Source organism: Mesorhizobium sp. M1088, from assembly GCF_040318575.1.
GTDB lineage: Bacteria > Pseudomonadota > Alphaproteobacteria > Rhizobiales > Rhizobiaceae > Mesorhizobium.
The window spans coordinates 344,157-388,656 of the sequence record NZ_JAMYMO010000003.1 but is presented as its reverse complement, the minus strand read 5'-3'; the positions used below and the strand labels follow the sequence as shown (position 1 = coordinate 388,656).

Below are 44,500 nucleotides of genomic sequence, written 5' to 3'. Positions count from 1 at the left end.
CACGGGATCGCATCCAGATCAGCAAAACCTATTCACTTCAACGACATAGACAGATGGGTGTTATGAAACAGGATTGTAGTCGGCGCGCCACAGGGCGATGGCGGCGCGTGCCTGAGCCAGCGAAGTAAACAGCGTCTCGTTGAGCAGTTCATCGCGCAGTCGGCCGTTGAAGCTCTCGATGAAGCCATTATCCGGCATGATGTTCTTGGTGCCATCGTTTGTTCGGTACGTCAGGTTCGTTAAGTTGGCGCATCCGGGCCACGGGGCACCGGGAGCACGCAAGTGCGGGCAGGCCGTCGTATGCAGATGAACTGCGAGTTCGAGCACATTATCTGGCCGCCCCTACGACTCGCCCGGATGCGCTGCGAGCGCGGATCCGTATTTGTCGTGTTGCCCGCTCGCTCCCTGTTCGTGACCAACGATGGAGGGAACCGTGCATATTATCGGCATGGACATACACCGCGTAGCCGCCGAGGTCGTGTCGTTGCTTGATGGCAAGGTCGTCAAGCTCGGCCGCGTTCAAATGCTGCGCAATAAGCTCGAGGAGTTCGCCAGGAAGGAACTCACCCACGATGATCATGTGGTGATCGAGGCCACGGGCAATGCTGCTGCCGTCGCTGAAGTGCTGTCGCCCTACGTCGATCGGATCGTGATCGCCAATCCCAAGCAGGTGCACATGATCGCGCACGCGAAGGTGAAGACTGACACGATCGACGCCACTGTCCTTGCGAAGCTCTACGCCTCGGGCTTTCTGCCGGAGGTCTGGGTTCCGGATCCGGGGACCCTTGCCCTCCGAAGACAGGTCACCAGGCGGACACAGCTGGTTCGCCAGCGTTCGCGGCTGAAGAACCTGATCCAGTCAATCCTCCACGCCCACCTGATCCCGCCGTGTCCGCATGGGAACCTCGTCGGGATCAGCGGGCGCAAATGGCTGACGAGGCAAATATTGCCTGCGGATGAGCGCGCCGCCATCGAGCGCCACCTCGGCTTGATTAACCAGATCAACGAGGCGTTGACGGTGGTCGAGGCGGATATCGCCGTACATGCCCTCCAGGATCCGACAATCCGCCGCCTGATGACGTTGCCCGGCCTCGACGTCACCGTGGCTGCGAGCGTTGCCGCGGCAATCGGCGACATACGGCGCTTCAGCGATCCACAGAAGCTCGTTGCCTATCTTGGCCTCAATCCGAGCGTGCGGCAGTCCGGTGAGGGGCCAGCCTATCACGGGCGCATCACGAAGCAGGGCCGCGGCCATGCGCGGGGGATGCTGGTCGAGGCGGCATGGGCGGCGGTGCGATCGCCAGGACCTCTTCGCGCCTTCCACAAGCGGATCGCCTCGCGCCGCGGGAAGCACATCGCGGCCGTCGCCACTGCGCGCAAGCTTGCAATGATCATCTGGCACATGCTGAGCAAGGATACCGACTACATCTGGGCCCGGCCGGCCTTGCTCGCCCGCAAGTTCAGATCGGTCGAGCTGCGTGCCGGCCTTCCGACCAGCCATGCCAGACGCGGCACCGCCTTCGACTACAACATCCCGGCCAAGCGCGCCGAAGAACGATCCCGCGTCGAGAAGGCGGAAGCTGCCTATGCAGCCGCGACTTCCCGATGGCGAACGAGGCCGGAAAGGCAGAAGGCTGTGGAAAAATCCGCCGAATGAGAAGAACGGGCGATTCTACAACATCCGTCTGCATCGGCTTGCCGGGCGCAATGTAATGCCATTCGACCCGGTTCGATCCGCCCAGTGAGTAGAACCACGGTTTGACAGCATCAAACTTGGGTACGCTTGCCGAATGGGAGCTCAACCGCTCTCGCCTGACCGAACCCAGCTTCTCTTGACGATGCACGGCTTTTAAACACCGCACGAGATCAGAATAACTGATGACCGGCCATCGCGCCGCGACATTCCATGGCTTGCCGGGCATGATGATGGTGGTGCCGCCGTCCACCACCAGTGCCTGCACGACGAACCACGGTCAGGCCACGAAAACTCGGTGACTGCGTGGTTGGGAAGCTTTGTCAGACCACGGCGTCCATCGCTAGCTATGCGGCAACGTTCATCCGCTCCCTGGCCTGCTTAATGTCACGGACAGGCGGTACGCCAAACATCCGGCCGTATTCGCGCGTGAACTGCGGCACGCTTTCGTAGCCGACCGCATAGGCGGCGCTGCTCGCAGGCATGCCGTCTGACAGCATGATGCGCCGCGCCTCAATCAGGCGCAACTGCTTCTGGAACTGCAGCGGCGAGAGCGAGGTGATCGCTCTGAAATGCTGGTGGAAAGAGGAGACACTCATGCCGGCCTTCTCCGCTAGCTGCTCGACGCGAAGCGGTTGCGCAAATCCTTCACGGATGAGAGCTACTGCTTTGCCGATGCGCTGTGCATGGCTATCGGTAACGCCCAGCGCGCGGATGGCCGAGCCATGCCTGCCCGCGAGAAGCCAGAAATGCAGCTCGCGCACGAGCTGATCCCCAAGCACGGGCAAAGCCGCCGGCCGATCGAGCACGCGCATCAGCCTCAAGGCGGCTTCGGCGACTTCTGCCTCGGTCGTGTCGACGCGGACGGGTCCCTCGACACCTGCCTGCACGACGCGCATCTCCAAGGCCAGCCGCTCGATCACCGCGGCGTCGAGCTCGAGGACCAGCGAATAATAAGGCACGCCGGCGTTCGCGCGGGTGATCTGGCTCACGGTCGGCACGTCCGCAGCGATCAATAGCGAGTCGCCGGCGCCGAACTCGAAGGTCTGGCTGCCCACGGTCACGCGCTTGCCGCCCTGGACGACCAGAGCCACCAGCGGGCAGTTGATCGCATATTGCAGCTCGCTGGGACGGGTGGCCCGGATCGTACTCAACCCCGGCACAGCGGTTCTGGCAATGCCGTACCTGTCGGCATTGGCGTCGGCATGGCGGCGAACGGCTTCAAGCAGCGTGTGTGTCATTGCGGGGAGTATATTCCCGAGCACGCGACGCACAATCCACCTCGGAGTAATAGGCAAGGAAGCCGAAGCTTTGGGCAACCGCGATTTCCGAGTCGGGGCGATTGTCCCGGTCAATGGGAGCGGGATCCTTGATGGCTCCCCCCGCAGTCGAGGAGAGTTCAGATGACCGACCTTTCGCACCGCCATATCCTGATCCTGTCTGCCGAAGGGTTCGAGGATGACGAACTGTACCGTCCCCGTCAGTCGCTGCTCGACGCCGGCGCGAGCGTGACCGTGGCCTCCCCCGCAACGGGATCGATCAGCGGCGTCGTCTACGATATGGCGACGGGCCGCTCAAACCCCTCAGAGCGGGAGATTGCGCCCGACGTGCAATTGTCCGACGTCATTGTCGCCGCCTACGATGCGCTGATCGTGCCTGGCGGGGTGGTGAACCCGGACAAGCTGCGAATGAGCGAGGAAGCAGTCCAGATCGTCCGCCAATTCGACGCGGCCGGCAAGCCGGTGGCCTCCATCTGTCATGGCCCCTGGGTGCTAATTGAGGCCGATATCGTGCGTGGCCGGCGCACCACCGGCTGGTACTCCGTCCGCACTGACCTGAGGAACGCGGGATCGCAGGTCCTGGACGCCGAAGTCGTCGTCGATGGCAACCTCATAACCAGCCGCATGCCGTCCGACATTCCGGCCTTCACCAACGCCATCGTCAAGGCCCTCTCGGGCTGAACCGCGCCAGCCAATCAGCGTGCCAGCAAGCCAGGAGTTTTTTCCATGACCAGCATGTTCCAGCTTATGATCGACGGCGTGAGCCGTGAAGGCTCCGACCGTATCGCTGTCGATGTCGTCAACCCCGCTACCGGGGAGGCTTTTGGCAGTGTGGCCTTTGCCTCCAAGTCTGATATCGACGAGACGATAAAGGTCGCCTTGGGCGGGCTCCGATCCTGGCAGGCCGTGCCGCCTTGGGAGCGCGGCCGCATCCTCAAGGACGCGGCCCAGCGCCTCCGCGCAGACACCGTCCGCATCGCCAATGTCATCACCCGCGAGCAGGGCAAGCCGCTTTGAGAGGCTTGCGTCGAGATCGAGCGCTCCGCCGATTTCCTCGAGTGGGGCGGCGAACAGGCGCGGCGGATTTCCGGCCGGATCGTCCCGGGCCGCACGCCCGGTCAACGCGTTGAGGTGCAACCGCATCCGATCGGCGTGGTGGCCGCCTTCACGCCCTGGAACTTCTCGATGGCGCTTGCTGCGAAGAAATTCGCAGGCGCGCTTGGCGCCGGTTGCGCGATCATCTGCAAGCCCTCGCAGGAAACGCCCGGTTCGGTGGTCGAGATGGCCAAGGCACTGCTCGAGGCGGGCGTCCATCCGGCCGCGATCGCAGTCGTGTTCGGTGACGCCAACGATGTCTCGGCCCAGCTCATCAATGCGCCGCAAGTGGCCAAAATCACCTTCACCGGCTCGATCCCGATCGGCAAGCGCCTCGCCGCGGCCGCCGGGGCAGCGATGAAGCCGGTGACCATGGAACTCGGCGGCCATGCACAGGTGATCGTATGCGGTGATGTCGACCCGGAAGCGACGGCCGAACTGCTGGTACAAGCCAAGTTCATGAATGCCGGCCAGATCTGCCTGTGTCCTTCACGTTTCTTTGTTGAGGCGAGCATTGCACAGCGCTTCATGGCGCGCTTCGTCGCGCTGGCCAATGCGTTGCGCGTGGGCGACGTCACCGATCAGCAGACGCAGATGGGACCGCTCGCCAACGAGCGCCGGGTCGACGCAATCGGAAGGCTTGTCGACGACGCACGCGCACGCGGCGCGACCATTCTAGCCGGCGGTAAGCGGCTGGACCGACGCGGCAACTTTTACGCGCCGACCGTGCTGACCGATGTGCCCGACGAGGCGGCCGTTCTCCGCGAGGAACCTTTCGGTCCCGTGGCGCCAATCCTGCCGTTCACCGACGAGAAGTCGATGCTCGAAAGGGCGAACGGGCTCGCATTCGGCCTCTCTTCCTATGTCTTCACCCATGACGGTGCGCGGCAGCGCCGGCTGGTCGACGCCCTGCAATATGGCGTTGTCGGCGTGAACGGGGGCTTGACGCACCAACCCGAAGCACCGCTCGGCGGCTGGAAGGAAACTGGTAGGGATCGAGGATCTCAATGCCGCCTTCGGTGTCGATGCCGCGAACAGTCGCTCCTTGAGGTTCTCGCGGGCACGCCCGAGGTTGCCGCCCATCTTGGGCTGAAGCGTCTGCACGAGCTCACAGAGCCGACCAACTATCTTGGGTCCGCCCAGGAGATGATCGACCGCGTGCTCGGCGGCGCCAAGGCTGGCCAGCCAGCCGATCTGGCGTAGTCGTGCGGCCTTGCGGCTCGGCCTGAGTTGCCCGCATAAGCGGGCGCTTGGCGTCACAGAACCTTCCAGCAACCGCCGTTCGATCCAAAGAGAGTCTCCAAAGAAAGCACCGGATGAGTGCCGAAAGGCCGCTGCCGCGAGACCGCGGCGGCGCCCTTGTTGATCTTTACCTTGATCGGGCCGGTTGCCTTAAATCACCTGCCCGCCAGAAACCTCGATCCGCTGCGCGGTAATCCAGCGATTGTCGGCGCCGAGCAGATTGGCGACCATCGGGCCGATGTCGTCGGGCAAGCCGACGCGGCCCAGCGCGATCATGTTGGAAAACTGCTTGTTGAGCTCAGGCATGTCACGCACCGCACCGCCCAGGAAATCAGTCTCGATCGCGCCAGGCGCCACCGTGTTGACGGCGATGCCCCGGCTTCCCAGTTCCTTGGCCATATAGACCGTGAGGATTTCCACCGCACCCTTTGCGGCGGAGTAGGCCGAAAAGCCGGGGTACGAGACGCGCGTCAATCCCGTAGAGAAGTTCACGATGCGGCCTCCGTCGGCAATGAGCGGCAGCAGAGCCTGCGTCAGGAAGAAGACGCCTTTAACATGGGTGTCGAAAAGTGCGTCGAATTGAGCTTCGGTGGTTTCGGCGAAACTTGCCATTTCACCCTGGCCGGCATTGTTGACGAGGTGGTCGAACCTATCCCGTCCCCACGTGGTCGACAGTTGGGACCTGACTGTATCAGCGAAGCGCCCGAACGAGCCGATGTCGGTCACGTCGAGACGCAGCGCCACGACCTTACGACCCATTGCCTGAATCTCGGCGACGACGGCCTTCGCCTGCTCGTCGCCCCTGCGGTAAGTGAAGATCACGTCGCCGCCCCGGCGCGCGATGCTTATAGCGGTGTTGCGGCCAAGGCCGCGGCTTGCACCAGTAACGAGCGACACAGTCGTCATTCAAATTCTCCTTCGGATCGATTGTTGCGACGCAACTGTTATGGGCGTGGGCGGCCCCCACCGGTTGCCCGTTCGTCGGGTAGACTTGCCTAATCCTACGACGATGTCGTTATATCCATCCTATCCATCAGTGGTGGGTGGTTCGCCGCTTGCCATCAGCGTGATTCCGCTTCGGTATGAGCCAATACGCGCCAGTCACGGTCGCGCACTCGCCGGCGACGCTGCTCCCGCGCGATAGCTGGACAGCAGGTTCGCAAATGCGGAACCCGCGGGCTTCGGCGGCAATCACCGGGGCGCCGAAGGGAACGAGGAAGCGGTCACCGCAATGGCCAGAGATGTCGCTGCCTATATGAACGGTAGATCCAGTGGGAGGGGCGCAGGCCACGGCCAAAGGCGCCGTCGAGAGCAAAGCGGCCAAGAGCGTTATAACCGCAACAGGCCCTAAGCGGGCGGGTTGCTTGAAGTCCAACTGGGACTATCCGCGCGCCGTCAGCCAGACTCCTACGAGCGTCACAGCCAAGCCGAAAAACATCGCCGGCGTGAGAGGCTCCGAGAACAGCACCCAAGCCCACAGCATAGTCACGGGGGGACTCAGATAGATGGCGGCGCTGACCTTCGCCACGGGGTACATGCTCAGCATCGTGTAATAGACCGAATAGGCGGCGAAGGTGGCAATAAACACCAGCCAAACCATTCCGATGGCGAACTCAGCCGTCATCGGCGGCTCAACCCCTCCCTGAGCGATGGCGCAGATGCCGAACAGGACCGCGCCAGTCAGCGTGTGAACGCAGAGGCTCTGGTGGACGGGCATGTTCAGCGACTCCCGGCCCCTGCGGAGGACCGACGCGAAGGAGAAGACCATCATCGAGCCAAGGGTTAACTCGTAGGCCCACAACGGCGCAGTTCCGAAGCTCAAGCTGTCGAAAGATACAATCAGTACGCCCGTCACCGCGACGGCAGTGCCAAGCCACTGCCGCAGGTTTAGCCGTTCCCCCAGAACAGGCTGCGACATGGCCGCGGTTGCCAGCGGCACAAGATCAGAGATCAGCGCGACCAACCCGGTCGGCACGCGTTGCTCGATCGCGAGCGCGAAGCCGCCGAGATAAATGAAGACGGCCATGACGCCGAACCCGGCTTGGGATATGACCGCGCGCAGGCGCATCCTCGGCCCGAACGCAAGTGCGAATGGAAGGAGGATGACTCCTGACAACAGTGTGCGCCAAAACAGCAGGACGGCTACGCTGGCTTCTTCGCTTGCGTAACGGATGCCAACGAAACCGGAACTCCAGGCGATGATCAGCAATCCCGCCAACAGAGGATAGAGAATACGGTGCCGGGCCACAATTTCTGAAAACGAAGGAAGGGCTGTCACTTGCGTTCCTAGGTTGCATTTCGCTACCGAGTAGCCGACCTGCAGGCATCGGGCACATGACAAATATCGATTGGGTGATGACAAACATGCCATCGAGTTCATATCGTGTTGTCAAAGGATGCTGACGCGTTCATGTATAGCAATCACAGCGGAAGTCGCGGATGACCGACATCAACAGCAGACGACTGGACATCGACGCGTTGCGCGCAATTCGTGCTGTCAAGCTCCATGGCGGTGTCACCAGAGCAGCCGACGCGCTCGGGCTGACGCAGTCCGCGGTAAGCCACAAAATCAAACGCCTGGAAACGAGTCTCGGATGCGAGATTCTGAACCGACGGCCCGGTGGCGGGATGTTCACCTCCGACGGCGAAAAACTCCTCGAGTACGCAGCGAAGATTCTTGCGCTGCACGACGAGGCTCTTGTGAGCTTGGCGAAGTCGGACCTGGCAGGCCGGATCATGCTGGGTCTCACCGAGGACACGACATGTTCGGATCTATCGCGCATCCTCGGCCGCTTCCACCGCTTGCACCCCCAGGTCACCGTGAGGACGAAAGTTCGAATGAGTCTCGTGCTGAGGTCAATGCTGGAACGCGGTGAACTGGACATGGCGATGGTGCAGGTTTTCTCTCACGAGATCCGACCAACCGACGTCGTGCTGTTTCGGGAGGACCTGCACTGGGTCAAGTCCCGCGAACTGTCGTTCAGCCGTCAAGGCCCGATCCCGTTCCTTTCCTTCGACGACGACTGCTTCTACCGACGTTGGGCGATTGACATCGGGCAAGACGGCGGAGTGGAGCTCGAAACCCTGTTCGAATGCTCCAGCGCTGCGGGTATCGTAGCCGCCGTAAGCGCGGGATTGGGTGTTGCTCTACTCAGCGATCGTCATATTCTCAAGGACATGGAGGTTATCGACGGCCTCCTGCCTGAACCTCCCGGGCTCGCCTATATTGTGCGGCGGGCCAAGAAGGTCCGAAATCCAGCGCTCGACAGTCTAATATCTGACATTGCGAGCGAGGTCAGCCGATACGGCAGGCTAACGCTGGCCAGCTAGGGTTCTTGCGCCCCTGGTCAGCCTGTTTCTTATGCGCCCGAGAAAGCGCAATGACTCTCGCTTCATGACCATGAGCGGCGTGTCGAAAACCGGCCTGACGAAAGTTGGCGGCGTCTTCGTCGGTAGAGCTGGCGGCAGGCTTGCCGAATCCTGTCGCCCGGCCGCATCAGCGCTCCGGCAAGCTCCGTTTGACGCAGCGCAAGCTGATCGGCGGCAAGAAGTTGTGGATTGATGGCGATGACGTCGGCGGCTTCGTCATAGGGCCGCCGCGCTCCGGTAAAGGCACGTCTCTCATCATCCCGAACGCCTTGACCTGGCCGCATTCGCTCGTGGTTCTCGACCTGCAGGGCGAGACCTATGCGGCGACTACCGGTTACCGTTCACCATGAGCCGCGTGGTGCGCTTCGCGCCGGCTGATCCGGACGGCAATACCGCATGCTACAGTCCGATGGACTTCATCTCGCTGGATTCGGCGCAGCGCGACATCGACCTTCGCAATATCGCTGCGGCGCTGTGTCCGCGCCCCCCGTCCAACGCAGATCCCTATTGGGTCAACGACGCCCGCCTCCTTTTTACCGGCATCGCGTCCTTCGTCATGGGATCGCCTGCAATCCCAAATGAGAAGAAGACCTTCGCCGCAATCCTCGAGATCATGAACAGTGCCGAGCAGCCGCTCCTGGAATTCATCGGCTCGCTGCGCGAGGAACGCCGCCGCGAATGCTCGCATTTCACGCTGCAAACCCTGTTGCCCTATTTTGAAATGTCCGAGCGGCAGTTTTCCGGAATCTACGCCGGCGTCCGCACCGGCATGGCCCTCTTTCTCAACGAGCGCCTGATGGCAGCGACGTCGCGCAGCACGTTCGATATTCGCAATCTCAAGCGCGATCGAAACTCTCTTTATCTCGACGTGCGGCGCGAGCAGATCACGTCGCTTGGACCGTTGTTCAACGTCCTGATTACGCAGATGATGAACTTCATGTCGGAAACCATGCCGCGCCCGGACGAGCATCCGGTGCTTGTGTTGCTTGACGAGTTCCAGAACCTCGGCAAGATCGAGAACGTGACCGAAATGGCGAGCGTGCTCGGCGACAACGGTATTTCGATGTGGTTTTTCGTGCAGTCGCTGAAGGCTGTAGACGAGATCTATCGCCAGGAAGGGCGCAAGACGCTCATTAACGCCGCTCGCGTGCAGATCTTTTTCGGTGCGCAGGACGCTGACGATCTGCGCCACGTTTCCGAGCAGCTCGGCGAAACGTCGGACGTGCAAAAAGACGTGACGCGCACCAAGGCAACATTGTTCGACACTTATTACACACGCTCGGTCCACCGCAAGGAAGTGCGTCGGCCCCTCATGCGGCCGGATGAAATCCGTACGCTCGACAAGAACAAGGTCATCATATTGCCGCGTGGTGAACTGCCAATCCTCGGCACGCGCAATTTCTATTTCGCCGACGGCCAGCTCGCCAAACGCGCTTTTATGCCCCTGCCCGGCTCTATCGACGTTTCGCGCACGAAAAGCCTTGCGTTGGACTTCTCTGCGGCAGTTCCATCTCCTGTGCTCTCGACGATTGTGCCGACAGCACCCGCGTACCGCTCACGCCTCCTGCAGACCCGCCTCCGGCGCGGCGCGACATTTCCCGCTAAAGCAGGTCGTATAGCTCCGCCGCCGGGCCGGCGCGCAATCGTAAAAGAACGGCTGAAAGCAACAGACGCTGCAGCCGTACCAGTCCATGCCCCCATAGATTTTTCCGCGTTGGCGGCCAAAGCTGCGACCACACGCATGGCGCCCGACAAAGAAGCAGCGGTTGCGGCGATCCTGAACAAGGTGCGGTCTCTGCGCGCCAACGCATCCGATTCCGAGACTTTCGATCGAAATCTGAGCGTCGTCGAAGATACTTTGCCTGGTGTAGTCGATGGTAGGCCGCCATTTCGATGCGGCGGAGACGTCATCGTCTAGAGTGACCTTGTCGCGGCATGGTGGCGGAGGACATTGCCGTGCACTTCGGGCAGTGCCGCGGTCTCAGGCGCTGCCGGCGTAGCGCTACGATCGCATCCGCCACCGCGGCTTCGGTTCGCCTCGGGCTTGTCTTGGGCCGCGAGGAATAGTCGAGCATGCCGGCGCCTCCCTCGATCTGGAAGCGCTCCACCCAGCGCGCCATCACCTTCGCCGTCACCCGCGTATGTCCGCGCCGCATCGGCTTTCTAGTTCTACTTGGGCGATGCTCCTGAATTAAAGAAACGCGCTACTTGATGCGTTTAGAAGCGGCGTTCGAGAACCCACAATCCCCTAAACTGGCCTCCAGTTGGCTGATGTTGAGATTTGTGGCGAATACACTATCTCACGGCGGAGTGGACAAACGACGAGGTAGGTGATGCTGAAAAGGCAGGTAGGCTTGCTCATTGCCGGATGCGCGATGGCGGTGGCCGGCACCGCTGCCGTCGCGCAGCAGACCAACGAAGACCCATTGTCTGCCGCCTTGGACCGTCCTTTCGGGCAGGCACGGCAGACGTTACAGGCGCGAAGATCCGCTATGTAATTGGCGGTGAAGGCCCTCCTGTAATCTTGATCCATGGTTTCCCACAGGACTGGACCGAGTTTCACGCTGTCAACTAGCGAAGCGTTTTACCGTAATGACTCTCGATCTCCGTGGCATCGGCGGCTCCACGACGACCGAGGCCAACTTCGATGCCAAGACGCTGGCGACAGATGTCCATCGGGTGGCAGCACAGCTAGGATTGAAACAGCCATACATCGTCGGTCACGACATCGGTGGGCAGGTGGCCTATGCGTATGCTCTGCAGTACGGCCGAGATACTCGCGGTGCGATCATTTCTGAAACGGCGCTGCTTGGGATGAAGGGCACGGATGCCTTGGACGCCAGCCCCGCCCTTTGGCACGTTCGCTTCATGCAAGTGCCAGGTGTTTCGGAGAAGCTGATCGCTGGCCGGCACGAGGTGTTCCTTGGATCATTCCTAGACTACGGCAACTTCTCCCAGGACGAACGTAACTTGTCCCTAGCGGCTTACGAACGCGACGATCAGATGGGGGCTGTGCTGGGTATCTATCGGGCATTTCCAAACAATGCACAGTTCAACTCCTCCCATCGAACGTCGACAGACATTCCAATCGTTTTCGTGACAGGAGACAAATCTCCGTTTGAGCAGATACGAAATGCCACGGTCGAGGGGATGAAGGCTGCAGGCTTCTCGCGCGCGCGGTAAAGGTCTCGGGTAGCATGCACTACCTCTTCGCCGATGTGCCGGAGAAAATGGTCAGCTTGATCGAGAACGAGGCCGACTAGCTCATCACATCCAGCGCCTGCGGCCGAACGCAGATCGTCGGCCTCAGGGTGAACTTGGCAGAAAGCCGCCGTTCCGTGACCCGCAACGGCTGAGGCGGGGGGGCGGGCGCAGCGTCGGTGAGAAAGGGCCTGATGTCCACGCCGTCCCCTAGATAACGCCGTCCGGGACCAAAGCCTAGATCGAGGGGCCAACTGCCAACTCGATTGCATTAGATCGCCGCCAACGCTTCCAAGCTCACTCCCAACGACTCCTGCATATATTTGGCCGCAAACGGCGGTTTGGCGCGCCCGCTTTCTATCCGGCTTTTTCATTTTCGGACGTGCAAGCCCGAGCGACCGATCGCACCGTCCCCCAACTCGATGACTACTTCAGCAAAGCTACCAGGTTCCAACGGCGGTTACTTGGTCGTAATTACTTGCAAACTTGTGCGAATACAACAATACCAACTATTATCTGCTCGGCCCGTTACCGAGAAGATCGACGGCAAGCCGGTGGCGACCATCTTTCAGGAGCGCTTATTCGGGCCCCTAGGGATGAAAAACACGTTGCTGCCCGTCAGCACGTCCAACACCATCCCCGAGCCTTATGCGCATGGCTACATTTATGGCGGCGCGTCTTACGCCCTGGTCGATGCGCCGTATCCGGACGATCTTCAGGCGGCGGCCAGGGCGGGAACGCTCAAGCCCGATGACGAGACGTGGCAGAACCCGTCGCTTACTTTGCGGCAGGCCGCGTCATCTCCACGGCGGATGATCTCGCGACCTGGATGCGCGCGCTGGTCGGTGGCCAGATCTTCAACGCCGACTACAAGCGCCAATGGCTGGATAGTCCCGAAGCGGAGGATCCCAGCAAGCCTGAAGGCCAGAAATATGGCTACGGCATCTCGCTGATTGCCTTCGGGCTGAACAAGATCTAATTCCACGGCGGCGAGATGCCCGGCTACAATTCCTTCATGGGCCATGACCCGGACAACGACGTCACGCTGATCGTCTGGACCAGCCTGACGCTCTCGCTTGATGGCAAGCCGACCGCCAACGCTCTGATGCTGAAAATATTGGACCAGATCTATGCGGTCTCACCGTTAACGCCAGCGAAGCGATGACACCGGGGCGGGCCAGGCCAGGCCGCTAGGGCTACAGGCTTGTCTTCCGGTGCGCATGGCGTCGACGACATCGCGGATCGGGTCGAGGACGAGCTGCGGCTGGTCCTTGTGGATGTCGTGGCCGCTGTCGGTGTTGATACGACGTCTTTCGCGCTAGGCACGGCCGCCGCGAGCTCCGCCTGCGCCACCTTCTGGCCCGATCGGTGCGTAGCCGACGTCCGGAGGAATGTCGGCAGCCATCCGGCCTTCGGCGATGAATCCGCCACGAGCGGTCCCCAGGGATGGTCGGCGCTCAGAAAAGAGCGCCGACAGCGATTTGCTGTGGGAGATGATCGGCTTTGCGGCCCAGCGGCTGATGGAACTGGAGCTGGGTGGCCTGACCGGCGCAGCGCATGGCCAGAAGAGCGCCGACCGGCTACCATTTTTAAATGGCCGCTTATTGCGGCGCAATGCCGATGCGATCTTCCAAGGAGTTTGAGGGGAAGGCAACATCATGGCCCGCCCAGTCCGGATACAAACAGTTCTGCCCATTGTCGATGACCGCGGAGGTGCTGTGCACCCGCTGGACCATGGTTCTGCTTCGCGAATTAGTGGCGGGCTCGACCCGTTTCAACGTTCTGCGCCGCGGCGTCCCCAAAATGTCGCCGACCGTTCTGTCGCAACGCCCCAAGCTCTGGTTTCGTTGACGATCATGTCGCGCCATGCAAGCTGCTACCGTTGATTTCCATGGGTTTCCTGCGAGTATCGGCAGGTCCACGCGACATGAAACGCGACATGGCACATGGCTGAATCGCTAGCTTTGTTAGGGAGAAGGCATATGGGTCTGGTTTTTACTGGCGAAGAGGGAACCACTGAGCGGTTCGAGTTGGTGCTTGAAGCCTTTGACGGAACAGAGCGCGTCCTCGTCGTGACATCGACCGAAGCGATCGAAGACTTCGGCCTGGATGCTGTCCGTGAAATGGCATCTGAAAAGTACGATGCAGGGCAGTTGGACGAAGCCGGCCGCGTTAGCGTTCTGACTAGCGACCTGCAAGGTAAATAGGCCGCCACCGTGAGGCAGGGAGCTTGTTTACCGGTTCCGTCGTGGCACCGGTTTTTCAGTGCCGCCCAGAGGACGGTCCAAGGCGGGAGACAATGGGGTCTTCGTTGGTCTGCTGCGCGACGGCAGCGGTGCCGGCCACCGCCATCGCGCATCCGGCAATGAGCAAGCCTACCTGCCTTTCAGCATCACCTACCTCGTCCTTTGTCTTAGTCCCTTAACGAATGTGAATGCATACGCCACAAACCTCAGCATAGTGGCCTGGAAGAGCAGATGTGGAGGCCCGAGGTGCGACAGCTTGAAGATCTAGTGGAACACTATGTCGGCATACGCAGCCGGCGTGATAGAGTCATGTCGACAGGGCTCGCCTTGAGAGCGCTAAGGCAGGTCGTTGGTATGGCTTCAATCTCGGACCGGGAGCTTGCGAATATGGTCGCCGACCGTGCGGTCAAGCATGGTCTCGCCGTGGACTTTGATCATATCCGGCAAGACTGATTTTCTGGTCTTCATGGACCGCTACTAGGGCCATTGCGGGTCGTGCTTCGACCCGCAATCGGTCTCGCCACTAGTTATCCTGGTGCGTGCGCGGAACGAATGGAACCGATCAGGCTTCGTAGAACCTCCAGCTGTCCAGTGCCTGTTTTGGTTGGCGGCCTGAAGATCAAGCGGCCTGGCCGAAATTCGAACCCATTCACCCCTTTAAGATTCTCCCAGACCGACCCGGAGGGTTTTGTGCGAAAGGTGATCGCAATCGCTTCGGGTCCTACGTCGACTTGGCTCAAGCCCAACTGCGCTGCATCCATTCGCAGTCGGGTTACCTCCAGCAGTCCGGAAGTTGTGTGTCAGACGAGGGGCCGCCACGAGCAACCGACGAGGCACGCTCGAGCAATCTTTGATAGAGTCCTACGCCGATCCGCTTTATGTGGCCCGCCTGTTCCTCGCCGAAAAGATCGCCTGCGCCGCGCAGGTCGAGGTCCCTTTGGCTGATGGTCAGGCCAAAGCCAAGCCGGTCGAGCGCCACAAGAGCCGAAAGTCGGCTCCTCGTGGCTTCAGCTAATTCCTTACCGGGCTCGGTCAACAGAAACGCAAAGCCCTGCAGTCTGCCTCTGCCTACGCGCCCTCGAAGCTCGTGGAAGCTGTGCAAGTCCGAAACGGTCCGCCCGCCAAACCAGAATGGTGTTCGCCTGCGGTATATCAAGGCCGCTTTCGATGATGTCGGTGGCCAGCACAATGTCACCTTCGCCAGCGGCGAAGCGAACCACGATCTCGTCCAACTCACGCGCTTTCATTTCGCCATGCGAGCACGCCTGCCCGTGCGCGACTGAGCCGGCTTTTAACCGTTCCAACCGTCGAGTTCATTCGCGCATTGCGCGCTTTCGCCCGCGCTTTTTGCCAGGTCCGGGAAGATGCCGACGATCTGGTGATCAATTTGCAAGCCGGAGGGTCATTCCCAGGAAGCTATGTGCCGGAAGCCAGCGATACGCCTCAGCCTGTATTCGCGGTTGTTCCGTATGAGCACGCATTCGGATCTGAATGCATTTGCCGACGAATTGGAGGATCGCTTCGGAGGCATTCCGAGCGAAGTGGCGACGCTTGCAGGAAACGTTAGCGAAAGGCCTGGCCAACATCGACAAGTTCGAGCCCGGAACGCGAATGAAGTCATGGCTCTTCACGATTATGCGCAACACCTACTATACGCGCGTCAGGGCTGCCACGAGGGAAGCACCAGGTATCGTTGACTGCGCCTCACTTGCACCCGTTTCGCAGCCTGCAGAGGAATGGTCGATGCAAAGCAAGGAGGTCCACCGGGCCATTCAAAGCTTGCCAAAATCTCAGAGCGAAGTGCTGATGCTGGTGGGGGTGCTTGGTGTCAGCTACGAAGAGACTGCAGTGATATGCGGTTGCGCCCGATGGAAAGTTCACCAGTGGCCTCCTGAGCCAAGGTATCGCCCCTGTGTGACAAAATCGGCCTCCCTCAGAGTGTTGGTGGGGCTCTGTCGAACAACTCAAGAAACAGCCTTCGCACAGAGATTGCGACTGGGCCTGATTCAGCGGGCACCTACAGGCACCTCCCGCCACCTTGCCCCGGGGCATGGGCTCAAGCATTCACATTCGTTAAGCCGGAGTTTGTCTGTCTTGCAGGCCGGCCACATTGTAGCAGTCGTACCCATTTGGCGCCGACACGAGGCGCCTGTAGTGGGACCGGCGGCAAGAACGACGTACCGAACGAGCAAATCGCCCGCCTCAATTGCCATGCTGGGAGCAGCAAAATGGCTATTCCAAACTCATCCCGAAGCGCTGAGTTCAAGCTTTTCAATTTTGAGAATCAAGCTGAGCCTCAGGATCTTTCGCCCGCTCTCGTCACGAATATCCACCAACAGCTGTTGCTGCTCCGAGCCTCCCAGTGTTTCCCGTGCCAAGTCTACCAGACCCTCGACAGCTGCCTGGCGGGCTGCCGCGATCCCTTCGCATTCGAGGCCCATGTCGTCTTCAACAAGATGCTCAGCATCGCCGCTGTCAAAAAAATATCGTCGCATGCGATCGGCATCCTCATCAAAAGCTAAGCAAGGTCCCTTTGGTGCAGGTACGTCGGATCGAAGTCTCCTGCTCGGACCAGGCGGGGCCAGTCGAGAGCACGCAGCCTTGTACCTGAGGTAGCAATCAGACCGTCGCCGCGGAGTTCCTGGAGGGTGCGGTTCACGTGAACTGTCGATAAGCCGAGAGCATCGCCAAGAGCGGCCTGCGTGATCGGGAGATCCGCTACGTGGTCCTCGATGCGTCCGACAGACCGCAAACGCACGATAAGCTCGCATAGGATGTGGGCTGTGCGGGCATAGGCCTCGCGTCGCCCGACATTGGTGACCCATTCCCGGTAGATGGAGGCGTCGATGAGGGTCGATCGCCAGAATGCCGTCGCGATACGCGGATGCTGTTCGCAAATTGGGCGAAGGACGCTATGACGGATGAAGCCTAATCTGCTTGGCGTCAGGCTCGAGAAGCTGCAGTCCATCACCGAAAGGTGCAAGCCATGCAGATCCGGAATATCGCCTGCGACAAAGAAGCTGGTGATCTGCCGTCTTCCCTGACCAGTATACTTGGACGAACAGACCAGGCCGTCCAAAACCACAACCGAGTTTGCAGGGCTATCGCCTTCCGAGACGATATCCTGATTGGCTGCGACGTCCTTTTCCTGAGTCGGCATGCCCCGCAGGATCGCGGCGTCATCGTCGCTGATATCAGCGATTGATCGAATTTTGCGGATGAGCACGTCTGACGACAAAACGGAAGACAAGACTTGTGGACCTACTTTGGTTGCTATCGCAAGTTTGCACATGGATGCTCAGTGCTGTCCGGCGACACCGGCCGCTCGAGACAACAATTCGCGATCACATTCCCCCATTTCCAATCCAAACCTTCCGAAGCTGGAGCAGCACGTCTGCCGGACCACGACCGGCTTGCAACCAAACCGCCGCGTCCCAATACCTGCTGCAGCTTTAGAAACTCAGAATGCATGGCGTGCGAACGCCCCCGGTGTGTCATCGTTGCTGTACGAATTTAACTATCGCCTCCTGCCGAGCAAAACGGGCCCCTTTGCAGCTACTGGGCGCTGGGCCCTAGCAGCGATCAGCCTCACCGAACGGCTTCGTGAGCAGTTTGTAGAGGAGGTTCTTGTCCTCTTATCCAGCGCCTTGCGGTCTTCTGGAACCATCAAAACTGACAATCGTTACGCTGTTCAGCAAGGTACATGAGGGGCAACGTGAACGAAGATGACGCCTCACCGTTAGCGACCGGCGTAGAAGGCCTCGACTATGTCTTGCGCGGGGGTTATGCCAAATTTCGGTCACACCTCGTGGAGGGAAGGCCCGGTTCGGGCAAGACCACGCTCGGTCTTCAGTTCCTTATCAAGGGGGCCTCGCAAGGCGAAAAATGCCTCTATATTACGCTATCCGAAAGCAAGCGCGAACTGCTATCCGTGGCAAGCAGGCACGGCTGGACTCTGGCTGGGATAGAAATTCTGGAACTCGTTCCTCCAGAACTCAGCCTTGATCCTTCCCAGTTGCAGACGCTCGTGCATTCTTCTGACCTGGAACTCGGGGAGACGGTGCAGGCGGCCTTGGCTGAGATCGACCGTATTAAGCCACAGCGCGTCGTGTTCGATTCCCTTTCCGAAATCCGGCTGCTCTCGCAGGGCTCGCTACGCTACCGCAGGCAGGTCCTGGCGCTGAAAAGCTTGTTTCTGCTCAACCATGCGACGGTGTTGTTACTCGACGACCTCACGGCCGAGCAGGATGACCTCAACCTGCATTCGATCAGCCATGGGGTCATCCGCATGGAGCAACTGACCCCGACCTATGGTGGCGAGCGGCGGCGACTGCGGGTGATAAAGATGCGTGGGGTGCAAATACGTGGCGGTTACCACGACTTTGTCATCCGGCCGGGCGGGGTCACGGTCTTTCCGCGACTGGTCGCCGCCGAGCACCCTGAAGCCGAACACGGCTCGCCGGCCTTAAGCGGAAATGCCGTGGACACTCTGCTCGGCGGTGGCCTCGATCGGGGCACAAGCACGCTGTTGATCGGCCCTTCGGGTGTGGGGAAGTCCACCATAGCCTGCTCCTACTGTCATGCAGCGCTTCAGCGCGGTGAGCGCGTCCTGGTTCTGCTGTTCGATGAAACTGATCGCATTTTCCTGGGACGTGCAGCCGGCGTCGGTATGGATCTCAAGGCCTTCCTGCAAGACGGAATGCTCCTGCTCGAACAGATCGACCCGGCCGATCTTTCACCCGGCGAATTGTCATCAAAGATCCAGATCGCAGTCGAGCGGTTTGATGCCCGGATCGTAGTGATCGACAGCCTCACGGGGTATCTGAATTCGATCTCCGAAGAGCAGCACCTTGTGCTGCAGATGCATGAAATCCTCACCTACCTCAACCAGAAGGGCGTCGTCACGATCCTGCTGCTCGCCAATCACGGGCTGATCGGCCAGACGGCGGCGCCAATCGACATGACCTATCTGTCTGATGCAGTGATGTTGCTGAGGTTTTTCGAAAGTGGCGGTCGCATCCGACGAGCGATTTCAGTGGTGAAGAGGCGAGTTGGCCTCATGAGGACACTATTCGTGAATTCATGGTCAGCAGCCAGGGCATAGCTGTCGGCGAGCCGCTCGACCAATTCAGGGGAATACTTACAGGCGTGCCCTTTTTTGAGGGCAAACAAAGCGATCTGCTCGCTAACAAGAAGCCATGACGCCGAAAGAACCTGTCGTACTCGTGCTCGCCCCGGTTGGTCGAGACGCTCAGCTAGCCGCCTCGATTCTGGCAAAACACGGGATCGGCACACGCATCTGTGCAAATCTGGATGAGGTTTTGCGGCTTCTCGACAGCGCACACTGCCTCGTCGTCGCCGAAGAAGCGCTCATCAATTCCGACCGGAGCCAATTCGCCGCCTGGCTGCAGAACCAACCTGCGTGGTCTGATTTTCCAGTAGTTCTTCTGGCAAGGCGGGGAACGGAATTCGACAAGCGTCTTGCGTTTCTGGATCGGTATCTCATCGTTCTCGAAAGGCCTTTCCTGGCCTCAAGCCTGGCCAATTCGGTGCGGTCGGCGTTGCGTGCCCGTGCACGCCAGCTCGAGGTCAAGTCCCACCTTGAACAGAAACAGGAGGTCGCAGATCGTCAAAAGCTCTTGATCCGCGAGCTTCATCACCGGGTCAAAAACACCCTGGCCAACGTGAGAGCGATGATGGGAGCGACGGCCCGGTCCAGCGATAGCGTCGACAGCTTCGTGCGTGATTTCTCCGCAAGAATCGTGTCGCTTGCCGACACGCACTCAATGCTTACAGACGACTATTGGCAGACGGCCTCTTTACAGAAGTTGCTTGAGGCGGAACTGAGGCACTACGAGATCCATGGCGAGCCGCGAATATCACTGCACGGTCCGAATGTGGCCCTCGTCGCGGACATTGCGATACCTGTCGGCATGGCGTTTCATGAACTTGCCTCCAACTCGGCAAAATTCGGCGCCCTCTCGCGCCCGCAAGGTCGCCTTGAAGTGCAATGGTGGATACCAGATTCCGCAGGTGAGCAGATCCTGCATCTTCATTGGCAGGAGCGGGACGGCCCCATTGTGCAGCCGCCGACTCGACGAGGCTTTGGAACGACATTACTCGAAAGGGTGGTTACAGTGCAGTGCAATGCAAAGATCGAACTGCATTACGATCCAGACGGCCTGCGTTTCACTATGGCGTTGCCTTTACGCGATACGAGACTCGTGCCAGCGTACTCCTGAGTGACCTGCCGGACGCGACGAACTAGCCTGTGGCCGCAGCCGAAGCCACCAATTAAAGCGCTGGCTCCGCGACTTTCTTCAGCGATTCGACGGTACGCCACGATGCAGGTTGCGAGTTGGGGTCGCTATCCGGGCTCCTCAGGCCGCCCGGCGCCTGGCGGCACCATGTGACCCACGCTGTCGGAGATACGTGGGCTGATCGGGGCGCCGTGACGTTGGGACAAACCCCGCTGCTAAGCCGACCTTTTGAGCTCCGCGACCTGAACGCCCAGCCGGAACGCCTGACCGTCTGCAAACGAGCGCGCGTAGCTCTCAGCTGTGAAAGGAACCGTGGTAGTCGTACAGGCGCTAACATAGGTGGCAGGAGTGGTGTCACCGCCGGCGCCGGCGCAAATGTAGGCGGTACTGGCGGCGTAGTGATCAGAGTGTTGACGACAAAAGCGGGTGTCCAGACCATCGTCGGTACCGGCACGAGCGGGCTTGCTGCATCCCACGACACGACAACGCGAGAACATGCTGCTCGGCTCGGCGGCACGCTGCTTGACCTCGTTCTTGCGCTCGCGCTGTCTGATCCAATTAGTCGTCAATCTCGAGTCCCTCTATGGTGAGCTGTGGGTTTCCCAGTGGGGTAGGGCAGGGCTTTACCAGCAGCACCTCGATCATGATCTGGCTCTCGATAAACTGGGCATCGTGCCCAACCCCAATGGAACCTGATCAGCGGGTGTTTCGCCTCGATCGCCTCTCCAGTTCATCTCGCCAAATCAATGCTTTACGGCGCAGATGAAGGGGGCAACCTTCGGTGCTGATTCACAAGCTGATCATCCACAATCCGAAGAAGGCAAAATGAAAGTTCTATTTTTCTGTGTTTTCGTTCATGCGATGGGTCGCCTGAGGGGCGTAGCGAATGCCATATTTCTGGCATACCCTATTCGAGGCCTCCGCCCGAGCGGTCCTTGAGAAGCCGGCGATACCGCGTCGGCGTAACGCCTTTCTCCATCAGAAAATGCCGGTTGAAGTTGGACAGATTGCCATAGCCCACCTTATAGCAGATTTGGGTGACCGGGAGTTCGGTCTCCGCAAGAAGCCTGCAGCAATGGCCAACACGCAGCAGCCGAACATAGTCACGAAAATTGTGGCCGGTGTTCTTCTTGAAGAACTTGCAGAAAGTGGGGGCCGTCATGCCTACGATGCCAGCCGCTTCACTCATGCTGACGGTCTCATCCAGGTTCTGAAGTATGTACTCCACGACCGTATGGACCATCGCCGAACTATGCGGTAGCAGGTCAGGCGAGAAGTGCTCGCTTGATAGGGTGCGGCGCTCGGCAGATGTTGCTAGCAGGCCAATCAGGTCGAAAAAAAGCACAAGCTTCTTTAAACCAAGCTGGTTGCCCATCGCCTCGATGATTGCCGCGGCCTTGGTGGCTGTAGTGCCATAATACTGAAGGCCGCGAGCGGCAGCAGACAGAAAATCCTCAACCTCCGCCATCTCTGGAAAAACAGCCGCTGCCGACCTCAGCATGTCGGCATCGAACTGTACTACAATATCGCGTCCCTGGATGACGTCGCCCGGCTTGATGTCGGTCACCCAATTGTGTGGAAGGTTGGATCCGACGACGCCAAGATAGCCGGGCTCGAAATGGCCAATGTGATCTCCCACGAAAACTCGGCCGACCGACTTGCGGACCAGGTGAATTTCAAATTCGGGATGATAGTTCCACTGGCCAAGCGCGCATGGGTAGTCGTCCATCCGCCACACAAAGCTCTCGCCCGGGTCCCGAAGAATCTGCTCGAGCCCGGGCCGGCCAATCTGCGGCGTCTGCGTCGATTGCCTGTGCAGCACTTTGAGGGTCAACCGAAGTCCTATCGGAAATAGGTTCAATCGAACAAGCTTGCATCGGCTCGACTGCAATCTCAAGCGCTCGCTGGTCAACTATTGCGTTCTGAGTACAAATTCCCCGCAGTTTTTGCGAAGCAGAGGAAATTGCGTATCAGCTTTGGGAAAGCTGGCTCCTAGTTGCAGGGCCTCCATTGGTTTTTGATTGCAGCATATCGACCAGCCGCAAAGGCGAGGGTCGGTATCAAAACACCAAGAAAAGACCGGGAGGAGAAAATCATGAGTTCAGCAGAGCATCGATCCGATATTTTTGCCTGTGCCGGCTGAGACGACGCCCATGTCGCTGCAAGGCCGGATCACGCCAATTGTCACGCAGGCCTTGCCGGTCAGAATCCCCGGTATCTCGCGCGAGGCAGGGCTCGTCATTCTGAACCTCGTAATCTTTGCCGCCATCGCGATCGGCAAGCCGCAGGCTTTCCTGAGCTGGGTCAATTTCAAGGCGATCCTGTCGTTGATGACCTACGACCTGCTGCTTGCACTTGGAATGACGGTCGTCCTCATCATCCGGGGACTTGACCTTTCGATCGGTGCCAGCTTCGCGCTTCTGACCGTCGTCATGGCATTGGCGCTTCAGGCAAGCGTTCCCGCGCCAGCCGCGCTCCTGATGGGACTCGCAGTGGCGGTCGGGATTGGCTCGCTCAACGGTTATCTCGCCGTTAAATTTGGAATCCTTCCGTTTCTTGTCACGCTGGCAACCATGACCCTCGCGCGCGGCACCGCCACAGTGATGACGTCGGGCCAGTATGTTTCGTTCACCGGCGCCCCTGCCTGGTTCGTGCAATTCGGGCGCCTTGAAGTCCCGCTCTGGCGGACCAGCGAGCGCGTCTACGGGCTTCCGCTTGCTCTGCTGATCGTCATCTTCGTGACCTTTGGCTTCGCATTCCTGCTGCGGCGCTGGGTACCGCTGCGCCAGTTCTTCTTCGTCGGCGAAAACAGGGAGGCGGCCTTGCTGTCGGGCTTGCGCGTCAATCTCATCACGATCAGCGGCTATGTCATTTGCGCAGCCTTTGTGTGGCTTGCCGCCGTTTTCATGATCGCGAATGCCCGCATTGGCTATGCCAACTACGGGGTAGGGGCAGAGATGCGGGCGCTTGCCGCCGCCGTTGTCGGCGGCGCCAGCATGTCCGGCGGGGCAGGCAGCATCCTGGGCACAACGCTCGGTGTCCTCATGATCGCGCTGATCGGCAACGGGTTCGTGCTCTTCAATGGCGATCCGAGTTGGCAGCAGGCTGCAATCGGCATCATTCTTATCGTCGCGGTCGGGGTTGACGCCCTTCGCTCCTACAGGGGGCGTGGGTGATGAGCAGCATGTTGAACATACAGGGCGTCTCGAAGGCCTATGCCGGCAACCCGGTCCTGAGCGACATTTCGTTCGAGGTGCGAGCCGGCGAGATACATGGCCTCATTGGAGAAAACGGCGCCGGCAAGTCGACACTCATCAACATCATCGCCGGCATCGTCCAAAGGGACGCCGGCGTCATTCTGGTCAATGGCGAAGAGGCCGTTTTCGACACGCCCGTGGCTGCGATGAACGCAGGCATCAGCGTCGTACACCAAGAGCTCAGCCTGATACCAAGCGCGACGGTGGTCGAGAATATCTACCTGCGGCGCGAGATCACCAACCGCCTCGGCCTCAACAACTGGAAGGCCATGCGCGAGGCCACCGAGAAGCATTTCGCCCGGCTTGGACTGGATGTGGACCCCGCAAGCGAGGTGCGCAGGCTTAGTGTCGGCATGCAGCAGATGGTCGAGGTTGCCAAGGCGACGGCACTCGATGCCCGCATTCTTATTCTTGACGAGCCGACCTCGGCGCTCACGGAAAGCGAGGTGCGCGATCTCTTTCTCGTTCTCGAGAACCTCAAGCGAAACGGCGTCGCCATCATTTTCGTCTCGCACAAGCTCGATGAGCTGATCGCAATCTGCGATCGGGTAACCGTGCTCAGGGACGGACGGCATGTTGCGACCCGCGCCGTCTCGGAAACTCAAAAGGCAGAGCTCATCCGGCTCATGGTGGGTCGAAGCCTCGATGAACTTTATCCCCCACTTTCCGATCAGATCGGCGACGAGCTTTTCCGGTGTGAGGGTCTCAGCCGGTTCGGCATGTACGAAGACATTTCCTTCTCAGTCCGGCGAGGCGAGATCGTCGGAATTGCCGGTCTGATCGGCAGCGGTCGCACGGAGGCGATGCGCGGGATCGTCAACGCGGATCGCCGGGACGCCGGACGCTTCTTTCTGGAAGGAAGTGAAATTTCGATCCAGAATCCGGCGGCAGCGCTTCGCCACGGCATTTGCTACGTCTCGGAGGACCGCAAGCGCAGTGGCATCTTTCTCGCCTTCAATGTCGGCGACAACATCGGCGCGTCCGTGCTTGGGCAACTGACCGGGCGGGCAGGCCTCGTCAGTTCGGCCCGCATCGATACCTTCGCCCGCGGCTTCATAGCGGATCTCGACATCCGCCCGGCCGACCCAGGAGCCAAGACGTTCTCGCTGTCGGGCGGCAACCAGCAGAAGGTCCTGCTGGGCAAGGCCATGGCGTCGAAGCTCAGGCTTCTGATTGTCGACGAACCCACCCGGGGTGTCGACATCGGCGCAAAGGCGGCAATTCACAAGAAGTTGCGCGCGCTTGCCAATCAAGGAATCGGGGTTGTCGTCGTCTCGTCGGAACTCAATGAGGTGATGGGGCTGAGCGACCGGGTCCTGGTCTTCTGTGGCGGCGTGCTCTGCGCGGACCTGGACAACAATTCGGCCAAGCTTGCGCAGGAGGAGGTAATGCGATGGGCAACAGTCGCATGACCGCCCTCCAGCCCCAGCCGTTCTCGCGGCTTGCGCTGCTCGTCAGGAATCCGACGACGATCCAGCGCGCCGGCCTGCTGTTCATGACGCTGCTCATCCTGACGTTCATGCAGGCTGCCTATCCCGGCTATGTCAGCGCCGCCAACATGGAAGTGCTGGCCATGAACATGGTGTTCGAGGCGATTATCGCCGTGGGCATGACATTCGTGATCATCTCGGGCGGCATCGATCTGTCCGTCGCCGCGGTGTTCGCCTTCGCGGAGATCCTGGTCGCGAAGCTGATGGTGCAGGCTGGACTTCCGATCGGCGCGGCAATTCCGATCACGCTTGTGGCTTGCGGCATGATCGGCCTGGCCAATGGACTCCTGATCAACCTGCTGCGCGTGCATCCCTTGATCGTCACGCTGGCAACCCTGCTGACGATGCGGGGCGTGAACCTGTCGATATCCAGCGGAAAGTCGATCGCAGGCTTCGACGACGCGTTTCTCTTCGTTGGACAGGGGAAGCTGGTCGGCGTGCCCTTGCCGATCTGGGCGCTCGTCATTCTGACCGCAGGTCTCGGCTTTCTATTGCGCAACCATAGAAGCTTTCGCCAGGTCTATTTCGTCGGCAGTGACGAGCGCGCCGCCCGACTTTCCGGCGTCAATGTCGAGCGGGTCAAGCTTGTCGTCTACACCGCCTCGGCAATACTCGCCGGTTTTGCCGGCGTTCTTGCCGCTTCGCGCTACGGCGCGGCGCACTGGGGTCACGGAAACATGGCCGAGCTCAAGGCCATTGCCGCGGTCGCCATCGGAGGGGCCAACATAAACGGCGGCAGCGGCTCACTAGGGGGGACCCTTATGGGGATCCTCTTTCTCGCCACGGTGCACAACGCCTTTGTCACGTCGGCGGTCAACACGTTCCTCTACGACGTAGTCAACGGCGGGATGCTCCTCGTGGCAATCCTCCTCAGCCGATACTTCGAGGCGAGGAGCAACGTGAAAATCCTGTCGATCCGACAGAAGAAAATATCCAATCGCAAAGCAATCCTGACGGGAGTGACAACATGAGAAAGCTTATCCGATACGCATTGGCAGCTGCAATTTCGCTCGGAGGTCCGGCGACTAACGCCTACGCCCAGGAGGCCAAGGAGACCTACGGGATGGTGGTTTTCCTGAAAGGCTCGGAGTTCTTCAACTGGTGCTTCGCCGGCTTCAAGGACGCTGCTGAATCCATGGGCGCGGTCGCCGAGTTGCAGGGACCAGCGGACTGGGACGCTTCGGCGGAGTCCCGCGCCGTCGACCAACTGGTTGCGAAGAAGGTCAAGGGCATTGCCGTGACCGCAGGCGATGCCGACACGCTCGTGTCGTCGATCAATGCCGCGATGAAGGCGGGCGTGGCGACGCTGACCTTTGATTCAGACTCTCCAAAGAGCAAGCGCCTGCTGTTCGTCGGCACCGACCACTACAATGCCGGCTTCGCGGCCGGCGTGAAGATGGGCGAGCTTCTGGGGAACAAAGCCAAGATCGGCTTTTCAGGGATCCCCGGCCTCGATGCCATCAACGCCAGGCGGGAAGGATTCATCGCCGGCTTGAAGTCCGTCGCGCCGGAAGCGGAAATCGTGGCCGAGGTCAATGACGAGGGCGATTTGCAGAAGGCGGAAACAGTGATCACCGCCATGCTTCAGGCCAATCCCCAGATCAATGGCATCTTCACGCTCCATGGCAATCCCGCGACCGGTGCGGTCGCGGCTGCCCGGAATGTCGGGCGCGACAGCGGGCCGGACAAAGTGCAAATCATCGCCTACGCGATCGACCTTCCTATCCTTCAGATGGTCGACAGCGATGAGCTTTCCGGAACGGTGGCGCAGAACCCGTATCTGATGGGCGTGATGGCATTCCACATGCTTTATGCTGCCGCCCACCCCACCCAGTTCGACAATATGAACAATCCCGGGTTCGGCAACGTGCCGGCCGCCAATCTGGATACCGGCGTTCGGATCCTGACCAAGGGTGATCCGGCGATCAAGGCATTCATGTCACCTCCCAGCCTCTGAGTGCCTCGGGAAGGTCGGCGGCAAGTCGGCCTTCCCAACCCTCCATTGCCAAGTCCTCGTTGCTTGATCGCGTCGCAGAAAAGGAAGTCATTCATGAAAGCGCTTGTCCTGGAACGGCAGAGGGAATTGTCCCTGCGCGAGATCGATCTGCCAGAGCACGTCGCCGCTGGCCAACTGAAGATCAAGATTCATACGGTGGGAATCTGCGGCAGCGATGTGCACTACTACACGCATGGCCGCATCGGCCCCTTCGTCGTCGAAAAGCCGATGGTGCTGGGCCATGAGGCCTCTGGAACCGTCATCGAGGTGGGACCGGGAGTCGTCGGATTCTCGATCGGCGATCGCGTCTGCATGGAACCGGGCGTTCCTGACCTAGCGTCCCGCGCTTCGCGCCTCGGCCTCTACAATGTCGATCCGGCAGTGACCTTCTGGGCAACGCCGCCGATCCATGGCTGCCTTGCTCCCTACGTCATCCACCCGGCTGCCTTCACGTTCAAGCTGCCGGACAATGTCTCCTTCGCGGAGGGCGCCATGGTCGAGCCTTTCGCGGTCGGGCTGCACGCCGCGAACAAGGCTCACATCCGGCCAGGCGACGTCGCGCTCGTCATCGGCGCCGGGCCGATCGGCATCATGATCGCAATTGCTGCCCTCGCGGGCGGCTGCAGCCGCGTCGTGGTCGCGGACCTCATTGCCGAAAAACTGAGCGTGGCGGCGCAATATCCTGGCGTCTCTACCGTGAATATACGGGAGTCCGACCTTGCCATGTCGGCCAAGGCCGCTACCGGAGGATGGGGTTTCGACGTGGTGTTCGAAGCAAGCGGCAGCCCAAAAGCCTACGACGGTATCTTCGACCTCGTGAGGCCGGGTGGTTGCCTGGTCCTCGTTGGCATGCCCGTCGATCCTGTAGCGCTCAATGTCGTTGGAGCGGCCGCAAAGGAGTGTCGAATTGAGACGGTTTTTCGATACGCCAATGTCTATGATCGCGCCATCGAGATGATCGCGTCTGGAAAGGCGGATCTTAGACCGCTGATCAGCCAGACCTTTCCGTTTGAGCAAAGCATCACCGCATTCGAGCGGGCAGCCGAGGGACGCAAGAGCGACGTGAAGCTGCAGATCCAACTCGCCACCTAGAAGCAGGCTGCGCCTGCTTTTTCGCCGCCAGCCGCCCCCGCTCGTCGCGGGTGGGGTGAAGAACTGTGTCCAGTCACCACGCGATCGCAACGACGCACGGGAGGAGCCAATGTCTCATCTGATCAGGCTTGCCGGGATATCCAAATCCTTCGCCGGAAGGCCGGTGCTGCAGGATGTCGACTTCGACGTGCGTGAGGGCGAGGTACATGCTCTGCTTGGCGAGAATGGCGCGGGCAAATCGACCCTGATCAAGATCATGGGCGGCGCGCATGCCCCGGACTCGGGCATCATCATGCTCGAGGACAAGCCACGCCAGTTCGCCTCGCCGCGCGAGGCCCAGCGAGCTGGCATCTCGACGGTCCATCAGGAGCTCTCCTTCTTTGCCGAGCTCACGGTGGCCGAGAACATATTCCTCGGCCATGCACCGCGCACCCGCGTTGGCTCGATCGACTGGACGGACATGCGCCGCCGCTCGCGCGCGCTGCTGCATGAACTGGACAGCGGCGATCTCGACATCGATGCGCCGATGAAGAGGCTCTCGATCGCCGACCGTCAGCGCGTGGAGATCGCCAAGGCCATGTCACGCAATGCGAGGCTGCTTATCATGGACGAGCCGACCGCCGCCCTCGGAGACGGCGACGCGAGGCGTCTCATTGACGTCGTCAAGGGACTGCAGGCGCGCGGCGTGGCGATCGTCTACGTCAGCCACCGTCTGCCCGAGATATTCGCGCTCGCTGACCGCGTCACGGTGCTTCGGGACGGGCGGCATATTGCGACCGCAGCGACCAAGGCGCTCAGCGAGAGCCGCCTGGTATCCATGATGGTGGGTCGCGACCTCGCTACGCTTTTTCACAGGTCAGCAAAGTTTCCGGGCGAGACGGTGCTCGAGTTGAAGAGCTTGTGTCGCGGCAACCGGGTTCGCGACGTGACCCTGGCGCTCAGGGCAGGACAGATCACCGGGCTTGCTGGCCTCGTGGGGTCCGGCAGGACCGAGCTTGCGCTTACCGTCTTCGGCATTGCGCCCGCCCAATCTGGCAGGATCGCGGTGCTGGGACAGGAGGTTCGCATAGGCAGTCCGCGTCAGGCGCGCGACCTTGGCATCTCCTACGTGCCGGAGGACCGTGGCCAGCAGGGGTTGGTGCGGCGCATGTCGGTCGCGAAGAACGTAAGCATGGCCGTGCTCGACCGCCTTGGCGGCCGCAGCCCGCTGCTGCCTTTCGCCAAGGAGAAGACGCTGGCGGCACGCGCGATCGACCGGTTCAAGATGCGCGCCAGCGGACCGGCCCAGATCGTCAACGGCCTTTCCGGCGGCAATCAGCAGAAGGTGGTCCTCGCCAAATGGCTGGAGACGGACCCCAGGATACTCATCCTCGATGAGCCGACGCGTGGCATCGATGTTAGCGCAAAGGCCGAGATACATGCCCTGATGGACAAGCTCGCCCATCAGGGCATGGCGATCCTGATGATTTCGAGCGATCTCCCGGAAGTGCTGGGGGTGAGCGACCGCATCCTGGTCATGTCCTGTGGCCGGATCGTTGCAGACCTCGGTGCGGAGGAGGCCAGCGCGGAGGCGGTTGGCACCGCCATGACGGCGATGCCGGTTGGGGTGGGCGCGTGAGAACGTCATCACGATCGTGGTCCGCCATGGCCGGCATGCGCCACGGGCAGGAGATTGTCGTCGCGCTTGCGACTGTCGCCATCTTCGCCGCCGCGTCCTTAGTCAATCCAAGGTTCCTGCTCGAAAGCAATCTCAACACGATCTTCTCGGGCAACGCTTACGTCGCCATTGCCGCGATCGGCATGTCGCTCGTAATCATCTCCGGAAACATCGACGTGTCGGTAGGGGCCGTGATCGGCGTCCTGGCGACTATTGCCGGAACGCTCGCGGTTCGCGGCTACCCTGTCTGGATCTGCTGGATCGCGCCAATTGTCGCGGGGATGCTCACGACCACCTGCATGGGCGCCCTGGTCGCCTACGCGCGCATCCCTTCGATTGTTGTCACGCTCGGCATGCTGTCGATACTGCGAGGCGCCCTGATTACCGTCACGGATGGCGTGTGGATCACGGATTTGCCGCAGGAGTTTCTCCTGGCGCGTCGCATGCAGTTCCTGGGCCTGCCAGCGCCGGTGGTCCTCATGGTCGGCCTGACGATCCTAACCGCACTCATCATGCGCCATTCCGCGCTTGGCAGGGCCATCTATGCGGTCGGCGGGAACGCCGAGGCGGCGCGGTCGGCGGGCATTCGCGTGCCACGAACGCTGCTGGCCGTATTCGCGCTGCATGGCTTCTTCGCCGGCGTCGCGGCGCTTCTCTTCGCCACCCAGCTACAGGTAATCCAGTCGAGCGTGCCGAGCGGGCTGGAGCTGACGATAATCACCGCCTCCGTCATCGGCGGCGTATCAATTCTCGGCGGTAGCGGCACGGTGATCGGCTCGACACTCGCGGCCATGCTTTTCGCCGCGATCGGCTCTTCGCTGATCTTCGTGAACGTCTCAGCCTACTGGCTCAAGGCGATCGTTGGGCTCCTGATCCTTGCGACGGTTCTGGCTGACATCGCCCGTCGCGGCCGCGTCGAATGAGAAGCGGGGCCACTTCATGAGAATCTCAGCTTTCGCGAAATACGAGCTTGGCCTGCTGCTGCTGGCCTGCCTGTCGCTGGTGGTGTTGGGGACGCTTTCCGACCGCTTCCTTACGATCGACAACCTCCTCAACCAGGCCCGGTTGATGGCCGAGATCGGCCTCGTTTCGCTTGCCATGACCCTGGTGATCGTAAGCGGCGGCATCGACCTTTCGGTCGGCTCCATCCTTGGCCTCAGCGCGATGCTGCTCGGGATTCTCTGGCGCGACGCCGGTCTGCCGCTGCCAGTCTCGATTGCCTGCGCGCTGGCGGCAGGCACGCTGGCGGGGCTGGCGAACGGAATCATCATCACCCGCTTTTCGGTGCCGTCGCTGATCGCAACGCTGGCGACGCTGGCGCTCTACCGGGGCCTGGCGGAGGGCATAAGCCAAGCTCGCTCGGTGCGCGGCTTTCCCGAGTGGTTCATGACGCTCGGACAGGGTCAACTCGCGGGCGTTCCTTCACAGGTCTGGGTACTCGGGCTTGTCTCAATCCTGACCTCCGCCGCGTTGGGCCTAACCAAGGCCGGGCGGGCAATCTATGCAATCGGCTCAAACGAGGTGGCCGCCCGCTTCTCGGGCCTTGCAGTCGATCGCGTCAAGGTCGCCATCTACGGCTTGTCCGGCTTCACCGCCGCTCTGGCCGCGGTGATATTCGTATCGCGCGTGACGACGACCCGATCGGATATGGGGACGGGCATCGAACTCGACGCTATCACGGCCGTGGTTCTGGGCGGCACCAGCATTTTTGGCGGTCGCGGCACGGTGATCGGGACCATTCTTGGCCTCGTGCTCATACAGGCGCTGAAGAGCGGCCTGTCGCTTGCAGGCGTGCGCGGGGACGGCACGGTTGTTGCAATCGGTGCCGTCCTGATCGCCACCGTTTTCCTGAGCAATCTGTTTCTTCGCCATGGCGAGGGTTGAGTTCGGCGTGTCGCCGAAGCGGACAAAGATCTTGTCCAGAAGGCACAACAATGGAGGAGTTGAAATGCTGAAACGTGCTTTTGCGACCGCCGTGTCGCTTCTGATCATGGCTGGCGCAGCATCTGCCGGCGCCTGGGTCGGGGCGGACGATCTGCCGACCAACCCGCTGCCCTGCGACGGCTCGCCTGGCAACGTCGTGGCCAAGTCCTATGACGGCGCAATTGTTTCCAATGCCCCGGAGCGCAAAGGCAAGACCATCAGGGTCGTCGACATTCCGAAGCTGATCGGAATCGACTATTTCGCCGCCACGACCAAGGGAATGCAGGAAGCCGCGACGGAGCTCGGCAATGTCGAGATCAAGACCGACGGCCCGACGCAGGCCAATATCGACCAACAGATCAGCTTCCTCGACAACTACATCACAAGCGGCGTCGACGGCATCCTGTTTGCCGCGCTCGACTCGGTCGCCATAGCGCCCGTGCTCAAGAAGGCTTTGGCCGCCGGGATAAACGTGGTCGGCTATGACGCGAACTCGACTCCCGATTCCAGGCAATGGTTCGTCAACCAGGCCGAGTTCAACGGCGTGGCCAAGGCGCTGATCGACAGCCTCGCAGCCGAAGCGGGTGAGGATGCCGGCTTCGGCATCATCACCTCGACACTCACCGCTCCCAACCACTCGCGCTATATCGCGGAGATGGAGGCCTATGCCGCCAAATGCCACCCCAACATGAAATGGCTTGAGACAGTCGAGGCCCAGGAAGACAACGTCCTGTCCTTCAACCAAGCCTCGACGCTGCTCAACAAATACGGCGATGAGGTGAAAGGCCTGTTCGCCGTGACCGCGATCGCGACCCCCGCGGCGGCGGAAGCGGTAAGCCAGGCCAATCGCTGCGGCAAGGTGGCGGTGGTCGGACTGACGACCCCGAACGGGATGAAGCCCTACGTCAAGAGCGGCTGCGTGAAGTCCGTCGTTCTGTGGAATCCGGTCGATCTTGGCTATGCGGCGACATTTGTCATGCGGGCGGTCGCTGACGGTACGCTGGCGCCTGGCGCAACGTCGGTGTCGGCCGGCCGCCTTGGCGAACTCAAAGTGGTGAATGGCAGCGAGGTGCTACTCGGTTCGCCTTTCATTTTCACCAAGGACAACATCAACGCCTTCAACTTTTGAGCGGCCGCGTCCGGCTCCATTGCGGGGGGCCGGACGCGTTTGGCGCGCGTCGCGCAACGGCTTGCGCGAGCAGCATCTGGACCACGAGCGTGGAGCATCGGCAAAGTGTCTAAACAACTTCAATCCCTGAGTGGCGGAACTCTTTCGCGGCTGCCGCGCGAACTGGCTGTTCCCGGCTATGCACGAGCTCGGGTGAGGGCAGGCATCGTTCATATCGGCGTGGGGAACTTCCACCGCGCCCACGAGGCCCTTGTGCTTGATCGCTGCCTACATCTTCCGGGACACCAAGATTGGGGGATCGTCGGCGTAGGACTTGGCAAGGGCGCCGACGCCGCGCGGAAGGCGAAGGATCTTGAAGAGCAGTCCTGCCTCTACACAGTGACCGAGTGCGCACCCGACGGTGCCCGATCCTCGCGCGTTATCGGCTCGATCATCCGGTATCTGCATGCGCCAGCCAATCCGGAGGCCGTGCTGGAGGCACTGTCAGACCCCGGCATCCGGATTGTGAGCCTCACGATCACCGAGGGCGGCTACAATATTTGCGAGGCGACCGGCGAATTCGACCTGACCCATCCGGACGTTGTCCACGATCTCACCCACCATGACGTGCCGAGGACCGCCTTTGGCCACATCGTGGAAGCGCTGGCCCGGCGCCGGGCCAGCGGAGCAGGGCCGTTCACAGTGATGAGCTGCGACAATCTCCGCCATAACGGCGACGTAGCGAAGCTCGCCGTCTTATCCTTTGCGCGCGCAAAGGATCCGCGCCTTGGCGACTGGATTGAGAACCATGTCACCTTTCCGAACACCATGGTCGATCGCATTGTCCCCGCGGTTACGCCCGAGGACCGGTCGACCCTAAATGCATCGATGGGCGTTGACGACCGGATTCCCGTGCGGGCCGAGGCCTTTCTCCAATGGGTCATTGAGGACCGTTTCTGCTCGGGCCGACCGGATCTCGCGGCGGCGGGCGTTGAATTGCGCGACGACGTTCGCGACTTCGAGGTGATCAAGGGGCGAATGCTGAATGGATCGCATGTGCTGCTGTGCTTTCCTGCCGTGCTGCTCGGCTACCGGGAAGTGCACCAGGCATTGTCGGATCCCTCATTGGCGAAGCTCCTCGATCGCTTCATGGAACGGGACGTCATGCCTCTCCTCATAGCTCCGTCCGGCGTAAGCCTGCGCGACTACAAATCGATGGTGCTTGGCCGCTTTGCCAACCCCGCCATTCGAGACCAGCTGTTGCGTATCTGCGCAAACGGCGCTGTCAAGCTTCCCACATTCCTGTTCAAGACGCTCGCCGCGTGCCTTGACCAGGGCAGGGACATTGATCGCTTCGCCTTTGTCCTGGCCTGTTTTCGCCGCTACCTTCGGGGCCGCGACGAGGCCGGAGCGGCCTACGCCGTCGACGAGCCACATATCACTCCTGCCGACCAGGTCGCCAGCAGTCGTGACCCGCTCGACACGCTTCGGATCGACGCCTTCGCCAGTCTCGACCTGGCGGGCAACCGCGGCTTTGTACGCCGCTATCTGAAGTTCACCGACATGATTGCCGCAGAGGGTGTCTCCATCGCGCTGGAGGCGGCATCTGCGGACTAGCAGGAACACCCCGTTTGTCATCAACCCAATTGTCAGGACCATGCGAATGACGGAAAAAGAAGCGCGTCTCCTTCGGATCGGAGTGCTCGGGTGCGGGCCGATCGCCCAGGCTGCACATTTCGAGAGCTGCACAAAGGCGCGCAATGCCGACCTTTATGCGATCTGCGACGTAGCCCCTGATCTAGTCGAGCGGATGGCGTGGACGCACAAGCCGCAGCGTACCTTCTGCGACTACGACGCCATGCTCGCCGATCCCGATCTTGATGCGGTCATCATCGCTACCTCCGACGCATTTCATGTGCAAGCCGCACAATGGGCACTCGAAGCCGGCAAGCATGTGCTGTGCGAAAAACCGCTGGGGATTTCGGTGGAGGAGGTCGAGGCACTCCGCTGTGTGGTCCAGCGTGCAAACAGAATCTTCCAGGTCGGCCATATGAAGCGTTTCGACGCCGGCCTGCAGGCGGCTAAGTCCTTCATCGACACAGAAATGGGCGAGCTTCTCGCGCTGAAGGCCTGGTACTGCGACTCGACCCACCGCTATGCGACGACCGATGCAGTGCAGCCGCTCCTGGTGAAGAGCGCTCTCGCCAGAAAACCGACAGAAGATCCCAAGGCCGATCTGAGGCGCTACTTCATGCTTGCGCATGGCAGTCATCTGGTCGACACCGCTCGATTTTTCGCCGGGGATATCGTTGAGGTGGAAGCACGTCTCAACGAACGATTTGGTGCCCATTGCTGGTTCGTCGATGTGGCCTTTGCCAGCGGTGTCATTGGCCATCTCGATTTGACCGTGGCCGTCCGCATGGACTGGCACGAAGGGTTCCAGATCTATGGCGAGCACGGAAGCGTTGTCGGCAAGACCTACAACCCCTGGTACTTCAAGACCAGCGATGTCGAGATTTTCCGTGAAAGCGACGCGACCAGCTATCGTCCTCTGGGCGCCGACGGTCATTACTATCGCCGCCAGGTCGAGGCATTTTCCGACGTCGTACTCCATGGCAAGCAGATGGCTGGGGCGAGCATCGACGACGGTGTCGCATCCGTCAGGGCAATGGCCGCGATAGCAAGATCTGTCGCAACAGGGCGACCGGTGGGCCTCGCCGATGTTTCAGGGCCAGTATGATGCAGCTTGGAATCTTTGCGAAAACTTTTCCGGGTACCGACCCTCACTCGGTGCTCACCCGGGCGAGGGACGCCGGCTACGCCTGTGTTCAATTCAACATGGCATGCGCCGGCCTTCCTTCGTTGCCAAGCGAGATCGACGACGCTGCAATCGACAGGATCGTAAGCGCAAGCTCCCGGACCGGCGTCAAGATCGCAGCATTATCCGGCACCTACAACATGATCCATCCCGACGCCTCGGTGCGCCAGGATGGCCTGCAGCGTCTCGGCGCGATAATCGCCGCCGCGCCTCGCATGGGCACGCGCCTGGTGACGTTGTGCACCGGAACCCGGGATCCCGATGACCAATGGCGTCATCATCCTGAAAATGCGGATTCGTCTGCCTGGCGCGACCTTATCCTTTCGATGAAGCAGGCCCTTGCCATTGCCGAGGCGCATGGGGTGGATCTCGCGATCGAGCCTGAACTGGCGAATGTCGTCTCGACGCCAGAGCGCGCTCGCCAACTGATCGATGCCCTTGCCTCGCCGAGGCTTGTTGTCGTCCTCGATCCTGCAAACCTGTTTGAACGCGCCAGCCGACAAGGCCTCAGGTCTATCATCGCCTCGGCGGTTGATATGCTCGGAGACCGGATCGCCATGGCCCACGCCAAGGATCGCGGCCCGGATGGATCGTTTGCAACCGTGGGCAAGGGCGTTGTCGATTTTCGTGACTTCATCGCCCGGCTGAAGCACGTCGGATTTGATGGCCCGCTTGTGACGCACGCCCTCGCAACTGCCGAGGCCGCCGAAGTGTCCATGTACCTCTCTGGCATCCTCCAGGCTGGCGAGGGGGCGGAGTCATGAGCCGGCACCTGATCGTACGAGACAATGCCGTGTTGAGCGGCGTGGACGAAGGGTCCGGGCCGGCCGTCATTTTCCAGCATGGCCTTGGCGCCAGCGACCTGCAGGTGGCGGAGGTTTTTCCACTCCTTCCCGGCTATCGGCGGCTGACGCTCGAGTGCCGCGGGCATGGGCGCTCGGAACCGGGACCCTCCGATGGTTTTGCCATTGCCGTGTTCGCTCAGGATGTCCTGGCGTTCGCCGATACGCGCGGCATCGAGCAATTCGCCGTCGGCGGCATTTCTATGGGAGCGGCAATTGCGCTGCGCATCGCCGTGGTCGCGCCGCGCCGCGTTCGCGCGCTGGTTCTGGCCCGTCCTGCGTGGCTCTGGGATCCTGCTCCGCCAAATCTGCGCTTCTATGTCGAGGTTGCCCAGATGCTGCAAGACCTGGGTCGCGAGGCAGGGCGGCGCGCCTTCGAGCGTTCGCCTTCGGCGAGATTTCTGGTTGACGGCTCTCCCGACAATGTCGCGTCACTGCTGACCTTCTTCGCGCCCGACCGTCCCAGTTGGACAGCTTCGCTTCTCGCATCTGTGGCGCTCGATGGTCCAGGCGTGAGCAAGGCTCAGGTCGCGGGCATCGATGCGCCGACCCTGGTGGTGGGGCATCAGAGAGATGTCGCGCACCCCTTGTCGCATGCGCGCGAGCTCGCTGGCCTGATCAGGCGTGCTGAAATGCTGGAGGTGACACCGAAATCTGACGACCGGACTTCCCACATCCGGGAAGTCAGTGCCGGGGTCGGGCGCTTCCTGAGCCGCTATCTGAAATCAGGAGCCCTGCAATGATCACGGATCGTCGCGCTGGAAGCGCAGCGCGCATTGGACGGCTGCCGGCGGGCCGCCTGCTTGCGGAATTCTCGCTCTGGTCGGCAGATCTCCTTCGGTTAGGCGAGGCTTTGAACGCGACGCGGGACCACGCGGACCTCTATCATCTGGACGTCGCTGACGGACATTTCGCACCTTCCTTGCTCTTCTTCCCCGACCTTGTGGCGCGGATCAGGCAGGCAACCGACGTCGCGCTGCATGTCCATCTCATGGCGACGAACGAGATCCTGCTTGATCAGGTTTCGCAGTTTGCTGAAGCTGGATCCGACCTGATCAGCATCCATGCTGAAAACGGCGTGGCCATAGAGCCAGCGCTGGACATGCTGGCCAAACGAGATGTCGCTGCCGGTCTTGTCCTCAAGATCGACACGCCGGTCGAGGCGGTGGCTCCATTTCTTGACCGCCTGGCGATGGTCACGCTGCTTGGTACTGCGATCGGCGTCAAAGGGCAGGCGCTTGATCCAAGGGCCTGCTCAAGGATCGCGGATGCGAAGCGACTGGTCGCCGCGAATGGTGCCAGACGCATTATCCTTGCCGCGGATGGCGGCATTCGATCCAGCACGGTTCCCGAGTTGCGATGGGCGGGCGCCGAGACGGTCGTGATGGGGTCGCTGGCTTTCGAGGCGGACGATCTGGCCGCGCGTATGGCATGGCTGAAGTCTCTCTCCGAGGGAGAGGGTCGATGAGCAGCAAACTCACGGTGGGCATCGATCTTGGGGGAACCCAGGTAAGGGCTGCACTCGTAGACAATGGAAGAATTCTTGCACGGGAGTCCAGGCCTACCAACGCCAACGATGGGCCCGAAGGCGTTCTGAAGCAATTCTGGATGCTGATGGATGAGGTTTGCTCAGGTCATCGCAAGGCCGCTATCGCGGGAATTGGCATATGCGCGCCAGGTCCGCTCGATAGTACCACCGGGGAGATCATCGAGATCCCGACGTTGCCGCGCTGGGAAGGATTTCGACTGGGTGACGCCGTACGGGACAAATTCGATCTACCCGTCGTCGTCGAGAACGACGGCATAGCGGCGGCTTACGGAGAGTGGCGATTCGGCTCCGGCCGAGGCCACGATCACATGGTTTACGCAACTGTCAGTACAGGCCTTGGCGGCGGCGTGGTCGTCGATGGACGCCTCATGCACGGGAGGCGAGGCATGGGTGGCCATGTCGGGCATTTCCGGATGGCCGAGGACGGACCGCGCTGTTCGTGCGGGGCAATCGGATGCTTCGAGGCTTTCGCATCTGGCACCGCGTTGGGAAACAGGGCCCAGGCCAAAGCGCAAGAGCATCCATTGGGTTATCTTGGGCGTGTTACAGGGGATGTTCGCGCTCGACACGTTGTCGAAGGCGCGCGCTCAGGTGACGAGGTGTGTCGGGCGTTGATCGATGAAGAGGCCGAATACCTCGGAATAGGATTTACGGGGCTGATTCACCTATTCAGTCCGGATCTTGTCGTCATGGGAGGAGGCGTCTCGCAGGGTTTTGAACTCATGAGCGAGAGGATCCGAGCAGTCATCGACAGGAATGCGATGGGTCCCTTCAAATCTGTTCCGGTTGTACCGGCGGGCCTTGGAGACAGCAGCGGCCTGCTCGGGATCGCTGCGTTGGCGCAATTCGAATGATCATCGACGCCCCTGCTGGCCGAAACGTCGGAGTATTGAGTAGGCGCGGTTGGAACAACGGAAAGCACTTGGCTTTAAGACTCCGGCTATCTAGCGAGTGGACTCGTTGATGACGCTTCTCAACCTCGCTTTCAGAGACTTCGTTGACGCCCTCGAAACCGCCCATGATGAGGTTGGCTTCAAAGCTGCGGCTGATCGTTTTGCTGGACGGCTGGGCTACCGATGGTTTGCTTATCTCGGGTTTTCGGAACCAGCGTTGAAGGTGCTTTCTTCATATCCAAGTTCGTGGGCACAGCAATACGTTGAGCAACGTTATGAGGATATTGACCCCGTCGTCGGGCTGGCTCGAACATCTCAATGGCCGTTCAAATGGGATCGCCGAACCATGCGACTGCCATCAGCATCTCAACAGCGCTTTTTCGCTGAGGCTGCCAGATTCGGGATTCATAGTGGTGCGACCGTTCCAATACGCGGAGGCTTCGGCCGCTTTGCCGCGTTCACACTTGCCGGCGGCAGGGACGCACGTGTCGAGGTTGGCCCCGTAGAGATGATCGATACCCTGCAGCTTGCAGCGCTCTACTACCATGCGCACGTCTATGCGAAGCTACAATTGGGTCTAACCCGTATTGACGAGGCGCCACTTACTCAACGAGAGCGGCAATGCCTTTACTGGGCAGCACGCGGCAAGAAGATGCCAGAAACCGCAAAAATTCTCGGCATCACCACGCGAACAGTGGTCTTTCATATCGAAAATGCCCGGTCGAAGCTGAGCGCGTCGACGGTGGCGCAAGCGGTTGCCGAAGCCGCGCAGCGTGGCCTCATCTTGCCCTGACTGAGCTATCGACCCTCTGCCATTGGGTCGCCCAGGCGCACTACGCTCCGACCTGATCGATATTTCCTATCAATGAAGCACCTACTGCAGCATTGCAGCAGTGGATGCCGTCGGCCAAATTTACGCTAGAACTTCTGTGCCTACTCACCCTGTAAAACCCTACAGCTACGCGACTTAGCTCGCCGTGCTCTTTGTTTCTCACCAACAAAGGAGCCTGCTGCCATGCGCGTAATTCCAATTACTCATTCGGACGACGCAGACTTTCCTGATCTGATCGCGGGCATGCACCGATTGCGCTATCGCGTGTTTCGGAATCGTCTGAATTGGGATGTCTCTGTTTCGGGCGACATGGAGATCGACGCATACGACGCGCTCAAGCCGACATACATCATCGCTGTCGACGACAGCAACTCGGTGGTCGGCTGTGTGAGACTGCTTCCGACGACAGGACCGACGATGTTGGCGAATACCTTCCCCGCGCTGCTTGGATCGAATCCCTCTCCTCGGAGCGACAAAATATTTGAAAGTTCGCGCTTCTGCGTGGACACAAACGCGGCTGACAGCGTGGCCGCAGCTGGGCTTCGTGACGCGACGTTCAGTCTCCTCGCGGGGATTCTCGAGTGGGGACTATCGAAAAATCAAGAGGCGGTGGTCACGGTAACGGACGTTCGATTTGAGCGCATCTTGAGGCGGGTTGGATGGCTGCTGGAGCGCTTTGCTCCGCCCATGCAGATTGACGACACAAAAGCGTTGGCCGGTCACCTGCCGATCTCTGAATCCGCGCTGATGAACGTGCGTGAGATAGGACAGCTACAAGGGCCTGTGCTGGTAACACGCCCCACCCAATTGGTGGCCGCGTGATCATGGTTGCTTCCAATCGATAATGGCCATCGAACTGCGTCATCTTCGCTACGCTGTCGCCGCCGCACACTACGGCAGCTTTCGCCGCGCGGCCGAAGCGCTTGGGGTCAAGCAATCATCGCTCAGCCGCCGCATTCGCCAGATGGAGGATCGCCTGGGCGTCGCCGTGTTCGAGCGCTCGAGCAGCGGCGTGCGGCTGACAACCGCCGGCACCGAAATCCTGCGCACCTCCCGGCATCTGGTCGATGGGTTGGACCACATGATGGCGTCGGCCAAGGCCGCAGGCAGGGGGGAGGCTGGCCGGCTGGACATCGGCTTCTACACCTCGCTGTCGGCGGGGAACTTACGCGCGAGCTTGGTGGAACATGCGCGACGATTTCCGCAGGTGGAAATCCGTGCGGTCGAGGGAGCACGGGCGAGTCTTATCGTAGGCTTGGAACATGGCACGCTCGACGTTGCCATCGTCACCGGCGAGCCGGCAGTTCGCGACGGCGGAGCAATGGCCTTGTGGGGCGAACGCATCATGGTCGCGCTCCCGGAGAGCCATTCACTGGCAGCGAACGAGACAGTCTATTGGACCGACCTCAGAGGCGAAACCTTCCTCCTGAGCGAGCGCGATCCCGAACCGGAACTCCGGGACATTTTACTGGCGAAACTGGCTTCGCCCGGCGTCCAGCCTAAGCTTGTCACCCAGGACGTCAGCCGCGAAAGCATAACGAGCCTGGTGGGTGCCGGCTTCGGGGTCAGCCTGACATGCGAGGCTGCCATCGGCGCCAGTTACGTTGGCGTCGTCTATCGCGATGTGCAGGACGGTAGGGGACCGAGCCGGATCAGCTACGCCGCCTGTTGGCAGAGCAACAACGACAACCCGGCGCTGGCGCACTTCCTCAAGCTGTTGGAAGAGCGCTATCCCCCGCTGCCAACTAGGGCTGCCGAATCCGCCGCGCCGTCGCGAACGCCCGATCCGTCGCCATGAAGCGCTCGATCATCGGCGCGATCAGCCTGGCCGGTTCGCCAACGGGCTGGCCAGTCTCCCGGCCGAGAACCTCGGCATAGGCGATGAGGTCGCGATGCAGGGTGGCCGGCAGTTCGATCGAGATCTTGACCGGCTTGTCGTCGGCAATGGCCCCAAGTTTCAGCTTCGCCATGGATCACCCTCCGTAGGGTTCGAGGACAAGATCGCGCGTAACAATCACGCGTACGGGGAAGCCCGGCCGGATGGTGAGGGTCGGCTGGACCGAGAGTTGACGCCGGACGATCTGCTGCCCGGCGTCGTTGATCGTGTCCTGTGCCCCGTCGCGGACTGCGCGGAGTAGCCGCTGATCGTCGTCGATCGCCAGTTCCGCCCCGACGCTGAGCAAAGTCGACAGGCCCGTGGCCTTGGCCAGATCCCACCAATGATAGTCGACGCCGTCCTCGAGACCGGCATAGCCCTCGGTGTCGGCGCCGGGTTGCCGCTCCAGCACGATAGACCTGCCGTTCGGCATGATGACGCGGTTCCAGACCAGCAGGACGCGGCGCTGACCGAAGCCGACGCCGTCGTCATACTGTCCGATCAGCCGCGCGCCCTGCGGGATGATCAGGGTGCGTCCGGTCGGGCTGTCATAGACGTTCTCGGTCACCTGCGCGGTGATCTGGCCGGGCAAGTCGGAGCGGATGCCGGTGATGAGGGCCGCCGCGATGATCGAGCCTGCCTGCACGACGTAGGGCGAGGCTGGTTCCACAACGCGATGCGGACTAACCGTTCGACGGTCGACTGCGGCGTTGAGGAAGGCGGCCTGCCGATCCTGCGCGGTGAGGGTTACAGGCTCTGGCGTGAGGCCCAAGCCCGCTAGCGTCGGCGCCTCGATTACCGGCGTTTCGCCCGGCGCGGGCGCCGGAGTGGCCGGTGCGGACCGCGTTTCGGTGCCGGCGAACAGCCGGCTGGTGCGCGCGGATTCGATTTCCTGGAGCCGGCGCTGTTCCTCGGCGCTGACGCCTTGGACGGGCTGACCACGGTTCTGTGAGTTGAGTATTGGGCGCCCCAGATCTCCTGGAAGCGGCGGCCCCAATTGCGGAACATTGGGTTGCGGCACGCCGGAATAGTCGCGCGGCAATCCGGCGAGTCCGTCCGCCGTGGTCCGGTTGTCGGTCGAGTACAGTTCGTCGTTGACGGGGCCCCTGTGACGCGTCTGCAGCGCGTAAATCAGCGCGCCACCAATGCCGAGGCTGGCGACCAGGCCGAGCCCGGCCAGCACACGCCGCGACAGGCGGGTGACGCGCGGCGCCTCCCCACGCAGGCGCATGGGCGCGGGACCAGGTGCTTCGCCACCGACCGGCGGCCGTCCTTCCTCTTCCCCGTCCTCGCTCATGATGCGGGCCTTCCGTCGGTGCGGACGATCCGGACGCGCTGTTGCTTACGGCCGCTGCCGAAGCGCAACTCGGCCGCGGCGAACAGTCGGTCGACGATCATGTGATTGCCGCGGACGCGATAGTTCACGAGTTCGGAGGTGTCACCCTCGGGGCCGACGATGAACAGTGGCGGCATTTCGCCTTGGCCGATGCCACGCGGGAATTCGATAAAGACCTGACGGCCGTCGTCAAAGGCACGCAGTGGCCGCCACGGCGCGCGGTCACCTTCGATCGAATAGCGGAAGGTGATCGACGCGAGATCGACTCCAGTGGCGACGGGCTGCGCGGCCTCGGCTCGCGTGTTCTGTCGGCGCAAGGCGATCAGCTGGTCCTGCGGATATTGCCAGGAAACCGATGCCATGTAGGTCCCCGTCGTCGAGCGCAGCTCCATGTGATAGGTGCGGCGATCGGTGTTGATGACGAGATTCGTCGTCAGGTCCGCACGGGTCGGCTTGACGAGGATGTGGATCTGCCGCGTTCCGCCTGAGCCGCTTTCGGTATCGCCAATCACCCAGCGCACAGTGTCGCCGGCGGCGACTGGACCGGAGCCGACGAGCTGCTCGCCGGGCTGCAAGGCGACGTCGGTGATCTGTCCGACGGCGGTATAGACCTGATAGAGCGCGCCCTGCGTGTAGGGATAGACCTGCATCGCGTTGATAAAGCCGTCCCGCACAGGCTGCATGCGCGCGGCGGCGTTGGCCTGGTTGACCCGGGCGGTGGGATCGGCCGGTTCCGGTGTTCGACGTGTTTCCCTGACCGGCTTCAACTGGCCCGGCAAGGCCAGGGGACGTGGAAGTTCGACCACCTGGACTGGCGCCGGCGGATCCGCCGCGAGCACAGCGGGCTGTGGATCGTCGTAGGAGATCTGCGGCGGCTTTTTGGTGGCGCAACCGCTAAGCGCCGTTGCGGAGAGCAGCACAAGTGGAAAGACGGATTTACGGAGATGAGGAAATCCGACTTTCGCCGGAGCCGGCCGGATGGATCTACGAACACGAGTGATCATTGGCCAAGCTCCTTCGACCAGTTGATGGCGTTGACGAAGACGCCGAGAGGGTTCTTGCGCAGCCGCTCAGTGTCGCGCGGCGGCTGGATCACGACCGTGAGAATCGCAGTCCAGCGCTCAGTGGATGCGAGCGAGCCGTCCTGGTAGCGGCGCTCCACCCAGGCGACGCGGAAGGAGTCCGGCGAGGCGCGGATGACGCTCGACACCTCGACGGCGATCTGTTGCTTCCCGACCTTGGAGAAGGGTTCGTTGGCGCGGGCGTAGTCGTTGAGCGCCAGCGCGCCGCGGTCGGTCGTGAAGTCGTAGGCCCTGAGCCAGTTCTGGCGAACGATGATTGCATCGGCGGGGATCGATCGGACCTGTTCGATGAAGCGGGCCAGGTGCCAGGCGATCTGCGGATCGGTCGGGCGGTAATCGGCGACGGCTGGCTCGACCGCCTGA

The 44,500-nt window shown here is 61.1% G+C and carries 40 protein-coding genes and 8 pseudogenes (1 of these 48 running past the window's edge); 35 read left to right on the top strand and 13 right to left on the bottom strand.

All coding sequences use genetic code 11. The features are described 5' to 3' along the window. Positions 1-72 precede the first annotated feature (72 nt). Positions 73-189, bottom strand: a pseudogene (locus NKH49_RS06510) (integrase core domain-containing protein); the annotation flags it as partial. Between the two features lie 244 nt (positions 190-433). On the opposite strand from NKH49_RS06510, the gene NKH49_RS06505 reads away from it, so the two are divergent. Next, positions 434-1,657: an IS110 family RNA-guided transposase gene (locus tag NKH49_RS06505; RefSeq protein ID WP_352925583.1), complete on the top strand. Its 1,224-nt coding sequence runs from the start codon at positions 434-436 to the stop codon at positions 1,655-1,657. Positions 1,658-2,040: 383 nt separating this feature from the next. Here NKH49_RS06505 and NKH49_RS06500 read toward each other — a convergent pair whose 3' ends face one another. After that, a complete protein-coding gene (locus NKH49_RS06500; protein ID WP_352925607.1) occupies positions 2,041-2,934 on the bottom strand; it encodes an AraC family transcriptional regulator in 894 nt (297 codons plus the stop codon). Positions 2,935-3,096: 162 nt separating this feature from the next. Between NKH49_RS06500 and NKH49_RS06495 the strand changes: the two genes are divergently transcribed. Both NKH49_RS06495 and NKH49_RS06490 read left to right on the top strand, forming a co-directional pair. After that, a complete protein-coding gene (locus tag NKH49_RS06495; RefSeq protein WP_352925581.1) occupies positions 3,097-3,654 on the top strand; it encodes a type 1 glutamine amidotransferase domain-containing protein in 558 nt (185 codons plus the stop codon). A gap of 45 nt (positions 3,655-3,699) precedes the next feature. Then, a pseudogene (locus NKH49_RS06490) lies at positions 3,700-5,271 on the top strand (NAD-dependent succinate-semialdehyde dehydrogenase). A 189-nt stretch (positions 5,272-5,460) separates the two neighbouring features. On the opposite strand, the gene NKH49_RS06485 reads toward NKH49_RS06490, so the two are convergent. Beyond that, the gene (locus tag NKH49_RS06485) at positions 5,461-6,216 is read right to left on the bottom strand and encodes an SDR family NAD(P)-dependent oxidoreductase (RefSeq protein ID WP_352925579.1); all 756 of its coding nucleotides are present in this window, start codon (positions 6,214-6,216) and stop codon (positions 5,461-5,463) included. Positions 6,217-6,691: 475 nt separating this feature from the next. Beyond that, positions 6,692-7,588 (bottom strand): DMT family transporter, encoded by an 897-nt coding sequence (locus NKH49_RS06480; RefSeq protein ID WP_352925577.1) that lies wholly within the window; start codon positions 7,586-7,588, stop codon positions 6,692-6,694. A 161-nt stretch (positions 7,589-7,749) separates the two neighbouring features. Between NKH49_RS06480 and NKH49_RS06475 the strand changes: the two genes are divergently transcribed. The 3 genes from NKH49_RS06475 to NKH49_RS06465 all read left to right on the top strand — a co-directional run bounded on the left by NKH49_RS06475 (position 7,750) and on the right by NKH49_RS06465 (position 10,597). After that, positions 7,750-8,640, top strand: a complete 891-nt coding sequence (locus NKH49_RS06475) for a LysR family transcriptional regulator (RefSeq protein WP_352925576.1) — start codon at positions 7,750-7,752, stop codon at positions 8,638-8,640. Between the two features lie 140 nt (positions 8,641-8,780). After that, positions 8,781-9,029, top strand: coding sequence for a type IV secretory system conjugative DNA transfer family protein (locus NKH49_RS06470; RefSeq protein ID WP_352925574.1), 249 nt, complete (start codon positions 8,781-8,783; stop codon positions 9,027-9,029). Beyond that, positions 9,026-10,597, top strand: a complete 1,572-nt coding sequence (locus NKH49_RS06465) for a type IV secretory system conjugative DNA transfer family protein (protein ID WP_352925572.1) — start codon at positions 9,026-9,028, stop codon at positions 10,595-10,597. Before NKH49_RS06470 ends, NKH49_RS06465 begins: the two co-directional genes overlap by 4 nt. On the opposite strand, the gene NKH49_RS06460 is transcribed toward NKH49_RS06465, so the two are convergent. After that, positions 10,587-10,835, bottom strand: a complete 249-nt coding sequence (locus NKH49_RS06460) for a leucine zipper domain-containing protein (protein WP_352925570.1) — start codon at positions 10,833-10,835, stop codon at positions 10,587-10,589. The two genes, NKH49_RS06465 and NKH49_RS06460, sit on opposite strands and share 11 nt — an antisense overlap. Before the next feature lie 391 nt (positions 10,836-11,226). Between NKH49_RS06460 and NKH49_RS06455 the strand changes: the two genes are divergently transcribed. From NKH49_RS06455 to NKH49_RS06430, 6 genes and pseudogenes are all read left to right on the top strand, one after another. Beyond that, a complete protein-coding gene (locus tag NKH49_RS06455; RefSeq protein WP_352925605.1) occupies positions 11,227-11,862 on the top strand; it encodes an alpha/beta hydrolase in 636 nt (211 codons plus the stop codon). A 778-nt stretch (positions 11,863-12,640) separates the two neighbouring features. Beyond that, positions 12,641-12,859 (top strand): hypothetical protein, encoded by a 219-nt coding sequence (locus NKH49_RS06450; RefSeq protein WP_352925568.1) that lies wholly within the window; start codon positions 12,641-12,643, stop codon positions 12,857-12,859. A 15-nt stretch (positions 12,860-12,874) separates the two neighbouring features. Continuing rightward, positions 12,875-13,045, top strand: coding sequence for a hypothetical protein (locus NKH49_RS06445; RefSeq protein ID WP_352925566.1), 171 nt, complete (start codon positions 12,875-12,877; stop codon positions 13,043-13,045). Positions 13,046-13,298: 253 nt separating this feature from the next. Then, positions 13,299-13,478, top strand: a pseudogene (locus NKH49_RS06440) (hypothetical protein); the annotation flags it as partial. Between the two features lie 22 nt (positions 13,479-13,500). After that, positions 13,501-13,716, top strand: a pseudogene (locus NKH49_RS06435) (winged helix-turn-helix transcriptional regulator); the annotation flags it as partial. A gap of 146 nt (positions 13,717-13,862) precedes the next feature. Continuing rightward, positions 13,863-14,087, top strand: a complete 225-nt coding sequence (locus NKH49_RS06430) for a hypothetical protein (protein ID WP_352837209.1) — start codon at positions 13,863-13,865, stop codon at positions 14,085-14,087. Positions 14,088-14,653: 566 nt separating this feature from the next. On the opposite strand, the pseudogene NKH49_RS06425 reads toward NKH49_RS06430, so the two are convergent. Then, positions 14,654-15,385 (bottom strand): annotated as a pseudogene (locus NKH49_RS06425) (helicase-related protein); the annotation flags it as partial. 159 nt (positions 15,386-15,544) lie between these two features. On the opposite strand from NKH49_RS06425, the pseudogene NKH49_RS06420 reads away from it, so the two are divergent. Continuing rightward, a pseudogene (locus NKH49_RS06420) lies at positions 15,545-15,622 on the top strand (hypothetical protein); the annotation flags it as partial. Continuing rightward, positions 15,618-15,983: pseudogene (locus NKH49_RS06415) on the top strand (sigma factor); the annotation flags it as partial. The pseudogenes NKH49_RS06420 and NKH49_RS06415, both read left to right, overlap by 5 nt. A 386-nt stretch (positions 15,984-16,369) precedes the next feature. On the opposite strand, the gene NKH49_RS06410 reads toward NKH49_RS06415, so the two are convergent. Together NKH49_RS06410 and NKH49_RS06405 are read right to left on the bottom strand one after the other, a co-directional pair. Beyond that, complete coding sequence (locus NKH49_RS06410) at positions 16,370-16,621, bottom strand: DUF6894 family protein (protein WP_352670522.1); 252 nt, start codon at positions 16,619-16,621, stop codon at positions 16,370-16,372. 23 nt (positions 16,622-16,644) lie between these two features. After that, positions 16,645-17,418 carry a Crp/Fnr family transcriptional regulator gene (locus NKH49_RS06405; protein ID WP_352925564.1) on the bottom strand — a complete coding sequence of 258 codons (774 nt, stop codon included), beginning with the start codon at positions 17,416-17,418 and terminating at the stop codon, positions 16,645-16,647. A 411-nt stretch (positions 17,419-17,829) separates the two neighbouring features. Between NKH49_RS06405 and NKH49_RS06400 the strand changes: the two are divergent. The 3 genes and pseudogenes from NKH49_RS06400 to NKH49_RS06390 all read left to right on the top strand — a co-directional run bounded on the left by NKH49_RS06400 (position 17,830) and on the right by NKH49_RS06390 (position 21,082). Next, positions 17,830-19,328, top strand: a pseudogene (locus NKH49_RS06400) (ATPase domain-containing protein). Further along, positions 19,325-20,368: a sensor histidine kinase gene (locus NKH49_RS06395; RefSeq protein WP_352925562.1), complete on the top strand. Its 1,044-nt coding sequence runs from the start codon at positions 19,325-19,327 to the stop codon at positions 20,366-20,368. Before NKH49_RS06400 ends, NKH49_RS06395 begins: the two are co-directional and overlap by 4 nt. A 480-nt stretch (positions 20,369-20,848) precedes the next feature. Continuing rightward, entirely contained in the window at positions 20,849-21,082 is a 234-nt protein-coding gene (locus tag NKH49_RS06390; RefSeq protein ID WP_352925560.1) for a hypothetical protein, read from the top strand. Positions 21,083-21,293: 211 nt separating this feature from the next. On the opposite strand, the gene NKH49_RS06385 is transcribed toward NKH49_RS06390, so the two are convergent. Beyond that, positions 21,294-22,220 carry a helix-turn-helix domain-containing protein gene (locus NKH49_RS06385; protein WP_352925558.1) on the bottom strand — a complete coding sequence of 309 codons (927 nt, stop codon included), beginning with the start codon at positions 22,218-22,220 and terminating at the stop codon, positions 21,294-21,296. A 319-nt stretch (positions 22,221-22,539) separates the two neighbouring features. On the opposite strand from NKH49_RS06385, the gene NKH49_RS06380 reads away from it, so the two are divergent. The 18 genes from NKH49_RS06380 (at position 22,540) to NKH49_RS06295 (ending at position 41,641) form a co-directional block, all read left to right on the top strand. After that, a complete protein-coding gene (locus tag NKH49_RS06380; protein ID WP_352925556.1) occupies positions 22,540-23,562 on the top strand; it encodes an ABC transporter permease in 1,023 nt (340 codons plus the stop codon). Next, on the top strand, positions 23,562-25,055 hold the full coding sequence (locus NKH49_RS06375; RefSeq protein WP_352925555.1) for a sugar ABC transporter ATP-binding protein: 1,494 nt from the start codon (positions 23,562-23,564) through the stop codon (positions 25,053-25,055). The genes NKH49_RS06380 and NKH49_RS06375 overlap by 1 nt, the downstream gene beginning before the upstream one ends. After that, positions 25,037-26,104, top strand: a complete 1,068-nt coding sequence (locus tag NKH49_RS06370) for an ABC transporter permease (protein ID WP_352925553.1) — start codon at positions 25,037-25,039, stop codon at positions 26,102-26,104. Before NKH49_RS06375 ends, NKH49_RS06370 begins: the two co-directional genes overlap by 19 nt. Continuing rightward, positions 26,101-27,090 carry a substrate-binding domain-containing protein gene (locus tag NKH49_RS06365; RefSeq protein ID WP_352925552.1) on the top strand — a complete coding sequence of 330 codons (990 nt, stop codon included), beginning with the start codon at positions 26,101-26,103 and terminating at the stop codon, positions 27,088-27,090. The genes NKH49_RS06370 and NKH49_RS06365 overlap by 4 nt, the downstream gene beginning before the upstream one ends. 93 nt (positions 27,091-27,183) lie before the next feature. Continuing rightward, positions 27,184-28,221 carry an NAD(P)-dependent alcohol dehydrogenase gene (locus tag NKH49_RS06360; RefSeq protein ID WP_352925550.1) on the top strand — a complete coding sequence of 346 codons (1,038 nt, stop codon included), beginning with the start codon at positions 27,184-27,186 and terminating at the stop codon, positions 28,219-28,221. A gap of 109 nt (positions 28,222-28,330) precedes the next feature. Beyond that, the gene (locus NKH49_RS06355; RefSeq protein WP_352925548.1) at positions 28,331-29,839 is read left to right on the top strand and encodes a sugar ABC transporter ATP-binding protein; all 1,509 of its coding nucleotides are present in this window, start codon (positions 28,331-28,333) and stop codon (positions 29,837-29,839) included. Positions 29,840-29,865: 26 nt separating this feature from the next. Then, entirely contained in the window at positions 29,866-30,801 is a 936-nt protein-coding gene (locus NKH49_RS06350; RefSeq protein ID WP_352925546.1) for an ABC transporter permease, read from the top strand. Positions 30,802-30,817: 16 nt separating this feature from the next. Then, complete coding sequence (locus tag NKH49_RS06345; RefSeq protein WP_352925544.1) at positions 30,818-31,762, top strand: ABC transporter permease; 945 nt, start codon at positions 30,818-30,820, stop codon at positions 31,760-31,762. A gap of 64 nt (positions 31,763-31,826) precedes the next feature. Further along, the gene (locus NKH49_RS06340; protein ID WP_352925543.1) at positions 31,827-32,930 is read left to right on the top strand and encodes a substrate-binding domain-containing protein; all 1,104 of its coding nucleotides are present in this window, start codon (positions 31,827-31,829) and stop codon (positions 32,928-32,930) included. A gap of 39 nt (positions 32,931-32,969) precedes the next feature. Then, positions 32,970-34,526, top strand: coding sequence for a mannitol dehydrogenase family protein (locus NKH49_RS06335; RefSeq protein ID WP_352925541.1), 1,557 nt, complete (start codon positions 32,970-32,972; stop codon positions 34,524-34,526). Positions 34,527-34,572: 46 nt separating this feature from the next. Then, positions 34,573-35,649 carry a Gfo/Idh/MocA family protein gene (locus NKH49_RS06330; protein ID WP_352925604.1) on the top strand — a complete coding sequence of 359 codons (1,077 nt, stop codon included), beginning with the start codon at positions 34,573-34,575 and terminating at the stop codon, positions 35,647-35,649. Further along, positions 35,649-36,491: a sugar phosphate isomerase/epimerase family protein gene (locus NKH49_RS06325; RefSeq protein ID WP_352925540.1), complete on the top strand. Its 843-nt coding sequence runs from the start codon at positions 35,649-35,651 to the stop codon at positions 36,489-36,491. The genes NKH49_RS06330 and NKH49_RS06325 overlap by 1 nt, the downstream gene beginning before the upstream one ends. Then, entirely contained in the window at positions 36,488-37,312 is an 825-nt protein-coding gene (locus tag NKH49_RS06320) for an alpha/beta fold hydrolase (protein ID WP_352925538.1), read from the top strand. The genes NKH49_RS06325 and NKH49_RS06320 overlap by 4 nt, the downstream gene beginning before the upstream one ends. Continuing rightward, a complete protein-coding gene (locus NKH49_RS06315) occupies positions 37,309-38,037 on the top strand; it encodes a ribulose-phosphate 3-epimerase (protein ID WP_352925536.1) in 729 nt (242 codons plus the stop codon). Before NKH49_RS06320 ends, NKH49_RS06315 begins: the two co-directional genes overlap by 4 nt. Next, positions 38,034-38,972 (top strand): ROK family protein, encoded by a 939-nt coding sequence (locus NKH49_RS06310; RefSeq protein ID WP_352925534.1) that lies wholly within the window; start codon positions 38,034-38,036, stop codon positions 38,970-38,972. Before NKH49_RS06315 ends, NKH49_RS06310 begins: the two co-directional genes overlap by 4 nt. A gap of 109 nt (positions 38,973-39,081) precedes the next feature. Then, positions 39,082-39,804, top strand: coding sequence for a LuxR family transcriptional regulator (locus NKH49_RS06305; protein WP_352925532.1), 723 nt, complete (start codon positions 39,082-39,084; stop codon positions 39,802-39,804). A gap of 222 nt (positions 39,805-40,026) precedes the next feature. Then, entirely contained in the window at positions 40,027-40,665 is a 639-nt protein-coding gene (locus tag NKH49_RS06300; RefSeq protein ID WP_352925530.1) for an acyl-homoserine-lactone synthase, read from the top strand. Between the two features lie 22 nt (positions 40,666-40,687). Further along, positions 40,688-41,641 (top strand): LysR family transcriptional regulator, encoded by a 954-nt coding sequence (locus NKH49_RS06295; protein WP_352925528.1) that lies wholly within the window; start codon positions 40,688-40,690, stop codon positions 41,639-41,641. On the opposite strand, the gene NKH49_RS06290 is transcribed toward NKH49_RS06295, so the two are convergent. The 4 genes in view from NKH49_RS06290 to trbF are tightly spaced (at most 3 nt apart) and all read right to left on the bottom strand, a layout consistent with a single transcriptional unit that may run on beyond the window. Continuing rightward, on the bottom strand, positions 41,589-41,813 hold the full coding sequence (locus tag NKH49_RS06290) for a DUF2274 domain-containing protein (RefSeq protein WP_352925526.1): 225 nt from the start codon (positions 41,811-41,813) through the stop codon (positions 41,589-41,591). The genes NKH49_RS06295 and NKH49_RS06290 overlap by 53 nt on opposite strands. Positions 41,814-41,816: 3 nt before the next feature. Beyond that, the gene (locus NKH49_RS06285; RefSeq protein ID WP_352925524.1) at positions 41,817-43,016 is read right to left on the bottom strand and encodes a TraB/TrbI/VirB10 family type IV secretion system protein; all 1,200 of its coding nucleotides are present in this window, start codon (positions 43,014-43,016) and stop codon (positions 41,817-41,819) included. Next, a complete protein-coding gene (trbG, locus tag NKH49_RS06280) occupies positions 43,013-44,059 on the bottom strand; it encodes a P-type conjugative transfer protein TrbG (protein ID WP_352925522.1) in 1,047 nt (348 codons plus the stop codon). The genes NKH49_RS06285 and trbG overlap by 4 nt, the downstream gene beginning before the upstream one ends. Next, a protein-coding gene (gene trbF / locus NKH49_RS06275; protein WP_111546201.1) for a conjugal transfer protein TrbF crosses the window boundary here: on the bottom strand, positions 44,056-44,500 show its 3' portion. 239 nt of this gene lie beyond the right edge of the window; only the last 445 of its 684 coding nucleotides appear in the window; the start codon falls outside the window, past its right edge; it ends in the stop codon at positions 44,056-44,058. Before trbF ends, trbG begins: the two co-directional genes overlap by 4 nt.

Excerpts from the sequence above, each read along its gene's own strand:
- NKH49_RS06395 (WP_352925562.1), top strand. The coding sequence starts at position 19,325 with ATGACGCCGAAAGAACCTGTCGTACTCGTGCTCGCCCCGGTTGGTCGA.
- NKH49_RS06355 (WP_352925548.1), top strand. The coding sequence starts at position 28,331 with ATGTCTCATCTGATCAGGCTTGCCGGGATATCCAAATCCTTCGCCGGA.
- NKH49_RS06330 (WP_352925604.1), top strand. The coding sequence starts at position 34,573 with ATGACGGAAAAAGAAGCGCGTCTCCTTCGGATCGGAGTGCTCGGGTGC.
- NKH49_RS06475 (WP_352925576.1), top strand. The coding sequence starts at position 7,750 with ATGACCGACATCAACAGCAGACGACTGGACATCGACGCGTTGCGCGCA.
- NKH49_RS06350 (WP_352925546.1), top strand. The coding sequence starts at position 29,866 with ATGGCCGGCATGCGCCACGGGCAGGAGATTGTCGTCGCGCTTGCGACT.
- NKH49_RS06315 (WP_352925536.1), top strand. The coding sequence starts at position 37,309 with ATGATCACGGATCGTCGCGCTGGAAGCGCAGCGCGCATTGGACGGCTG.
- NKH49_RS06360 (WP_352925550.1), top strand. The coding sequence starts at position 27,184 with ATGAAAGCGCTTGTCCTGGAACGGCAGAGGGAATTGTCCCTGCGCGAG.
- NKH49_RS06500 (WP_352925607.1), bottom strand. The coding sequence starts at position 2,934 with ATGACACACACGCTGCTTGAAGCCGTTCGCCGCCATGCCGACGCCAAT.
- NKH49_RS06300 (WP_352925530.1), top strand. The coding sequence starts at position 40,027 with ATGCGCGTAATTCCAATTACTCATTCGGACGACGCAGACTTTCCTGAT.
- NKH49_RS06340 (WP_352925543.1), top strand. The coding sequence starts at position 31,827 with ATGCTGAAACGTGCTTTTGCGACCGCCGTGTCGCTTCTGATCATGGCT.
- NKH49_RS06365 (WP_352925552.1), top strand. The coding sequence starts at position 26,101 with ATGAGAAAGCTTATCCGATACGCATTGGCAGCTGCAATTTCGCTCGGA.
- NKH49_RS06410 (WP_352670522.1), bottom strand. The coding sequence starts at position 16,621 with ATGCGACGATATTTTTTTGACAGCGGCGATGCTGAGCATCTTGTTGAA.
- NKH49_RS06375 (WP_352925555.1), top strand. The coding sequence starts at position 23,562 with ATGAGCAGCATGTTGAACATACAGGGCGTCTCGAAGGCCTATGCCGGC.
- NKH49_RS06295 (WP_352925528.1), top strand. The coding sequence starts at position 40,688 with ATGGCCATCGAACTGCGTCATCTTCGCTACGCTGTCGCCGCCGCACAC.
- NKH49_RS06285 (WP_352925524.1), bottom strand. The coding sequence starts at position 43,016 with ATGAGCGAGGACGGGGAAGAGGAAGGACGGCCGCCGGTCGGTGGCGAA.
- NKH49_RS06310 (WP_352925534.1), top strand. The coding sequence starts at position 38,034 with ATGAGCAGCAAACTCACGGTGGGCATCGATCTTGGGGGAACCCAGGTA.
- NKH49_RS06495 (WP_352925581.1), top strand. The coding sequence starts at position 3,097 with ATGACCGACCTTTCGCACCGCCATATCCTGATCCTGTCTGCCGAAGGG.
- NKH49_RS06380 (WP_352925556.1), top strand. The coding sequence starts at position 22,540 with ATGTCGCTGCAAGGCCGGATCACGCCAATTGTCACGCAGGCCTTGCCG.
- NKH49_RS06465 (WP_352925572.1), top strand. The coding sequence starts at position 9,026 with ATGAGCCGCGTGGTGCGCTTCGCGCCGGCTGATCCGGACGGCAATACC.
- NKH49_RS06290 (WP_352925526.1), bottom strand. The coding sequence starts at position 41,813 with ATGGCGAAGCTGAAACTTGGGGCCATTGCCGACGACAAGCCGGTCAAG.
- NKH49_RS06370 (WP_352925553.1), top strand. The coding sequence starts at position 25,037 with ATGGGCAACAGTCGCATGACCGCCCTCCAGCCCCAGCCGTTCTCGCGG.
- NKH49_RS06430 (WP_352837209.1), top strand. The coding sequence starts at position 13,863 with ATGGGTCTGGTTTTTACTGGCGAAGAGGGAACCACTGAGCGGTTCGAG.
- NKH49_RS06445 (WP_352925566.1), top strand. The coding sequence starts at position 12,875 with ATGCCCGGCTACAATTCCTTCATGGGCCATGACCCGGACAACGACGTC.
- NKH49_RS06345 (WP_352925544.1), top strand. The coding sequence starts at position 30,818 with ATGAGAATCTCAGCTTTCGCGAAATACGAGCTTGGCCTGCTGCTGCTG.
- NKH49_RS06405 (WP_352925564.1), bottom strand. The coding sequence starts at position 17,418 with ATGTGCAAACTTGCGATAGCAACCAAAGTAGGTCCACAAGTCTTGTCT.
- NKH49_RS06320 (WP_352925538.1), top strand. The coding sequence starts at position 36,488 with ATGAGCCGGCACCTGATCGTACGAGACAATGCCGTGTTGAGCGGCGTG.
- NKH49_RS06325 (WP_352925540.1), top strand. The coding sequence starts at position 35,649 with ATGCAGCTTGGAATCTTTGCGAAAACTTTTCCGGGTACCGACCCTCAC.
- NKH49_RS06305 (WP_352925532.1), top strand. The coding sequence starts at position 39,082 with ATGACGCTTCTCAACCTCGCTTTCAGAGACTTCGTTGACGCCCTCGAA.
- trbG (WP_352925522.1), bottom strand. The coding sequence starts at position 44,059 with ATGATCACTCGTGTTCGTAGATCCATCCGGCCGGCTCCGGCGAAAGTC.
- NKH49_RS06460 (WP_352925570.1), bottom strand. The coding sequence starts at position 10,835 with ATGCGGCGCGGACATACGCGGGTGACGGCGAAGGTGATGGCGCGCTGG.
- NKH49_RS06485 (WP_352925579.1), bottom strand. The coding sequence starts at position 6,216 with ATGACGACTGTGTCGCTCGTTACTGGTGCAAGCCGCGGCCTTGGCCGC.